The sequence below is a fragment of the Chitinophaga sp. 22308 genome (assembly GCF_052045305.1).
Taxonomy (GTDB): domain Bacteria; phylum Bacteroidota; class Bacteroidia; order Chitinophagales; family Chitinophagaceae; genus Chitinophaga; species Chitinophaga varians_A.
Genome location: NZ_JBQEOP010000001.1, coordinates 363,390 through 421,060, shown reverse-complemented (window position 1 = coordinate 421,060; position 57,671 = coordinate 363,390). Strand labels below are relative to the sequence as shown.

Sequence of the window (57,671 nt, the reverse complement as noted above, 5' to 3'; positions counted from 1 at the left end):
GCTTTTGTTGAACACAACTGGCATTTCCTGGGCAAAGGCCTGTGAGCCTATTCCCAGTAACAGCATTAGTGATGCAATCTTGTTCATTTTGTTAGTTTGATATACGCAATAAAAAAAAATCGTTTTACTGTATGGTGATCTCACACCGCCTGTTCACGCCCTGTTGCAGGATGAACTTCTCCCGGTCAGAATCCAGTTTATACTGACTGGCAACCAACACAGGCCTGGTAGACCCGAAGTAGTTGATACGGATGCGACCGGCCTCCACGCCGCGACTGAGCAGGCATTCCTGGATATACACCGCCCGGTTTTTCGACAGGGCGAGGTTATATTTCTCTGTTCCGATAATGTCAGCATGCCCGTTAACGATGATCATCCGTTTGGGCTGGGCTTTCCAGATATAAAAAATGGAATCGAGCTTGCTCCATTCCTTGTCCTGTGGTATGTAGGAATTAAGGTCGAAGTAAACGGCCCCTGGCACGCTCCACAGGGATACCTTTGTACGGGCAGCACTGTCAGCAGATAACGTATAGGCGCTCACGTGAATGACCGCACTGTCTGCCTGTATGTTATTTTTTACGGTTGATGAAGAACGCCCCGGCGCAGCAGCTGTCGCCTGCCAGCTGAGCTGCTCCGGCTGACTGCTCACCGTCCGCTGCCCATGGTCTGGCGCGGCAGTGGCATTGCCCGTTGCAGCAGTTGTGGTCGTTGCAACCGCTGGTGCGGGATGAGCCAGGTTCTGCCACGGTATCATCTCCGGAGAACTATCTACTATATTATCTGTATATTCTTTTACTTCACGGACAGGCGTGCTAACGGGAACGGCTGTACTGGCCACAACGGGCGCAGCAGGCTTAACTTCCGCTTTTGCAACGGGAGCCAGGTTATCATAGGTTTTATCCCCTACTAAAGTCAGCTGTGGACGGTTGTCCGTCTGCGTTATGGTATAAGGCACTTTGTCTTCGTCATTTACCGGCTTGCCGGGATAAGGCAGTCCCAGTTGTTTCAAAGGATTCTTCTTCAGATTCAGCACATAAATATGGTCATTATCATGTACACCGGAACGGTCCGATGTAAAGTATAATAACAACTTGGATTCGTCCAGCACTGCATTCAGGTCATCAAACTGGGTATTCACAGGATAAGGCAGGTGTACCGGCCCTTCTTCCGCTTTCGACAAATCGATCATGAATATATCCAGTCCGCCGAAGCCCCGTAAACCGTTGGAAGCAAAAAACAATTTATCTCCCACAATAAACGGATACAGTTCGTTGCCGTTGGTATTTACCTTCGGGCCCATGTTCACAGGCGCTTTCCAGCGTTTCTCCGTTTTATCCCAGTCAGCGTAGTAGATATCTGTACCACCCTGACCGCCAGGCATATCGGACGCAAAGTACAAACGTTTACCATTTGATGCAACTGACGGATGCAGGAAAGACGAGGATTCTGAAGATTTACCCAGTTTTACCGGCACCGGCTTGCTCCACGTGTCGTGATTTTCCTGGTAAGTGGAGGTCAACAGCTGCGTACCATTGTTATAATTAATGAAGGAATTTTTATCGTTTTTAACATCGGTAAACCGGTTGGAGGTGTAAATCACCCGTTTTCCCTGATCATAGAAAGAAGCCGGCCCCACCTGTAAGATGCCTTTCAGGCTATTGTTGAACGGCTCAATCCCATCTTCCGAGATCATGTACAGCCTGGAGTTGGTGTAGAAAGACTGAGCTTCATTCTTCTTAAAATCATTGGAAAGAAAAACAATATTGTCTTTATACAGGGCCAGTCCGTACTGGTATCCGGGCAAGCTAAGCCGGAGGCTGTCTGCTTTTACATTCCGGAGGGAGTCGCGGTTGAAGAAGTTATAATAATTCACCAGGGATTCCTGGAGGTTGGTGAAGCGGGCATTGTTTTTATAATTTTTGGCATACACTTCACTGATCTGACGTGCTTTTTCCACTCTTCCGGTACGTTTCAGCAGATCGATATAAGTGGTCACATCTGTCACCAGTACATCATCACTGGGTTTGTAGAGCAGCTCATCGTAAAGGCTGACAGTTTTTTCAAACTGCCGTGTTTCAAAATAAATGCGGGCCAACTGGAACTTCGCCTGCCGGCGGGCAGCGTCGTCGCTCGTATTATTAATTACATCGTTGCAGAGCGATATGGCTCTTTCATATTCCTGTCTTTTAAATGACCGTTCTGCCCTTCTTACTTTAGACATGCTGCCCATACTACCGGAGGTATGGTCTTTAACAAAAGAGCAGGAACCAGTCATGATCAGCACACCCAGGAAAAACACCAGGCGGCCAACTTGGTAATTTCGCATTCGTTCCGTGAATCGGGTTTTCATAACATTTTTTTTAGAAGTACCGCGGGGCCACCACTTTCCATTTGGACCAGGAAAAACGATAATTGATCATTACTTCGTGGGAAACTGTTTGTGCGCCTTTCAGGTTTGACTGCATTGGGGTATCGTAAGAATAGCCCAGTTGCAGGTTTTTGTTCAGCTGCACTTGAACAAGACCGGTCATCGTTTTTTCGGAACGCCAGGATGCGCCCAGCCATACCAGATTTTTTAAAAGAATATTTGCATTGAGGTCGTACTGCACGCCGGTGCCTTTTACTATCCTCAATAACACATTGGGTTTGAGTTTTACGTTGTCATTAATGGTCAGAAGGTATCCGGATTGAATAAAGTAATGTGATTGCACCACTACTTTGTTGACACTGTTGCCCAGGTCAAAACTTTTAAAAGTGGGAGAAGAGATGCCGACAAAGAAGTGGTCGGTAAACAGCATGAAACCGAAGCCCACATCTGTTTTCCAGTAGCTCTGGTTCTGTGCGAACACCGGATCGGAAGTAGACAGGGAGGCGTTGTCTTCCCGGAACTGCGACATGCCGGCTTTTAAGCCCATAGCGAGGTATAACTTTTCGTTTAGCTTTACCCGTTGGGATATATTAAAATGCACGCCTGTCTGGGAATTGACGGTGATCTTCTCATTCATCAGCGACACGCCCAGGCTGGTATTGGTAGCTTTTAGCGGCGTATAAAAAGAAGCAGTGGCTGTTTTAGGGGCGCCATCTACGCCCACCCATTGGTTACGGCCTACGGCAGTAAGGCTGGAAGACTCGTCCATGGAAGGGTACGCCGGGTTAATGATCATCCCGTTAAACATATACTGGGAGTAGATCGGCTGTTGCTGCGCCCACCCTTTCAGGCAGCAGCAACAGCACATGACAGCAATCCCTAAAGCTTTCATAAATCGCTTGTTCATAGGTATCAGCTTGAATATTTTTACCAATAATGACCTCAACGTTTGATGACAATAAATCCTGTATACCGCTCTACCTTGCCGTCTACCCAGATTTGTATCTGGTAGAAGTAGGAGCCATCGGGCACATCAGCACCTGACTGGCCACCGGTATTGGACTTGCCTTTGAAACTGTTGGATTTATTATCGTAATTACTTGTTTTATACACGGTACCGCCCCAACGGTTAAACACCACCACTTCGTTTTTCGGGAACTTCTCGATGTTCTGGATGTACATCAGGTCATTGCCCTGTCCATCGTTGTTCGGAGAGATGGCAGGATGTACCTTGATCTTACCGTCACGTCCGTCGAGGTAGTCGATCTTCCTGTTGTTATCGAGATGGAAGCGGCTTACAGAATCCGGAACACCGTCGCCATCAGAATCGAGATCGAGGAAGTTGGGGATGCCATCGCCATCTGTATCATCGTCAAACGGATCACCGTTGCCGTTAATGTCTTCTTGTTCGTCTGTCAGGCCGTCGCCGTCCGTATCGCAGGTCTTACACATCGGGTCGTCGTTGAGGATCACGCCGGTGGCCTTAACCGGGTCACCCAGCACCGGAGTGTTCTGACCGGAAGCCACAGCTATGGTCTGCATTTTCACGATAAATGTTTCGTTCTGTTCAAAGGCGTCATCCCCGATGATGTTCACCACTACAGCTCCTTCGGTTTGGAACGCAGGTATCTTCGCCTGTTTGATGGTGTTGTCGAAGTCAACACCCGGTGTGGCTTTGAAGTCCAGATAAGGATAACTTACCCCTTCTGTGGATTCTTCAAAATCATAATTGATAGTGATGTCCCTGGAGCTTCTTCGGTTCATTTTCACCACAAATCTGAGCGGTGTGTTTTCTCCTTTGTTTCCTTCTTTCACGCTGAATTTATCCGCAGCGAAGGCGAGTGTCAGCGGGTCATTGTCATGAATCACCGTTTGTGCGGAAGCGTTAGCCCCTGCTTTGTAGATCGGCGTACCGCTGCCACTTACGTATGGCAGGATGGTTGTTTTCAGGAAGCCGTCATCATCATTGGTGTCATTGTCTACGGCTGTCAGGTTGAAGTCCTGTGAGGTGCTGTGCGCCGGTAACACAACGGTGATGGTATTGCCGTTCACAGTGGCGCCGGCAGCGGTGAAGCTGCGTGCGGCGTCCTGTTCCACCTGGAAGCGGACAGGCAGGTCACGCGCGGCGGTGTTCACCGCACGGATGCTGAAAGTAACCGGTTTACCTTCGTCTACCGGCAGTCCGTCGTTGATGATGGACACTACGAGCGTATCGTTATCATGTATCAGCACATCAGCCTGGGATTTGGCTGACAAAGGCCAGGTGACGCCCGGGATATTGCCTGTGATGGTTTTCAGCTGTATCTGCACATTTTCATCGCCTTCTACAATGGTATTGTCAATCGGGTCTACCAGGATATCAGCATAGTTCTTACCGGCAGGGATCACAACGGTGCCGCTGAGTTTACGATAGCGGACATCCGGTGCGGCGTTGCCGCTCACCTGGTAGGTCACGGTCACATCTTTCACGGCCGACACGTTAGTGTCTGTGAAGTGTACCCTGAAATAGCCCGGAGTATTGGGTTCGGACGCGTCGGCTGTTTTCTCTGCCATCATTTCGCGGGCGGTGGCTTTAGGGCCTGTAGCATAACTTTCGTCATCAAAGACTGTCATGCGCGCCGTGTCCAGGTCGTTCACATCAAAACCGATGTTCTTATTGAACCGTTTCATCTGCGCCAGCATCAGGGCTGCTTTTACTTCTTCATCCCCTTCGATCACCAGGTTGTCGATCACATTCACGGGAACGGACACACTATTTTGTCCTGTCGGGATAGTGGCGGAAGTCTGTATCGGCGCGATGTTGGTAGTACCGGCTATGCTGCTCACGAAGAATACTACTTTCACATCGGCGGCAGCGGTGGCGGTACCCGGCAGTTTAATGATGTAAGCGCCATTGGTAGCTGGTTCTGCGGCATCTTTGTCTTTTACCAGGTGTACGCTCATATCACCGGTTTCCGGTATCAGTACCGGCGCCGGCTGAATAAGGGTATAACCAGGTGTTACCAGCTGGGCGGCCAGTTGCAGTGTCTCATCTCCTTCCAGCACATTGTCATTGATCATCTGCAGCGTATATACTTTATTGTTAGACAGCGCAGGCAGCGTTACGGAAGAAGGCACGCCGCTATAGTCAGCGTCGTCTGCGGTGGAGGCTGCGTCGCGGGTAATATTGATGGTAATGTCTTCTTCAGAAGAAATCAGGCTGTTCACAAATCCCACTTTCACGGCGGAAGTGCTGCCTTCATGAAGCACGGTAGAATCGATCTTCACCTGCACTTTCAGGTTGTTCGGGTCCAGACGGGTCACATCCTGTATGATCAGGTTGAGCGTATCGCCTTTCATACCGTTCATATTTTTCGGTGAGGCCACCAGTTGCAGTAACTCGTCTTTTTCGATGATGTTGTCAGTCTCTGCATGTACGGAGAAGTTCACGTCCGGTTGCAGGGCGGGTATTACCACTTGCGACGGCAGCCCGCTGTAATCGGTCGTTTTCGCCTGCGTACCGGCACCGGCATCCAGGGACACGGTGATCGGCTTGCTGGAGGTAACACCTGGCGCCAGGGAAACTTTGGCGGTATAGGTGTCACCTTCTTTTACAGCGGTACCCGGCGTTACCGGGATAATGTGGATATAGCCGGTAGCGGGATCGTCATGTGTTCTGTCCAGGATCACTACGGTATCTCCCTGCACCGGCATGTTCACATCTCCGGTAGTACCAGTGAGGATCACCGTTTCATCGTCTTCCAGGACCAGGTCCTTCACTGCCTCCAGCAATACCGGGTGCGTGGCGCCGGTGGCCAGTTTCGGGATAGTGATGGTCAGCGGTAAAGGCAGCGGTTTATAGTCGATGGCGTCAGCGGTGGACGCGGCATCTTTATTAATGGTCACCACAATCGGGAAACCAGCCTGCCAGCCATTCGGAAGTTCTACGCCGATGGCAGCTCCTGCGCCGCCTTCATCGATAGCCGCCAGTGAGCGGGTAATCCTGATCGGGGCTGTCAGCGGATACTGCGCATCGTCAATATTCACTTCAAAAATATTGGCGGTATAAGGACTGATACCGTCTGTGGCGGTGGTGGTGATCTCGAATTTCTCAGGGCCTTCCACCAGGTTGTCCGGTTGGATCTTCAGCGAGATCGTAGTATCGTTAGCGTTATTAAAGGAGAAGGCATTGCTCAGGAGGTAATCCGCGCCTGCTTCGGCAGTACCATTGCTCTGGGCCAGAGTGAGGCTGACAGGCACCTCTGTGGTAACGCCTGCCGGCAGCGCGATATGTAAGGAACCATCTTCACCTTCTTTTGCATGCAGCGTTTTATACGGCGTAAGTGTCAGTACCCGGTTGGCGGCAACGGTGCGGGTAAGGTCCTGTATTTGCAGGTCCAGGTTGTTCACAGTATAACCCGCCAGTGTGGCGATGAGCTTCAGCGACTCGTCTTTCTCCAGTACCTGGTCTGGATTGGTCTGGATAACGTCGAAGGTATGTGTTTTGTCTGTCTTGTCCAGTTCCAGCAGCGTGTTGATCATGGAATAGTCGTTCTTAGCGAGACTGGCTTCTGAAGCAGGGTCTATGGCTAATTGTACTGCTACCTTTTTGGCAGATGTATACAAACGGCTAACGGTAACGCTCAGCTTCTCTCCTTCCGGTATCAGTGTTTTGCTGGCGGTGAGGGTGATCTTCCGGGCATCCGGTTTATCAATGGTGCCATCGGCGATATGAATAGTAGTGCTGGTAACAGGTAATGTGGTGTTACCAGGGTTACCGTCAACGATCAGATCGGCGTCATCGTCCAGTACATCATTGTCTGTGGCCAGCACTTGCATGGAGGCAGTGCCGGTGGACTGAATGATGAGCTGTTTATTGAGAATAGCGGTATGGCGGTCGTCTGTGGCAGTGGAGCTGCTGTTTTTCACCAGCTGTACGGTCAGTGGTATGGCCGATTTCCAGTTGTTGGGCAGTGTGGCTGTCAGCATGGCGCCAGTTGCGTCGCCTTCTTTGATGGTGGCAGGCGTGCTGCTGAGTATGATCGGATTGGTGGCCAGTAACGGGTATTCCAGGTCGTTGATGGTAAAGGCCAGCGTGGCGGGGTCGATGCCATAGGCAGTGCTGTAGGCATCGGTAACCGCCGGCGTGATGGTCAGGGTTTCCTGGTTTTCTACCAGGTTGTCCTTCAGAATGTTTAAAGTAGCTACCGGCGCCGGTGTGACGGCAGTAATCTGAAGCGGGCCGGTCAGCGTATAGTCGTCTACGGTAGCCGTGCCGGTGATGGCGCTCAGGTCCACATTAATGGGGATTTCTGTGGTAACGCCGGCGGGCAGTGTAGCCGTAATAGTGGTACTGTTGTTTTCGGTGATGGTGGTCTGCGGAACGGCCAGGGTCACTTTGGTATTCGCGGTGTTCCTTCTGGTGACGTCATTGATGGTGACGGTAGCACCGGTAATATTATGATAGATAGCATTGGTACCGGTAATGAGCAGCGCTTCGTCTTTCTCGATAATCATATCGGGCGTGGCTGTCAGCACATTGGCTGGCGTGGTATAGGTACCGATGGTGTTTGCCGGTAGTTCGATCTCGCTTACCAGCGTATAGTCTGATGCGCTGGCTTCTGTGCCGGTGGGGTTGGCAGCCAGTGCTATTTTGATATTTTTAGCGGAGCTGTAACCACCGGACATCGTGATGGTAAAGGGCGTGGCCTGGCCTTCTGTCAGCGGAGTGGTCACGGGCGCTATGGCCAGGGTCACTCCGGAGGCATCCGTTTTATCGTGGATGTTAAGCGTTACGTCTGCGCCGGTGGTAATGCCTGGTATAGTGGTGGCCGCCGGGGCAGCGTGGATCACCAATGCACGGTCATCTTCCAGCACCAGGTTGGCCGCTGCCGTGATGGCCTGTGGCACAGATGCTTTTGCACCGGCAGGTATGGTCATGGAACCAGGTAAACCGCTATAGGAACCTGCTTGCGCGGTGGTGCCGGCAGCAGTGGAAATATCGAAGTTCAGTGCGATGTCGGTGGCAACGATGCCGGCGGGCAGTTCTATCCAGCAATTGGCTCCGGTGGCATTGCCTTCATCAATATCGTTGGTGGAAAGACGGAGTATAGCCGGCGCCGTGAGTGGCAGCTGTGCATCTTTAATCGTGATGGTTGCCGGTGTCAGTTTAAAAGCAGTCGCGCTGCCGTCGGTAACAGTACCGGTAAGAACGATGGTTTCATCTCCCTCTATCCGGCCGTCGTCTATCAGGTTAAGGGTACCGGTGACAGGGGTGCTGCCATTGATAGTGTTGGCAGGTATGGTCAGGTTATAATCTGTATTGTCAGTTGCCGTACCTCCTTTAGCCAGGGTAACGGTAATGGGTATATCTGTAGTTACACCTGTGGGCAGACTTACATTCACGATACCATTGGTATATCCTTCTTTAAATGTCAGCGCAGGATAGGCCGGGTCTGCCGGGGTAACGGTAACGCCTAAGGTAATATTTTCGTCGTGGTTACGGGTATCGTCTGTAATGGTGATTACCGGTCCGGTGGCTGTTTTAGCGATGCCGAGTACACTGGCGTCACCTTGTATTTTGAATGTCTCGCTGGCCTCCAGTACCAGATCAGGTTTGGCGGTGATCTCGATATTGGCGCTGCCTGTACCGTTAGCGATCAGCACTTTTTTATCCATGGTGAAGTCCAGGTCCGGTGTGGCGGTGTTACCGCTGACAACGGACAGGTCTACATACGTATCTTCAGTTACGGTGGTGGTACCTGGCAGGGAGATGGTGCCTACCAGCTTTGGATCACCTTCTTTTACGGTGGTTTGCGTAAAGTTGATGGTCAGCGTACGGTCTTCATCGTCGATGATAGTATAGGTCGCTTGTTTGTTAGTACCGAGTTGCACCAGTGCGTTACACGCGATGTTCTGCAACTGTAGCGTGAGCTTGCGGCTGTACTCCAGTTTATCATTGCCTTTGATGGTCACGTTGGTAACATTCACGGTCTGATTGGCGGCTATTGTATAGTCTCCGGCCGGAATGATAAAGCCCATTTCGTAGGTGAAGTCCTGGTTTTCCACAGCAGGATGTTGTTCACCGGGAACAGCTACCGCCTTCATTTCTGCGTAAACCGGCATGGTGAGCTTACCGCCGGTCACTTTTAGTTTCAGGCTTTGTGGTGTGTGGTTATTGCCCGCGTTGCCTTCGTTGTCACCGGCATCGCCGGCAAATTCTACTGTAACGGCTGTACTGTTATTGGTAGTAGTGCCCTGAACAGCGGTAGATATGGCGTCGTAGTCAGGGTATGTTGTAGGCGGCGTAGCGTTAAGATCACCGTAGCCTACGGCAATACGGGTACCAAATGTCTTGTTGGCCAGTTTGTTTCTCAGTGCTGTCTGCACGCACAACATCCTGTCAAACGCATAAGCATAGGGAGTGGTGACGTTCCAGTCATATGGATAGGTATTCAGGGGGCTGGCTCCCTGATATTCTCCCGGGAGGCCTGGCTGATTGGGCAACGTATAACTGATAAACCCGGTAGGTTCGGCAGAAATAAACGCGTGAGTGTAAGGCTGTGATACCCCACAATTTGCCGGGTTATGGTAAGCGCCTACGTATTGAGCTGTTTTCGTCGTAACGTCAATGATTTTTCTGAATCCCATGTTACAATACCCGGGAATACCTGCCTGGTAGTCATCGCCGGGATCGTACACGAAACCAGGATTCTGTTGCATGGCGAGCCTTTCTTCCTGGTAAATCATCAGGTCATACCCAATGTTGGTGCCATTGAAGGAATAGTCGACCGTGAAGTATTTATTGGGAGCTATATAGGTGTAAGCGCGGGTAACATAAATGAGTGCTTCGTTGTCTGTTCCTCCTGCCGGTTTTTTATCATATATTTTATTAAAGACAAAAACCCTGTAAGGGGATGCAGCGGAACCGTTACCGATGACGGGGGAAATATAACAAACGGTGGTATCGAGGCTTTGCAGGTCTGTCATGGGGCTGGTGCTGTGTTTCACCCGGATGTAGTCGCCGTATCCCTTCTGGCCGTTGGCCACATAAGAATCTGTTTTACCATTGCGGAACACCTGGATTCTGCCGGTGGCGTCCATTTCCAGCCGGAGGCCGTCACTGGCCGTATTACCGCCGGTGCTGTTGATCACGCGGGTAGCGGGCAGTGGTGACTGTGCCTGTGTGCCGGTGCATATCAGCAGGAACAGGAGCAGTAATGTTACGCAACGCCTTAGCATGGTTTTGCCTTCCGGCAATAGCTGCTGCTTCGTTTTCATAGAATGGGAAAGGACTAACATATGCGTGTGTAAATTTCTATTTATACATATAGATTTAATCAAAATGTAAAAAACAGTCCTTTGTAAAACCTATATGCCTCGTAACTGGCTCTCCCGGCAAACTATTAAACCTGAATACTTCATAAGCTGAAGCTGAAAAACCTTGCGTTGCCGGCAATTATCTGATATCAATACCCAGGGATCGGGGAAGAATAAGACACACTAATTGCGCTTACTATGATGGTAAATAATTGCTCATACTCTACTTACTGTTCTTTACCACTAAACAATTAAATATTAAATCATATATTTTAATTAGCAAACTTATAACATAATTTATATTAAATCAAATTAAATTTGATTTGCCGCGGGAGAGATCGCTCTAATGGAATGATTAACAAAATTTTAGGGGCTCACTGCGATATAGAGGGGGGTGTCATTATGTTAAAAGTTAAAATAAGCCTAGATTTGCACAAAACTTTATTTAATGTCTACAATTGCGAAATCCAACATCGACTTTAGCCTTCCGTATAAGGTAAAAGATATGTCGCTTGCGGCCTGGGGTCGTAAAGAGATAGAGCTGGCAGAAGCCGAAATGCCCGGTTTGATGTCATTGAGAGAAGAATATGGCGATAAAAAGCCCCTGAAAGGCGCCCGTATTGCCGGTTGTCTGCATATGACCATCCAGACTGCCGTACTGATCGAAACCCTGGTACACCTGGGTGCGGAAGTACGCTGGAGCTCCTGCAATATCTTTTCCACACAAGACCACGCCGCCGCCGCTGTAGCTGCTGCCGGTGTTCCGGTATTTGCCTGGAAAGGCCTGAACGAACAGGAGTTTGACTGGTGCATTGAACAAACCCTGTTCTTTGGTGGCTCAGACCGTCCGCTGAACATGATCCTGGACGATGGTGGTGACCTGACCAACATGGTACTGGACAAATACACTGAACTGATCCAGCATATCAAAGGGCTGAGCGAAGAAACCACTACCGGTGTTCACCGCCTGTACGAGCGCATGAAAAACGGTACTTTGCCTATGCCTGCCATCAATATCAACGACTCTGTTACCAAATCCAAATTTGACAACAAATACGGTTGCCGCGAATCCTGTGTAGACGCTATCCGTCGTGCTACTGACGTGATGATCGCCGGTAAAGTGGCTGTTGTAGCTGGTTTCGGCGACGTAGGTAAAGGTTCCGCTGAATCCCTGAGAGGTGCAGGCGCCCGTGTAATCGTTACTGAAATCGATCCGATCTGTGCTTTACAGGCTGCCATGGAAGGTTATGAAGTGAAAAAAATGAACGATGCCGTTAAAGAAGCAGACATCATCGTGACCACTACCGGTTGCCGCGATATCATCAACGGCGAACACTTCAAACTGATGAAAGATAAATGCATCGTTTCCAATATCGGTCACTTCGATATCGAAATCGACGTTGCATGGCTGAATAAAAACTACGGCCACACCAAAGTGGAAATCAAACCACAGGTTGATAAATACACCATCGATGGTAAAGATATCATCCTGCTGGCCGAAGGCCGTCTGGTGAACCTGGGCTGCGCTACAGGACACCCTTCTTTCGTAATGAGCAACTCTTTCACCAACCAGACACTGGCCCAGCTGGAACTGTGGCTGAACTCAGACCAGTACGAAAACAAAGTATATGTACTGCCTAAACACCTGGATGAAAAAGTAGCCCGCTTACACCTGAAAAAAATCGGTGTGGAACTGGACGTGCTCACCCCTGCCCAATCCGAATACCTCGGCATTCCGGCAGAAGGTCCGTTCAAACCAGACTACTACAGATACTAGTAGGTTTCAATTACGAATTACGAATTACGAATTACGAATTACGAATTACGAATTACGAATTACGAATTACGAATTGAAAACGCGAAGACCTGAGCGAATATACATTTGCTCAGGTCTTTTTATTTGTCAGGGTTATTGATGTATACTGCGATCAAACAGCCCTCATTCGTAATTCGTAACCCGTAATTCGTAATTGATTAGTATTTTTGTGGCATGACAAAGCTGAGCGTAAATATCAACAAGTTTGCTACCCTGCGCAATGCACGGGGCGGCAACCTTCCGGACATTCTTAAAGTGGCACAGGATTGCGAACGGTTTGGCGCTGACGGTATTACCGTCCACCCCCGCCCCGACGAGCGCCATATCCGCTACCAGGACGTAAGAGACCTTAAACCCCTTGTCACCACCGAATTTAATATCGAAGGATACCCTTCCAGGGATTTTATGGACCTCGTACTGTCTGTAAAACCACACCAGTGTACCCTGGTGCCCGATCCACCGGACGCCATCACCTCCAACACCGGCTGGGACACCATCCAACACCAGTCCCAACTGAAGGAAGTGATCAGTGAGCTGAAAAAAGCCGGTATCCGTGTTTCCATATTCCTCAACGCCGAACCTGATAAAGTGGAAGGCGCTAAAACCGCCGGTGCAGACCGCATCGAGCTGTACACCGGTCCTTACGCGGAAGAATATACGAACGCCCGTACACAACCGCAGAACCTCCAGCTGTTCAACGATTATAAAAATACCGCCCGCGAAGCCACCAACATCGGACTGGAACTGAATGCCGGCCACGACCTGAACCTGGACAACCTGCGTTTCTTCAAACTGCATATCCCGCAATTGAAAGAAGTGTCTATCGGCCACGCCCTCGTAGTGGACGCCCTGTATTATGGCCTCGAAAACACCATCCAGCTCTATAAAAGACAACTGGCAGACCACTAAGTAATTCCCCAGGCTGAAGCGCTGGGCTAAGATATCTTTCAGGCTTTTTAACAGGAAGCAAATTGAATAATAAAGCCCGGGGCTTAAGCTCCCCGGGCTTTATTATTTCCCGGTTTTTACCGGAAAAGAAAATTGAATAACATCTTAGCCCCGGCCAAAAACATTAAAGCCATTCCGCTGAGAGGAATGGCTTTAAGAACCCTTAAAACAATCAACATGATGCTCATACCGGGGTCACAACAAAACCGATATGAACTTTTAAAAAATTGCTGCCAGGAATGGCAACAAAATGCCTTTATACTAAAACTAAAATATGCTCGCTTTTATAAAAACGAGGCCGGCAGTCATAAAAGTTTTAACCAGTAATCACTGCCTTTCCCGCCTACTTCTTTAATAACGCTATTTCCAGCACTTGGTTCATTTCTTTTACATAATGAAACTTCATGCCTTTGATATATGAAGGATTTATTTCCTTTATATCCTTCTCATTCTGCCAGCATAAGATAATTTCTTTGATTCCTGCCCTTTTGGCGGCCAGAATTTTTTCTTTCAGGCCTCCTACCGGCAGCACCTGCCCTCTCAACGTTATCTCCCCGCTCATCGCCAGGTAAGACCTTACCTTACGCCCGGTGAATGCGGAAGTCAGCGCTGTTAACATGGTGATACCAGCACTGGGACCGTCTTTCGGTACGGCGCCTTCAGGGATATGCACATGCACGTTCTTCGTATGGAAGATTTTCGGGTCCAGCTTCAGCTCCGCAGCGTGGGACTGTATATAGCTCAATGCAGTCACCGCCGATTCCTTCATCACGTTGCCCAGGTTGCCCGTCAGTTTCAGTTCGCCTTTTCCTTCACTCAGGCTGCTTTCGATAAACAGTATCTCTCCGCCTACATAAGTCCAGGCAAGACCTACGGCCACGCCGGGAGGATTGCCCACTTTATAGATCTCATTGGAATATCGGGGTTTGCCCAATATCCGCTCTACATCCGCATCAGTAATGTTTTCAGGTACTTTGCGCTCCATGGCCACTTCTTTGGCCAGGTTACGCATAATCGCTGCAAAGAGCCTGTCCAGCTCCCTTACACCGCTCTCACGGGTATAATCCGCAATAATGTGCTCAATGACACCATTGCTGAACTTAAACTTGGTGTCCTGAAGACCGTGCGCCTCTTTCTGTTTAGGCAACAGGTGGCGTTTGGCGATCTCTGTTTTTTCCTCGATGGAATATCCGCTGAGGTCGATGATCTCCAGCCTGTCGCGCAGTGCAGGGTGAATAGCATTGATATTGTTGGCGGTAGCGATGAATAAAACCTTGCTCAGGTCAAATTCCAGCTCCAGGTAGTTATCGTAGAAGGTGCTGTTCTGCTCGGGGTCCAGTACTTCCAGCAGGGCTGAACTTGGATCGCCGCGCAGGTCGTTGCCTATCTTGTCAATTTCATCGAGGATCATGACAGGGTTGGCAGATTTGATTTTGCGGATAGACTGTATCACGCGGCCTGGCATAGCTCCGATATAGGTTTTGCGGTGCCCCCTGATCTCGCTTTCATCGTGAAGGCCGCCAAGGCTCAACCGCACGTATTTACGGCCTACTGCGTTGGCAATAGAGCGTCCCAGAGAGGTTTTACCAATACCCGGAGGGCCTACGAAACACAGGATCGGTGATTTCATATCCCCTTTCAGTTTCAATACGGCCAGGTATTCCAGTATCCTTTCCTTGATTTTCTCCATGCCATAATGGTCATGGTCCAGTATTTTCTTCGCCTTTTTCAGGTCGTAGCTGTCAGTCGTGAATTCGCCCCAGGGCAGGTCCAGCATCAGGTCCAGGTGGTTGTACACCACGCTGTAATCCGGCGTGCTGGGATGCATGCGTTCCAGTTTTTCTATGCCTTTGGCAAAAGCTTCCGCCGCGGCCGCTGACCACTTCTTGCCTTCCGCTTTGCGTTTCATTTCCTTCAGCTCACGGTCGTTGGCATCACCTCCCAGTTCTTCCTTGATGGACTTCATCTGCTGTTGCAGGAAGTAGTCACGCTGTTGTTTATCAAGGTCGGCCTTGGTTTTATTGGTGATTTTGTTCTTCAGCTCTGCCAGCTGCAGTTCCGTCTGCAACAGTTTCATCAACAGTTCCGCGCGGGTACGCAGGTTATTGATTTCCAGCAGCTGCTGTTTGTCTTTCAGGTCCGAGTTAAGATTGGAAGACACGAAATGCACGAGGAAAGAGGCATTCTCAATGTTTTTGAGGATAATGCTGGCTTCTGAAGGCAGGTTGGGAGACAGTTGGATAATTTGTGCCGCAAGGTCCTTGATGGAGGAAATGTAGGCTTCAAATTCCGAGTCGTCTTCTGCGGCCTCGTCCTGCAATAGTTCCACCTGGGCTTTGAAATACGGGTCTTCCGCAACAATTTCTTTTATCTTGAAGCGCTTGCGGCCCTGAATGATGATGGTGGTGCCACCATCCGGCATTTTGATCAGTTTCACAATGCGGGCCACCGTACCCACCTCACTAAGATCGGCCACATTAGGATCTTCGATGGTACTGTCTTTCTGCGCCACCACACCGATCAATTTGTCAGCCTTGTATGCGTCGTTAACTGCCTTTATGGATTTATCCCTGCCCACGGTAATGGGTAAAACCACACCGGGAAACAGAACGGTATTGCGTAATGGTAATAATGCCAGCTGGTCGGGGATGTTGTCTTCCTCCTGACCTTCCCCGTCTTCATTCAAAGGGATAATAGGCATAAACTCCATTTCATCTTCTGAATTTCCTAAATAAAATCTGTTCATCTGAGATATTTAATGCCCGAAGGACATTCTGGCAGAATATGCTGCTGAGACCTTCGTTTTTTTATGCACTACTACCTTGTCAAGTTTGGTGCCAAGTGACGATGTGTCACATTTACGTGAACATACAAAGCAGTGAAGGGCTAAACAATCTGTGTTGATAAAAAAAAGCGAAGATCACGTTGAAGATAGTACTGTTTTGAAACAATCATATACTATTCTCCAATGTGATCTTCGCTTCGCGGCGTCTTGGCGTCTTTGTTGCCTGGCGTAATTACAGGGTCACACCCACACCCAGCTGAATGCTCTGGTTTTTCCAGTTGCTGGTGTTGGTAACGCTTTCGATACCTTTTACGTCATTGAAGCCAATGATGTAACGGGCGCTGACATTCACGATTGGCAACTGCAGCCATAAACCGGCCACACCGGAAATTTCGCCGCCTTTAAAGGCTGTATTGGCAGCGCCAAAAACTTTTCTGTCGCTCACCAGTGCGCCGAACTGAGGACCTACCTGCAGTTTGAGACGGGGAGTTCCCAGGTCGATATTTGCGAGCAATGGAATGCTCAGGTAGTTCAGGTTGACTTTTTTGCGGTCATCTGAAGTACTTACGTTTTTATAGATGTCACTGAAATTATCAGTGGTTTCTGTTTTAGTGGAAGAAAAGATCACTTCACCCTGTACACCAAAACCTTTTACCAGGTTTAACTGTGCGAAACCACCCAGGTGGTAACCTAATTTAAATCCGTCCTGAAATCCGGAACCATCCAGTTTTCCAAGGTTGGCGCCACCTTTAATACCAAAGCGCAGTAATTTTTGCGCGCTAACAGAGGTGGTAACAGCGGTCATTGCAAGCAGTGCAACGGCGAGAAACAGTTTTTTCATAATTGTATTGTTGTTAGTAATGGTTAAAATTATAGACGCCCGAACAGTAAAATACCCCTACGTTATCAGGGGAGATTCCCTAAATACAAATTCCGTGCTATTGTTAAGAAAATCAAAAACTGTAAGACAGGCGGGCGGTGAAATAGCCCATCAGTTGCGTGTCTGCGCCAGTCAACGGCTTAAAAACAGTGAAGGAAGGAGAAAGGGTAAATTGATTAAACAGGTAGGAAACATTAACAGTGCAATCAACGGCACGGGCTTCAAAACCAGTATGGTCTTCATAATTGATGACCTTTCCCGGGCGCATTTTATCGAGTTTCATTTTAGAAGAGCGTGTCAGGTAACGGAAAGCCGCCAGCTGACTGTAATAATTGGCCGTGCCTAACGTCAGTGACAGGGAAGGCTGCAACAGCAATGCATCCCGGGAACAAAGCACTGCATCGAAAATAAAAGGATGCCGCACTGTGGCGATCACGTTAAAATCGCTGCCGGTCACCCTTTCTCTCAGGCGGGCCGTATTGCTGGTATAGTTTCCCCAGCCATAATCCAGACTGATGCCCATGTGCAGCCACCACTTACGGTAATAAAAATAGGAGAACAATTCGTTGTTGATCGGCGTGGCCGGAACATCCGTAGAATCATTAAAAAGGTAACGGGTATACGAAATGCCGGTAATAAAATTTCTGTTCTTCGTATAGTCATAACCTGCAGTGAAGTCCCATTCAAACCAGTGTTTTTTATCTGTATCAAACAAATAATAACCGCTGGCACCTGCAAACAGGCCGCTTTTATGGTACCACATCAGCGAGGGGGAAAGGTAAGCTTTCATGACAATAGGCTGGTCAAGGTTGACCGTCTTACTACCGTAGGCAGGATTGTTGCCGTAGCTCAGCGCGGCCACTATTTCACTCTTCTGCTGTTTGTTCAACAGTGAATCCAACTGTCTTTCCAGGTCGGCCAGGGACTGGCCTTCAGCGAAAACACTGCAAAACAGTAGCAGACATGTCAGGAATACGCGCATTGAAAAGGAGATACTGCACACAATATAGCATATTTTGACATTTGGGCATTTGGATATTCGGTGACTGGGCTATTTATGGCGGTGAGTTCCCCCCTGGCGCTTTGTGACTGAAAAAAAGCGTCTGGTTTTCAATACCTGAATTAAAATGCTTGGCGTCTATACGAGGTCAATAACCGTGATTTCCGGCAGTACCCCAACGCGGCCCGGATAACCGAGGAAACCGAAGCCCCTGTTCACATACAGCCGTTGTTCCCCGGCTTTGTACAGGCCAGCCCATTCCTTGTAGAAGTATTGTGCAGGGCTCCATTTGAGGCCTGGTATTTCCACACCAAACTGCATACCATGCGTATGGCCGGCCAGGGTGAGGTCAATGTCCGGGAATTCCGGGCGTATCTGGGCATCCCAGTGGGTGGGATCGTGCGACATCAGGATTTTGAAAGGGATATGGTTTACGCCGTCGTAGGCCCGGCGCAGATCGCCGTGACGGGGGAAACGTTTGATAGCGCTCCAGTTTTCCACGCCAAGCAGGGCAATTTGCCCGCCGTCTTTTTCCAGCACTACGCTTTCGTTCATCATCAGTTTCCAGCCCAGTTCACCATGCACTTCCTTCAGGCGTTCCAGGTTTTTCTGCTGCATGTCGCTATGGCCTGCCGGTGTTTTGTCCGGCCAGGGGTAATAGTCGCCATAATCATGGTTACCCAGCGTAGAATACACGCCCATGGGAGCTTTTACCTGGCTGAACACATCCATCCAGTGAGTCATTTCATCCGCACGGTCGTTGACCAGGTCGCCGGTAAACAGTATGAGGTCGGCTTTCTGGGCGTTGATCATATTAACGCCCTTGACCACCGCTTCGCGATTGGCAAAGCTGCCGGAATGGATGTCTGAGATCTGGACTATGCGCAGCCCTCTGAAGGAGGCCGGCAGATTTTTAAATGCCAGTTTGAGTTTATGGACGCGGTAGTTGTATTTATTGGAGAAGCCGTACAGCAGGGTGCCGAAAAGGCTGCCGCCGGCGATGAGGCCGAGACGGCTCAGAAACTGGGAGCGGGAGATGCCGTTTACCGTACCTTCCGCTGCAGCGGTGCTTTGTGCCGGGGCAAACCGCTGAATCAGCCATACGATACCGCGGCGGACATCATCTATCAGCAGGAATACGACCGCCAGCAGTTTCGCTACTACCAGTCCCAGGAATATGGCCATCAAGTAGGATTTCAGCTGAGCGGGCCAGCTATGCCAGTGAATATAGGGCAGCAGCAGGACCATGATAATGCAGATGGCGGATACGGCCCAGTAGGCTGAATAGGCGATGACCCGTACCCGGGGCAGTGACATGTACACCATGGCTCTTACTGCCTGAAATACGTAGAGGTCCAACAACAGGAGAAAAACGACTAATATAATAGAATTCAATCCGGGTCGCATTATAAATATTTAATATAAAATATAACAGAAAGGCAAATTAATACAAGTTATCCGTCAGAAAAAGTTAAAACGGGTAGCTGGCAGGTATGCAGACGAATAACACACGGATAAATTGCAGGGTTTTAAATTAAATGTTGAAATGGGGTTATTTATCGTATTTATATTAATTATATATTAAATATCACCCATTTCCGGATTCATATTGATCAGGACACTTTGTGAATAAATAAATATACTACAGCACCGGAATTGTTGCTAATCGTTGTATTTTTGTCCGATTCAGGTAGCTTGTAACATTTAATTACCCGGTTAGTGATTTTTGGGCGAAGGCTTAAATTCATCATTAATAACCGGTAATTCGTTTTTTTTACCTAAAATTGAGACCATGAGATACACCAATTACGGTCATTCCTGCTTTGCAGTGGAGATAAAAGGCAAGCGGATACTTTTTGACCCGTTCATTACCCACAATGAGCTGGCCAGCAAGGTAGACGTTCAGGCTATACAGGCGGATTATATTTTTGTTTCCCATGGCCATGAGGACCATGTGGCGGATTTGATTTCGCTGGCGAAGCAGACCGGGGCCATGGTGGTGTCTAATTTTGAGATTGTTACCTGGGCGGGCAAGCAGGGGCTGACCAAGCTGCACCCGATGAATACCGGCGGCAAATGGAAATTTGATTTCGGCACTGTAAAGTGCGTGGTGGCCCAGCATTCCAGCGGACTGCCGGACGGCACTTATGGTGGTAATCCGATGGGATTTGTATTTATTACTGACGATGGCAATTTTTATTACAGTGGCGATACCGCGCTGACCATGGACATGGAGCTGATACCGGGCATTGCAGAACTGGATTTTGCCGTTTTACCGATTGGTGATAATTTCACCATGGGCCCGGAAGATGCCATTGCCGCGGCTGAAATGATTGAATGTGAAAAAATAATCGGCATCCACTATGACACCTTCGGGTATATCAAGATAGACAAGAGGGAGGTCATGCAGCTTTTTGACGAAGCCGGCGTGGAGCTGTTGCTGCCTGAAATAGGCAGTACCATAGAGGTTTGAGGAAGAGGCGATACTGCTATTTAATCCTTTATCCTATAAATGAACCTTTGAATTTTTTAAATTACACAATGGCTAGAGTAATCGCAATCGCTAATCAGAAAGGTGGGGTAGGAAAAACAACCAGTGCAATCAACCTGGCAAGCAGCCTGGCTGTGCTGGAATTCAAAACATTGCTGGTAGATGCTGATCCCCAGGCAAACAGCACCACAGGGCTGGGTTTTGACCTGCGTAATGTGCAGCAGAGCCTGTACGACTGTATGGTAAACGATGTTCAGGCCAGAGATGTGATATTGGAATCTGATACGCCCAACCTGAAAGTATTGCCTTCCCATATTGACCTGGTAGGTGCAGAGCTGGAACTGATCAATCATCCCAGCCGTGAGCGGGTGATGAAGCAGGTGGTGGACGCGGTAAAGGATGATTACGATTTTGTGATCGTAGACTGTTCCCCTTCTTTGGGACTCATCACGGTGAACGCACTGGTGGCGTCCAACGCGGTGATCATCCCTGTACAATGTGAATTTTTTGCACTGGAAGGTCTGGGCAAATTGCTCAATACCATTAAGATCGTTCAGAGCAGACTGAATACAGACCTGGAAATTGAAGGTATCCTGATGACCATGTACGATGGCCGTTTGCGCCTCAGTAACCAGGTGGTGGACGAAGTGAAGCAGCATTTTGAAGAGAGCGTATTCAACACCATCATCCATCGTAATACCAAACTGGGTGAAGCGCCCAGCTTTGGTAAATCTGTTATTATGTACGATGCAGCCAGCACTGGTGCCATCAATTACCTGAACCTGGCCAAGGAAATACTGCAGAAGCATAACTACACGAAAATTAAATCCAAAGACAAAATCTTAAAATGAGCAATCCAAGTAAGAAAGAGGCGTTGGGGAAAGGTATCCGCTCGCTGCTCCAGAACATAGACACTGACCTGAAGCACACTGCCGGCGCCCTGGGCGATAACGCAGTAGCTACCGCTACGGGTATTGAACGTATTGCGCTGGAACAGATCGTGACCAATCCGAAGCAACCGCGTCGTGACTTTGATGAGGTTGCCCTTCAGGAACTTAGCCAGTCGATCAAGCTGCATGATATCATCCAGCCGATCACAGTGGCCAAGATCAGTAACAAAAAATTCCAGCTGATTGCAGGAGAACGCCGTCTGCGCGCCAGCAAAATGGCCGGTCTGAAAGATATTCCGGCGTATGTGCGCCAGGCCAATGACCAGGAACTGCTGGAGCTGGCGCTGCTGGAGAACCTGCAAAGGGAAAACCTGAATGCGATCGAGGTTGGATTGAGCTACAAGCGGTTGATGGACGAATGTTCCCTCACACAGGAACAGGTGGCCGACCGCATGGGCAAGGAAAGAAGCACTGTCACCAATTATATCCGCCTGCTCAAACTGCCACCGGACATCCAGGTAGCGGTACGAAACGGACAACTGAGCATGGGCCATGCCCGCGTGCTCACCGGCGTGGAGAATGTGGAGAACCAACTGTTCCTCTACAATGAAATCCTGCAAAACGGGCTGTCAGTAAGACAAACCGAAGACCTGGCCCGCAAAATCAACCAGGCTGACAAAGGTAACCAGCAGAAAGCGGTCAAGGCTAAACTGCCCCCCGCTTTCCAGAAAATACAAGACAACCTCAGCTCCCACTTCTCTACCAAAGTGAAGCTGGACAGAGGCAAGAATGGCAAAGGAAGCATTATGATCGAATTCTATTCAGACGATGAACTGAATAGCATCCTGGAAAAAATAGATTTATAAGGTGGCTAAGAAGGCTGGAAGATTATTCCGTTTATTTCGTCGTCATGTACTGGTATGTATGGCATTACTGGTATTGGCGCCTGTACTGAAAGGGCAGGACACTACCCGTCGTACTGCCCATCCCATCGATACGTTGCCTTATCCGGTAAAAGACACTACCAGAAGCACTGAGCTGACCGATACCACGGCGTCTATCAAACTGGCGCCGCGTGCGCCGCACAGCCCGCGCAAAGCAGCGCTGTATTCAGCTATTCTGCCGGGGCTCGGACAGGCGTACAACCACGAATACTGGAAAATGCCGCTGGTATATGCCGCTATCGGTACCTGTACCTACTTCTTTGTATGGAACATGGACAACTACCGGAAATACCGTGATGCCTACCGGCTATCAGTAGACGGCAACCCTGACACGAACATATCGGACCCGCTGCTGGCCAATAAATCATCACAGTACCTGAAAGCCAATCGCGATTATTTCCGTCAGAATATCGATTATTCGGTTCTTTTCTTCGTGCTGGCTTATACGCTCAATATCGCCGATGCCACGGTATTTGCGCACCTGCGCAACTGGGACATGTCTGATGAACTGAGCATGCGGGTATCCCCGGCCATCATCAACAACCAGGGTCTAGGCATCAGCGTTAAACTGGCCATCGGCGGCGGCCGTAAAAACCATAAGTCTGCCTGGCTGGCAGGCCGCTAACCAGCACATCATCCACTAAAAAATATCAGCAAGGGTCATGAAAATAGCACTAATAGGATATGGTAAAATGGGTAAGGCGATCGATGCCATTGCCACAGCCAAAGGTCATGAGGTAATCCTGAGAATAGACCACGATGCCCAGCACCTGCTGGAAAAAGAACATCTTGGACAGGCAGATGTGGCCATCGAATTTACCACCCCCGAAACAGCTTACCATAACATACAAAAGTGCTTTGAAGCCAACGTACCTGTTGTAAGCGGCACCACCGGCTGGCTCGAGAAACTGCCGGAAGTGAATGCGGAATGCGAAAAAGGACACCACGCCTTCTTACATGCCACCAACTTCAGCATCGGCGTCAATATCTTTTTTGAAGTCAACAAAAGACTGGCAGACCTGATGGCCAGCCAGCCCCAATACAACGTATGGATGGAAGAAATCCACCATACCCAGAAAAAAGACGCCCCCAGCGGGACCGCCATCACCCTGGCTGAACAGCTGCTGGCTTCCGTTGACCGGAAAAAGGGCTGGGTCAACGAAGAAACACAGCAGACTGACATGCTGTCTATCATTTCCAAAAGAATAGACCCCGCACCGGGCACCCATACCATTCATTACTCTTCTCCCATCGACGATATCACGATCACGCATACCGCACATTCCCGTGAAGGCTTTGCCGCCGGCGCCGTAGTGGCGGCGGAATGGCTGAAAGATAAGACAGGCGTGTTTACGATGAGAGACGTGCTGAACCTATAGAGACTGTATAATGGTTTGAAAATCAATTATTATTTATTCCTGTCACGCTCCACGCAGACTGCCGGAACATAAAACTCAAAAGAAGAGCTTATATTTGTTACGTCAAAAATGTTCATTGCAGCACCGATAGCGTCATCCCCAGGGATGCAAATAAGTCAGTATGTTATCTAAAAAAACACAATACGCATTTCACGCACTCATTCACCTGGCAGAAAATGTTGATAAAGGGCCTATCCTGATTTCTGAGATCGCTCAGGAGAAGAATATCTCTATCAAGTTCCTGGAAAACATCCTGCTGGAGCTGAAGAATGCCGGTATTCTGGGCAGTAAGAAAGGGAAAGGCGGCGGATATTATCTGATGCGTCCTCCGAAAGAGATTGCACTGGCCAAGATCATCCGGTTGCTGGACGGCCCCATCGCCCTGTTGCCCTGCGTAAGCCTCAATTATTATGAGCGCTGCGAGAACTGTCGCGATGAAGCCGTATGCGGCCTGAACGAAGTGATGGGCAAAGTAAGGGACGCCACCCTGAAACTGCTGGAAACCAAAACATTAAAAGATATTCTTACCCGCAACGCATAAACAGCGCAGCGAGCAAATTATCCAGGCCGGCAGGGGTTTCCTGCCGGTTTTTTTTGCCCCCTGCCCCAACCCAGGGCTGAAGCCCTGGGCCACAATCTGTTATTCGGTTTCTCTTTATGAAGATTCTGACGATATCAGGGGAAACCATAAAGTGCTTCGGTTTTTCTTATGAGGTCCGGGCTGTATCAGGGAAATAGTCGTTTAACGATGTCACTCACTCTCCGTCCCTTACTCTCCCCTCAAACCCTCCCCCATAGCCCATTCCCCAACAAACGACAAATTTTCACCACAATAGTCTATCTTTTTTATAGGATTTATGTATTTTTGTGTACGGCGTCACTGAAAAGTACGCGCTGGCACTAGGCAATTATCTTTAAGGAAGATTACATGACAGACATTACCAACGCACTGGCCAACAAGCCGGTGGTAGAAGCCATACAATATCTCCTGGAGCAGTATCCGGGTGCCGTGGCGTTTTCTACTTCCTTTGGCCAGGAAGACCAGGTAATCGCAGACATTATCTGGCGTAACCACTTACCCGTAAGGGTATTTACCCTGGACACAGGACGCCTGTTCCAGGAAACCTATGACGTAATGGACGTCACCCTTGCCCGTTACAAACAGCCCATCGAAGTGTTTTATCCCGAAACAGCGGCCGTAGAAAAACTGGTCACCGAAAAAGGCCCCAACAGCTTTTACGAATCCGTGGAAAACCGCAAACAATGCTGCGGCGTCCGGAAAGTAGTACCGCTCAACAGGGCGCTGGAAGGCGTAAAAGTATGGATCACCGGACTACGTGCCGAACAGTCCGAAAACCGCCACGACATGCAGACGCTGGAATGGGACGAACAACGCCACCTCTATAAATACAATCCCCTGATCCACTGGGGATATGATGAAGTACTGGCGTACCTCTCCCAACACAACGTTCCTTATAACAAACTGCACGACAAAGGCTTTATCAGCATCGGATGTGCGCCCTGTACACGCGCCATCGAGCCGGGAGAACATCCGCGCGCCGGCCGGTGGTGGTGGGAACAGTCGCAGAAAGAATGCGGCCTGCACGGATAAAAGAAAACAGCCTTTGCAATCATAAAATCATTGTCACCCATGACACATCAGATAAACTGGGAATTTCCACAGGCGCTGGAAGATGAAGCCATATACATTTTACGCGAAACGGCCGCCCAATTCGAAAAGCCGGTACTGCTCTTCTCCGGCGGTAAAGACTCCATTACGCTCGTAAGACTGGCCCAGAAAGCCTTTTATCCGGGCAAGGTGCCCTTTCCGCTGCTGCATGTAGACACCGGCCACAATTTCCCGGAAACCATCGAGTTCCGCGACTGGCTGGTCAACACACTGGGCCTCGACCTGATCGTCCGCAATGTGCAGGACAGCATTGACCAGGGCAAAGTACAGGAAGAAACCGGCAAATACGCCAGCCGCAACGCCCTGCAGACCGTTACCCTCCTCGATGCCATCGAAGAAGGAAAATTTGACGCCTGCATCGGCGGCGCACGCCGCGACGAAGAAAAAGCCCGCGCTAAAGAAAGAATATTCTCCGTCCGCGATGAATTCGGTCAGTGGAACGCCAAAATGCAACGCCCTGAACTGTTTGATATCCTCAACGGAAAAATCAATATCGGTGAAAACGTACGTGTGTTCCCCATCTCCAACTGGACAGAACTGGACGTATGGAACTACATCCGCCGCGAAAAACTGGAAATACCTTCCATCTACTTCGCGCATGAAAGGGAAATCATTGAGCGGGATGGCCTCTACTGGCCTTATTCCGCCTACCTCAACACCACCGCCGATGAAGTGCCTTTCCGCCAGAAAGTACGCTTCCGTACCGTTGGCGACATGACCTGTACCGCTGCCGTACTGTCCGAAGCCGATAAGCTGGAAGACATCATCGCAGAAATCATGGAAGCCAAAATTTCCGAACGTGGCGCACGTATAGACGACAAACGCTCCGAAGCCGCCATGGAGAAAAGAAAACAGGCAGGTTACTTTTAACATTTACTTCTTACAGCAAAAAAGCGAACGCATATGGAGGTTTTACGTATAGCCACTTCCGGTAGTGTGGACGATGGGAAAAGCACCCTGATCGGCCGTCTTTTATACGACACCAACTCTATCCCCCAGGATAAAATGGAGGCGCTTCACGCCGCCAGCAAACGCAAAGGGCTCGACTTCACCGATCTGTCTCTGCTGACAGACGGCCTCGTGGCAGAAAGAGAACAAGGCATCACCATCGACGTGGCACATATCTACTTCTCTACCCCTACCCGTAAATACATTATCGCCGATACGCCCGGCCATATTGAATATACCCGCAACATGGTGACCGGCGCTTCCAATGCGCAGGTATCGCTCATCCTGATCGACGCCCGCAAAGGCATTGTGGAACAAACACACCGCCACTTTTTCATCGCCAACCTGTTACGCATTCCGTACCTCGTAGTGTGCGTCAACAAAATGGACCTGGTGGATTACAACGAGGCCCGTTTCAATCAGATCGTGGAAGACTTCCAGCAGCTGCTGGCCAGCGCCTCCTATAAAGCACAGGAAGTGAAGTTCATCCCCATCTCCTCCCTGTACGGCGAAAACGTGGCCACCCGCACCGGTTCCATCACCTGGTACCAGGGCCCTACCCTGCTCGATTACCTCGAACAGATCGCATTTGACCAGGAAGACAGCCGTCACCCGGCCCGCTTCCCGATACAAAGCGTGATCCGTCCACGTACCACCGAATACCACGATTTCCGTGGCTTCGCCGGTAAAGTGGCCAGTGGCCATTTCAACGTAGGCGATGAAATCATCTCCCTGCCATCAGGACAAAAAAGCAGGATCAAAACCATTGAGCAGTTCGAAAAACAACTGCCGGCGGCCCATGCCCGTGAAAGCGTGGTCATCACCCTCGAAGATGAAATTGACAGCAGCCGGGGCAACATGCTGGTAAAAACAGACAACGTTCCGGAACAACGCAAGGAAATCACCGCCAATATCTGCTGGATGGACCAGCAAAAACTGGTGGCCGGGAAAACCTACCTGCTCCAGCATGGCATCAACCGCGTGAAAGCAAAAGTGCAGCAGGTCAACTTCGTCATCGATGTAACCAGTTATCAACACATCGAAGGCAAAAATGACATGGGCTTAAATGATATCGGTAGCATTACCCTGAAAACAGCCCAGCCCATCTTTGCCGATATATACGCGGAAAACCCCGCCAATGGCGCGTTTATCCTGATTGACGAGTTTAACAACACCACTGTTGCGGTAGGAACTTTAATATAACGGACTGAATAAAGCAATATAAAAACAAAGGCCCGGTGAAGATATCACCGGGCCTTATTTTATACTCAAATCAAACAATAATATGCGAGACTTAAAACCGCATCCTTACGGGGCGGTTATATGTTTTTCAGCATGTCCGCCGTCATTTTCTCCAGGTCATACTCATGTTTCCATCCCCAGTCGGCGCGGGCGAGACTGTCATCCATGCTGTTGGGCCAGCCGTCAGCGATTTGCTGGCGGTAGTCCGGCTCATAACTGATCGTGAATTCAGGAATATGCTTTTTGATCTCCGCCGCGATCTCTTTTGGTGAGAAGCTCATCCCGGAGAGATTATAGGCAGAGCGTACAGATATTTTGGAGGCATCGGCTTCCATCAGTTCAATGGTAGCACGGATAGCGTCCGGCATATACATCATAGGCAGATATGTATTCTCTGACAGGAAGCTGGTGTATTTTTTATGCTCCTTTGCTTCGTGGAAGATTTCCACCGCATAGTCGGTAGTACCGCCGCCGGGAGCAGACTTATAGCTGATCAGGCCGGGATAGCGCAGGCTTCTTACGTCTACGCCATAACGGTGGTTGTAGTATTCGCACCAGCGTTCACCGGCAAATTTGCTGATACCGTAGATGGTAGTCGGCTCAATGATGGTGTGTTGCGGCGTGTCCTGCATCGGGGAGTTAGGACCGAATACCGCGATAGAACTGGGCCAGTATACTTTGTCAATATTTTCTTCCTTGGCGATATCAAGTACATTGAGCAGGCTTTGCATATTGATATGCCATGCCAGCAGCGGATTTTTTTCGCCGGTGGCAGACAGGATGGCCGCCAGCAGATATACCTGGGTGATGTTGTGCCGGATGATCAATACGTGCAGCATCTCTTTATTCATTACGTCCAGCGACACATACGGGCCTGTTCCTTTCAGCAGCTCATGTTCCTCGCGCAGGTCCGACGCCACCACATTGGCATCTCCATACATTTTCCTTAACGCCAGGGTCAGCTCCACGCCTATTTGTCCGCAGGCACCAATAACCAGGATCTTATCTTTCTTCATATACCGAAAATTGTAAGCAATAATTTGAGAGCGTAATATTAACAGGTTCGGCGATATTTCCGTTCCACCACTCCACGCGCATGACAATGCTATAACAATAAAAACTGCAATGGGTGGACTTCCCCATCCGGGATTACAAAAGTATGACAATTTTAACTTTTCGTATAGGGAAGAGCTGTCAGTACAGGGGCCTGTTAATGCCGGGAAAGACTATCTTTGCATGGCGATTAACGACCCAATAGTTATAAAATTATGAAGCATTTAAAATCATTGTTCAAAGAACAATACAATCCGGAAAATTTTTTCCTGATTGCCGGTCCGTGTGTAATAGAAGAAGAAGAGCTGCTGATGGAAGTAGCAGAGAAAGTTTCAGGTATCTGCAAACGTCTGTCTATTCCCTATGTTTTCAAGGCTTCCTACCGGAAGGCCAACCGTACGAGCGTACATTCATTTACCGGTATTGGTGATGTAGAGGGGCTGGAACTGTTGCAGAAAGTAGGCAAAACATTCAACGTACCTGTTACTTCTGATATCCACTCCGCTGCCGAAGCCGCCATGGCCGCAGCTTATGTGGACGTATTACAAATCCCGGCCTTCCTTTGCCGTCAGACAGACATTCTGCTGGCCGCAGCGGAGACAGGAAAAGTAGTCAATGTGAAAAAAGGTCAGTTCCTGAGCGGCGAGTCCATGAAATTTGCCGTAGAGAAGATCAAAGGGGCTGGCAATGAACATATCATTTTAACGGAGAGGGGCACCACTTTCGGTTACCAGGACCTGGTGGTAGACTATCGTAACATCCCGGTGATGAAACACCTGGGACAGCCTGTGGTAATGGACTGTACGCATTCTTTGCAGCAGCCAAACCAGACCAGCGGTGTTACCGGCGGTAATCCGCAGATGATCAGCACCATTGCCAAGGCGGCTATTGCCACCGGTGCTGACGGGCTGTTTATTGAAACCCATCCGGAGCCTTCCCGTGCCAAATCTGACGGCGCCAACATGCTGCGGCTCGATCTGCTGGAAGAACTGCTGGAAAAACTGGTGGAACTGCGTAAAGTAGCGGTGAAATTATAGGCGCTTGCTTCCCCTTGTTGTTTTGGGCTGTTTTATGTAAATTCATGAAACACTAAAAACAGCTCACTATGATCAGTTTACACCATTTAAAAACCGGAGATACGGTGATTACCAATTACGGCGGTGTAGAGAAACCGGGGAAGATCCTACAGGTGGATCATGAGGACAAAAAAGTGCTTGTGGCCACCGATAATGACACGAATGAGTTTTGGTACGATCTCGACAGCCTGTACTCTATTCCGTTGGACGAGGCGACTTTACTCAGATTGCAGTTCCATCTGGACAATAACCAGTCCGGTAATGGCAAAGGCAAGCTGTATGTGCGGGGACCGTTCTCCGTGCGTATTCATGAGCCAGGCAATCAGCCCGTGCTTCAGTTGCATTATCGCGATGAAACAAGGAACCTGAATGCGCCTATTACGCTGAATGAACTGCAAAACCATTATCATGGTATGACTAATTTCCATCTGGAATAACTACCGGATGAGGCTATACGACAGAGAGGATGTGACCGGTGCGCCGGTTGCGTCCTCTTTGTCTTTTCAGGAACCGGCTTTAAACAAAAGCCGCCTGTATGGGTTTTGCTATAGCGCGGGCCCATTATCAAAATAAATAAATGAGAAAATAATCAGAGGTAACGCAGCGGGTTTCTTCTGCCGTTGAGAATGTAATTCTTCATGTTCATCCAGAAGGCGAGGATCATGTAGACGATGACGGGCGATCCCATGGTCAGGAAAGTGGCATAAATGAAAAAGAAGCGGATCCTGGAGGTGGCTACCCCCAGTTTCTCACCGATGGCGGTACATACGCCAAAGGCCTTCCATTCCAAAAAGTCTTTAATCCGGTTCATGTTTCAAATGTATCAAATTTTCGCCGGAAAAACAAGGGCGGCCGTCACTGCCGTAATTTAACAGGAGAGCGGGCGGAGCGGCGCCGGCACCGGTTGTTCCAAACAGGGGCCAAAAACTTAATATAACATTTTTTAACAATTCTTTTAAAGGTGGCGCCCAATTTGCCGGGCTTGTTTTCAGGGTGCCCGGCCGGGTAAAATTCTGCCGGTATCTTCAGTAATTAATTTAAAAACTTGTTGTTTTTAGTTAATTTTGCGAGCAATTTTTAACCGCTCTTAAATTATTTTTTTCCCATGGTGTTTGATATTGACATGATTAAAAGAGTGTATGCGGCACTACCGGGTAAAGTGGAAGCAACCCGTCAGCTGTTAGGCCGTCCGCTCACACTTGCCGAAAAGATTTTATACGCACACTTGTATGCACCAACTACCACGCCTTTTGAAAGAGGCAAATCCTACGTTGAATTTGCGCCGGACCGTGTAGCGATGCAGGATGCGACTGCCCAGATGGCGTTGCTCCAATTTATGACTGCCGGCCGCGAAAAAGTTGCGGTTCCATCCACAGTACACTGTGATCACCTTATACAAGCCAAAGTAGGCGCCACACAGGATTTGGCGGCTGCTGTTGACACTAATAAAGAAGTTTACGATTTCCTTTCTTCCATCTCCGACAAATACGGCATTGGTTTCTGGAAACCAGGCGCCGGTATCATCCACCAGGTAGTGCTGGAAAACTATGCATTTCCCGGCGGTATGATGATCGGTACTGACTCCCACACGCCTAATGCCGGTGGTTTAGGCATGCTGGCTATCGGTGTTGGCGGTGCTGACGCGGTAGACGTAATGGCAGGCCTCCCCTGGGAGCTGAAAATGCCGAAACTGATCGGTGTGAAACTGACCGGCAAAATGAGTGGCTGGACTTCCGCCAAAGACGTTATCCTGAAAGTTGCAGGTATCCTGACCGTAAAAGGCGGTACCGGCGCTATCGTGGAATACTTCGGTGAAGGTGCTGACAGCCTGAGCGCCACTGGTAAAGGCACAATCTGTAACATGGGTGCTGAAATCGGTGCTACCTGCTCCGTATTTGCCTACGACACCAAAATGTCTGATTACCTGAAAGTGACCAGCAGAGCAGAAGTTGCTGCCCTGGCCGATGCAGTGAAAGACCACCTGCGTCCGGACGCTGAAGTGTACGCAGATCCTAAAAAATACTATGACGAGGTGATCGAAATCGACCTGAACACCCTGGAGCCTCATGTAAACGGTCCGTTCACTCCGGACCTGGCATGGCCTATCTCCAAATTCGCTCAGGCTATCAAGGAAAACAACTGGCCTGAAAAGCTGGAAGTGGCCCTCATCGGTTCCTGCACCAACTCTTCCTACGAAGACATCTCCCGTTCTGCGTCCCTGGCCAAACAAGCCATCGACAAACAGCTGGACATGAAATCCGAGTTCACCATCACTCCAGGTTCTGAACTGGTACGTTATACCATCGAAAGAGACGGTCTGCTCTCTACCTTTGACCAGGTAGGCGGTGTAGTGCTGGCTAACGCCTGCGGTCCCTGCATCGGTCAATGGGCCCGTCACATCGATGACCCTAACCGTAAGAACTCCATCATCACTTCCTTCAACCGTAACTTCGCGAAAAGAAACGACGGCCTGGCTTCTACCCACGCTTTCGTAGCTTCTCCTGAAATCGTGACAGCACTGGCCATTGCAGGTGACCTCACCTTCAATCCGCTGACTGACACCCTGAAAAACAAAAACGGCGAAGAAGTGAAACTGGACGAACCTACCGGTTTTGAACTGCCGGTAAAAGGTTTCGCAGTAGATGACGCCGGTTACCAGGCCCCTGCCCAGGACGGCAGCAAGGTACAGGTGATCGTATCCCCTACTTCTGACCGTCTCCAGCTGCTGGAACCATTTGCTGCATGGGAAGGTACCGACCTGAAAGGCCTGAAACTCCTCATCAAGGCAAAAGGTAAATGTACCACTGACCACATCTCCATGGCCGGCCCATGGCTGAAATACCGCGGTCACCTGGACAACATCTCCAACAACATGCTGATCGGCGCGGTAAACGCGTTCAACGATAAAACAGATACCGTTAAGAACTCCCTGACCGGTGAATACGGCGCTGTTCCTGCTACCATGCGTGCTTACAAAGCAGCCGGCGTTGGTGCGGTAGTAGTAGGCGACGAAAACTACGGTGAAGGCTCCAGCCGCGAACACGCTGCCATGGAACCCCGCCACCTCGGCGTTCGTGCTATCCTGGTGAAATCTTTCGCCCGTATCCACGAAACCAACCTGAAAAAACAAGGTATGCTCGGTCTGACCTTCGCTAACAAAGAAGATTATGACAAAATCCAGGAAGATGACACCATCGATATCCTGGGCCTGACTACCTTCGCTCCGGGTAAACAACTCACTGTAGTGCTGCATCACAAAGACGGCAGCACCGATGAATTCGCTGTAAACCACACTTACAACGAACAACAGATCGAGTGGTTCAAAGCCGGTGGCGCGCTGAACGTAATCCGTGCAGAAGCAGCCAAAAACAAAAAATAATTCAACCCCTGGTTGAATCAGATATGTGGAAAACGGGCAGAACATTCTGCCCGTTTTTCTTTTTAAATTGCCCCGGTAAATCATCGCCATATGCCCATTCCTGTTATCTACGATATCTGGACGCGGCTGAATCACCCGTATACTGCTGACACGACGCTCGTTCAACAAACCTTTGCGGACATTCAAACCGCCTATCACGCCCCGGAAAGACATTATCATAACCTCCAGCATATCACCCAGCTGCTGACGCTGCAACACAGCCATGCCGGTCAGCTTACAGCACCAGACGTAGTGCAGTATGCCATTTTCTTTCATGATATCGTATACGACGTGCAGCGGCGGGACAATGAAGAGTGCAGCGCCGTGGCCGCGGTGGAGTACCTTCGGCAAACCAATTTCCCCCCGGAGAAAATTACCGCCGTGGATACGTTTATCCGGGCGACACAGACACATATCAACACCCAAAACGACCTTGACCTGGATTATTTCCTGGACTTCGATCTCCAGATACTGGGAGCTGCCCCGGACAACTATCAGGCATATACGCAACAAATCCGCCGGGAATACAGTATCTATCCCGATACATTGTACCATCCCGGCAGAAAAAAAGTATTACAACATTTCCTGGAGATGCCTGCCATTTACCGGACCCCTGATTTTCAACAACAATATGAAATGCAGGCCCGGCAAAACATACAGGCAGAACTACATAACTTATAACGGAAACAATTGCATATGAAAAGTATCGTCGTTTTTTGCGGTTCCAGCGCCGGCCTTGATCCGGTATACATGGAACAGGCCCGTCAACTGGGCGCAGCGCTCGCGCAACGCAACATCACCCTGGTGTATGGCGGCGCCAAAGTAGGCCTGATGGGCGCCGTAGCAGATGGCGCATTACAGGCAGGCGGAAAAGTAATTGGCGTATTGCCGCATTTCCTTCAACAGAAAGAGCTGGCGCATACCGGTCTCACTGAGCTGGTGCTGGTAGACACCATGCATGAGCGCAAAACCAAAATGAACGAGTTGTCTGACGGCGTTATTGCGCTGCCAGGCGGTTTTGGCACCATGGAAGAATTGTTTGAAATGCTCACCTGGGGGCAACTGGGGCTGCATCAGAAACCTGTCGGCATGCTCAATGTCAACGGCTTCTACGATGCATTGCACCAACTGTCGCAAACCATGACGGAGAAAGGCTTTCTGTCCGCCTCCAGCCGTGACATGCTGCTGTACAGCGATCAGATCGACGAGCTGCTGATGAAGATGGAAGAGTACCGTCCTGCCGAAAAGCCAAAGTGGATCACGCCGGCGCAGAGTTAGTTCATCGTTTCTTTTGTTTCTTTCAGCGCCCTGGTCCTCCACAGTGGTTTCTTCAACTCGAAACGGCGGACCAGGCTCACCCTGAAATTGCCTGTACCGAAAGCCTGATAGGTATTTGGTGCAGGCATTTTGCTACGGGTAGTCATGCCTACGTAGTGGATGCCGGCAAAATAGCGGCTGGAATTGTATCCCAGTGACGCCCTCACCGTATTACTGAACTGAAGCCCCACGCTATGGCTCACATCCCCATTATCGTAATGCAGGCCGGTTTTGGCAGCGCCGATGCCGGTGGTGACTGACAATGACAGGAAAAAATGCTGCCGGTAAACAAACGTGTGCGCATATCCGACATTGGCCGCCAGGCTGGCGATGCCGCTTTTATAATAGTGCTGCTCCCGCAGGAAAGTGGTGTCAGCAATGTTGGAAGGCACGAGCGAAGAGTCGCCCTTTATGTTCGCGAGAAAGAACTCCCCTCCCACAATAAAAGACCCCGCGCTTTTCTTTTGATATTCATTTTGCAGATTGGGCGCGCGGTAAGAGAAACGTTTATCATTAAAGATATACTGTACATTCAGTCCCAGTCCGCGGTTGCGGATATCTGGCCGTTGCGGATAGGGGTTCTGCCGTGCATATTCTTTCCCAAATACCTTCTCCGGGTTAGCGATATAATACCCTTTATAGGACTGACCGTAAAAATCGACCACTAATTTGCGCAGGTAGATATGCGACTGCAGGTCAATATAACGGGTATTGCCATATTTTTCCTTCTCCCTGTTGATAAACGGGAAATTAAACCCCAGGTTGATACCGATAAAGCGGTAGTTGGCGCCTACGCCGATGTTAAAGGGTGTATTGGGGCGGTAGAGTATATCTTTCTTTTGTTTTCTGTCGATGATATCGTACTTGGTGAATTTACGCGAGCCATACAGGCGGAAGGTGATATCTTCCGTATGATCTTCTATATAGGCCGTATCATTCTCTGTTTGCAGCCATTTAAAGAATTTACCCTGGGCCCCTGCACTCATGCATCCACATACCATCGCCAATATTAATATTACAAATTTGGTCATAAGCTTTTTGTCGTTATATATCCACAGGAGGATCAGCCGGGTAATTCAATTACTTCGAGTTGTTCAATACGGCCCTGATCGAGCCGGAACCGCAGCAGGGTTTTTACTTTATGCCATCCTTGCTGGCCACAGGCGCCCGGGTTCATATGCAACAATTGCAGTGCCGGGTCCGGCATTACTTTCAAAATATGGGAATGCCCGCAGATAAAGAGTTTCGGAGGATCTTTTTTTAGCGCCTCCCGGACACCGGGGGCATATTTCCCCGGATAGCCGCCAATGTGGGTCATTAACACCTCCACACCTTCCACAGTAAAGCGGAGCGTTTCGGGGTAACGGATACGGATATCCGCGCCATCGATATTACCATAAACGGCCCTGAAAGGTTTAAAAGCTTCCAGCTGGTCGGCCAGCGCTACATTGCCGATATCGCCTGCATGCCATATCTCGTCCACCTCTTCAAAGTACTTAAATACCTGTGGGTGCAGATAGCTGTGCGTGTCCGACATTAACCCGATTTTTTTCAACGGAAATACTTTATAGCTTTATATGATTATTTTTTATTTTAGTCCTATGCAAAACTCCCCTGTACAAACGATCGCCTGCCTGTTGATATGCTGTCCTGACCGGCCTGGTATTGTAGCCGGTGTTTCTGTCTTTTTTTTCCAACTCGGTGCAAATATACTCGATGCGAGCCAACACAGTACTGATCCACGTGAAGGATTGTTTTTCATGCGGATGGAGATACAGCTGGACATCGCTGACAAAGCAGGGCTGGAGCAGTCTTTCCAGGAAAAAGTGGCCACCCCGCTGGCGATGGAATGGCAGATCCATTACAGCGACCAGCGCAAGAAGATGGCCATTATGGTATCTTCCTATGACCATTGCCTGATGGAGCTGCTATGGCGCTGGCGCAGTGGCGAGCTGGCCGTAGACATACCTGTGGTGATCTCCAATCATACTAAACTGGAAAAAGAATGCACTTCATTGGGCCTTCCTTTCCACTACCTGCCGGTAGATGCCGGCAATAAAGCCGCACAGGAGCAGGCAACCATAGACCTGTTACAGCAGCATGATATTGATTTTACCGTGCTGGCCCGGTATATGCAGATCCTGTCGCCCCGCTTCGTAGGACAATACCCTCAACGCATTATCAACATACATCATTCCTTTTTGCCCGCCTTTGCCGGCGCCCGCCCTTACCTCAACGCCTATACGCGCGGCGTGAAGCTGATTGGCGCCACCGCCCACTATGTCACCAATGAGCTGGACGAAGGTCCTATCATTGAACAGGACGTGGCCAGGGTAAGCCACAAACACGCTGTAGACGACCTGGTGATGCTGGGCCGCGACATAGAGCGGCAGGTGCTCACCCGCGCTGTGAAAGCCCATATTGAAAACAGGGTGATCGTACATGGTAACAAGACAATTGTGTTTTAAGATACCCCTACAGGACATTAAACAAAAAATCCCTGTTGATAAGCATCAGCAGGGATTTTTTGTATATATGATCTTTTGATGTCAGACGCCGGATCATTACTTGTTGATGAACTTCGCCAGTTTCTTTCCGGAAACAGCGTAAGCTTCTTTGATACGTTCGCCGGTATCGAAGTCGAAACCGCCAAATATGCGGCCAGGCGCATTGTCCACGGAGATTTTAGCCACTGTTTTTTTGCTGGCTGTTTCCAGGATGAGCACTTCCGCATCGATATAAGCGTTTTTACGCATCACTCCCACGTTGAAGCCCGGCTCTACGAAAGTGGTGTGGAACACCAGGGTGTATTTGGCACTGGCATAGTTACCTACTTTGGTATCGCTGTTCTCGTTGAAGAGCGACTGAAAGCTGGGCTCAAAACGGTCCTTACGGTCGTTTTTCCAGGCTTTGGCCCAATTATCGCCTTTACCCGCCTCTTTCTGGTTGTATTCCGCTGTTTTCTTCTGGATGTAATCCGCTTCATTGTCGAACTTGCCGACTTTCAGCTGGTCATAGGTAAATTCAACATTCACCTGTTTTTCATTTTTCAGGGCAGACAGATCGCCGTCTATCAGTTTGATTTTCTGCGCTACCGCAGGAAGCCCGATAGTAGCCAGCAAGACAACTGCCGCTATTCTGGGGATGATTTGCATAATCGTGTGGATTTTGCGCAAAACTATGAAAAGCGAAAAGGAAAATCATACGTATTTATACCTGATTTTTCCCGGGCTTCTCCTTTTTTTGTTAACTTTAAGATAATGCTGAAAACCATTCTGCACGAGTATCTGGAGACCGGCTGCGCCACTGTTGTGACCGCGTTTGAACAGCTTCCGCATCCTGCCCGGCGGCAACATGCTATCCATCAGCTGCGGGTAGGGAGTAAAAAGATCCGTGCCCTGCTGGCCGTGGCGAAAGAAATACCCGGTTATCACCTGAAAACACGGTCCCACCTCAGTACGCTCCGGCTGTTACAGGACATTGGCGGTATTTCCCGCGATACCCGCCTGCAGGAACAGTTTCTTACCCATCATGAAAAAACCATCGGCTGGCGTTTTTCCGTAGCGCACCTGTTATTGAAAACCCGGTCAGCCACGGCGGACAATGCACTGACAGCCACCATGGAACGCCTTTCCATCAAAAAACTTTCCCGGCTGCCGGATGCTTTTAAAGAAGCTATTGCGGATATCGATGAAACAGCCGCCATCGACGCCATCATAGCGCATGTGGCTACTATGTACAATGAGACGAAGCTGCCCGAAAGCAAGGCTCCGGCCTCTTCCTGGCATGACCTGCGCAAGCGTATGAAACGGCTCTATTATCAGCTGGGCATCGTTACGCAACTGCCCCATCATACCCGGCAGCACCTGGAACAACTGCAGCATAGCAAAAAAGCAGGAGAGTTGCTGGGCCAATGGCACGACGCCAGCGAACTTTTAGTGTTTATAAAAAACACGGCCACTCATATCAGAAAGGAAAAAATAATGTTGCCGGAAGAAGTGCCACAGCTGATTAAGCTCCTGCAACGGGAGACTAAAGAAAAGCTGGCGGAAAGCGTGAAACATCTACGGATTTTTTGATTTTCGATTTTTTGGTTTTGTGGCTGATAAAAGAGAAGCCCCAAGCGGTTATTATCCGTTTGGGGCTTTGATCTTGTGAAAATCAAAAAATCCATAAATAATTTACTCTTCCCCGCAATACGCCATCAGCGTTTCAAAGATAATAGCGGCGCCCAGTTTGGCAGTACGGTTGTCCTGGTCCAGTGATGGGTTCAGTTCAGCAATATCCACTCCCCTTACTTTTCCGCTGTGCATAATGGCCCTGTAACATTGCAGGAACAGGCCTCCCGGAAGGATGCCGTTGTAAGCGGTGGCGCTTACGCCGGGTGCAAATGCGGCCGCAAAAACATCGAGGCAGGTAGTCAGATACACATGGTCCACCTGACTGAGGAAATGCTGGATAGCCGCCAGCAGCGTGTCTTTATCGTTCAGATGGAAAGCATCAGCGCCCACGTAGGTAGCGCCTTCTTCTCCGGCGATATTAAAAAGCTGGCGCGTATTGCCGTTTTTCTGGATACCGAGGGCGAGGTAGTTAAATGTTTCCTTGTTGTTTTTACAGTCCTGCGCCAGTTGCCAGAAGCCGGTGCCGGAGCTGGGCCCTTCTTCACCCGGAACACGGATATCGAAATGGGCGTCGAAGTTGATCAGTCCGAGGTTACCTTTCTGCCGCACAAATTTGCGGATACCACTGGCATGACCATACGTAATTTCATGACCACCGCCCAGCAGAACAGGCAGGTAACCCGCTGTCAGCAGTGCCTGCACCGCCTCACTGAGCACCAGTTGCGCGTCTTCCAGCGCAGTACCGGCACAAACGATATCGCCGGCATCGAGCAACACGGTGTTTTCCTCAAAATGGGCGGGGAAGTTGGCTATTGCTTTTCTGAGGGCGCCCGGACCATCTACGGCGCCGGTGCGGCCTTTATTACGGCGTACACCTTCATCACAGGCAAACCCGAGGAATGCCACCCCTTTCTGTCCTTTTTGCAGGACAGGGAGCGGTTGTTGCAACAGGTCTGCTGTGCGGACCACCTGATGCCAGCGCAGCAGGTCTGTTTCTGTACCATCGGTACGGCCGGTCCATGTGTCGGGGGCTGTTGGCCGGTAACTATCCTTTGTTATCATAAGATTGAACTAATTCTCCTTTTTTCCACACCTTCGCCGGTTTCATTTTACCCTGATAGTACAGGATGTCCCTGAAATCGGCGGTGGGGTATGCCTGCATATCGGCGGCAAAGCCAGCCAGCAGTTGACCTGTCTCTTTCAGCTGTAGTGCCGGTGCGGCCCTGAAGGTAAGGGCTGCCAATACTTCAGCGGTTGACAGTTTCTCTGCTGCGCTCATCACAGCGGCCTGTACCAGCAGATCGCCCATAGGCGCAGATCCGGGGTTCCAGTCGCTCGCAATCGCCACCGATGCACCAGCATTCAGCAATCTGCGTGCCGGGGCATAATGCATGCCTAAACCAAGCGATGCGCCGGGTAAAACCACCGCCACGGTGTCAGATTTTGCGAGAAGGTCAATTTCATGGTCGCTGCTGGCCTCCAGATGGTCGGCCGACAGCGCGCCTGCCGCTACGGCCACCGCAGCGCCGCCGGCGCTGAACTGGTCTGCATGCACAGTAGCGACAAAACCCAGCTCACGGGCCTTTTGCAGATAGGTCAGTGCCGCTTTCGCAGAGAAAGCCGTTTCTTCGATGAAGATATCCACCCGGTCAGTCAGGGATTCCGCTTTCAGCACGGGCAACAACTCATCGAGCGCCCATTGCAGATATTCCTCTTCCGTACCGGAAAAATCACGCGGTTTCATATGGGCAGCCAGACAGGTAGGCACCAGCGTGGCAGCCGTATGCAAGGATGCCTGCTGAATAGCGCGCAACATTTTCACCTCACTTTCAAAGTTAAGCCCATAGCCGCTTTTCACTTCTATGGTCGTAACGCCTTCCAGCAAATGGCGATTGGCCCTGGCGACCGTATTTTCCACGAGGGTAACAGGATCGGCTAAACGCGTTTTGGTCACTGAGTCCCAGATACCGCCACCGGCGCGGGCTATCTCGAGATAACTTTTTCCGGCGATACGCATCGCATAGTCGCGGTTGCGGGTGCCGTCATAACAGATATGCGTGTGGCAGTCGATAAAGCCGGGCAGCAGTACCATCGGCCTGTCAATGAAAGCCACTTCACAATCAGGATGTTCCTGCAGCAATGTTTTATATGGCCCTATCGCTACAATCCTGCCCGCACTGATCACTACACCACCTTTTTCAATAACGGTCAGCTGTTCGTCCTGCAAGGTGCCTTTCAGCGGTAAGCCACTGAGGGGAAGGATTTGCGAGAAAGGACCCAGTAATATTTTCATGGTGCTTTTATTAATCATGAAATGTTGGGATTTTTTGATTTACGATTTCGGAGTTGGGAGGTTATTGCTCAAAGATGATCCCAAAAATCAAAAAATCCCTACATGCTATATGTTGATGCCGAATTTATCGCCCCACTCCTGCGCTTTTTCATAGCCGGCGTCTGCGTGGCGGAAGATGCCCATCGCTGGGTCATTGAATAGCACACGGCTCAGACAGGCCGCTGCGCGGTCTGTTCCGTCGGCCAATACGACCATGCCGGCGTGCTGGGAATACCCCATGCCTACGCCGCCGCCGTGGTGGAAAGACACCCAGGTAGCGCCACCGCCTGTATTGGACATCAGGTTGAGCAGCGTCCAGTCGCTGACAGCATCGGAGCCATCTTTCATGGATTCTGTTTCACGGTTAGGGGAAGCCACAGATCCACAGTCGAGATGATCGCGGCCAATAACGATCGGTGCTTTCACTTTGCCTGTTCTTACCAGTTCATTGAAGATAAGGCCTGCTTTTTCTCTTTCTCCTAAGCCGAGCCAGCAAATGCGGGCGGGCAGTCCCTGGAAGGCCACTTTTTCCTGTGCTTGTTTCAGCCAGTTGATCAGGTGGGTATTTTCCGGGAAAGCTTCCATCAGTGCGCGGTCGGTGGTATAGATATCTTCCGGGTCTCCGGAGAGGGCTACCCAGCGGAAGGGGCCTTTGCCTTCGCAGAAAAGCGGACGTATATACGCCGGCGTGAAACCGGGAAAGTTGAACGCGTTCGGTTCTCCGCCTTCCCTGGCGAATTCGCGGAGGTTGTTGCCGTAGTCGAAAGTGACAGCGCCTTTCTGTTGCATCTCCAGCATAAAGCCAACGTGGCGGGCCATGCTTTTGAGCGACAGCTCGCGGTAGCGGGCAGGGTTTTTCTTACGTAGTTCCAGCGCGGCTTCCAGCGTCATGCCATTGGGAACGTAACCGTTGATAGGGTCGTGTGCGGAAGTCTGGTCGGTGAGCATATCAGGGATGATATTGTCTTTGAGCAGGCGTTCCAGCATATCGCCGGCATCGCTGACGAGGCCGATGGACAGCGGTTCTCCTTTAGCCATGGCTTCTTTGGCCCATGCCACGGCCTCTTCATAGGAGTGGGTCATGCGATCGATGTAGCGGGTATCGATACGTTTCTGAATGCGGGTAGGATCGATATCAGCAGCCAGCATTACGCCGCCGGCCATAGTGGCTGCCAGTGGCTGGGCGCCACCCATACCGCCGATACCGGCAGTAACGATCAGTTTACCCGCCAGGTTGCCGTTGAAGTGCTGACGGCCGCATTCCATAAAGGTTTCGTAGGTACCCTGAAGAATACCTTGTGTGCCGATATAGATCCAGCTGCCGGCGGTCATCTGTCCGTACATCATGAGGCCTTTGGACCGCAGTTCATTGAAATGCTCCCAGGTGGCCCATTTGGGCACGAGGTTACTATTGGCCAGCATTACGCGGGGTGCCTGCGGATGGGTGCGCACGATGCCTACCGGTTTGCCCGACTGTACCAGCAGGGAATGGTCTTCATCCAATTCCAGTAAGGTTTTGATAATTTTCTCCAGTGCTTCGCGGTTGCGTGCGGCCTGGCCAATACCGCCGTACACCACCAGTTCATCGGGGTTTTCGGCTACTTCAGCGTCGAGGTTGTTGAGCAGCATGCGCAGCGGTGCTTCCGTCTGCCAGGATTTAGCATGCAGCTGTGCGCCACGGGGCGCTTTGTAGTGCGGATGTGCCGCATATTGTTTAATAAAGTCCAAACTGGTCATGGTAGATGCCATTTAAAGGTAATTGATGTTGTGCGGCTGCTTCATTGGCTACGCGCACAAGAGACTGGTCCGTGATGATTTGGTGTAATGCTTCAATATCGTAAGCGAAGATGCGGTCTTTATCTGCGAAAGTCACTTTCTGCCTGGCGTAGCGGTGTACTGCTTCCAGGATGGGACCGGATTTGAGCGGCCGGCGGAAATCCACTGCCTGTGCGGCATAGAGCAGTTCAATAGCGAGGATGTATTCCAGGTTGCCGATCACCTGGTTGAGTTTACGGCCACTGATAGAGCCCATAGACACATGATCTTCCTGTCCGAGGGAGGTAGGCACGCTATCGGCGCTGGCAGGGAAACAGAGGGTTTTGTTTTCTGTTACCAGGGCGGCGGTGGTGTATTGCGGTATCATAAACCCGGAGTTCAGGCCGGCGTCTTCGATGAGCAGTTTAGGCAGGCCGTATCTTCCTTCGATCATCATGTAGCTGCGCCTGTCGGAGATATTGCCCAGTTCTGCTGCCGCTACGGTGGCGTAGTCCAGTGGCAGCGCCATGGGCTGACCGTGGAAGTTGCCGCCGCTGATAGTGTCAGTATCGCTGAAAATGATCGGGTTGTCTGTCACCGCGTTGAGCTCAATAGTAGTGAGCTCCAGCAGGTGCAGCCATGCTGTGCGGGAAGCGCCGTGTACCTGTGGCATACAGCGGAGGGAGTATGGATCTTGTACGCGGCCACAGTCCACATGTGAAGCCATGATCTCGGAGTTGTCGAGCATGGTTTTGAGGCGGTGCGCTACCAGCTGGTTGCCTGGGAAAGGCCTGATAGCGTGCAGGCGCGGGTCGAAAGGTTTGTGGGTGCCCATGAGGCCTTCGAGGGAGAGCGCGCCGATGATGTCTGCCGCTTCCAGTGCGTTGTACAGGCGTTGCACTGCTTTTACCGCGAAAGAGAGGATGAACTGGGTGCCGTTGATCAGTGCCAGTCCTTCTTTAGGGCCAAGCACCACCGGTTGTATACCTTCCTGTTGCAGTACTGCTTCCATGGTGGTCACCTGCCCCTTGTACCATACTTTTCCGAGGCCAATCAAAGGCAGGAAGAGGTGCGACAGCGGGGCCAGGTCGCCGGATGCGCCTACAGAGCCTTTTTCAGGCACCAGTGGCGTCACATGGTTTTCGATATGCCAGATAATACGTTCCAGGGTGGAGAGCGCTGCGCCGGAGTAACCCTGTGCCAATGCATGCACTTTTGTGATGAGCATGATGCGTGCGATCTCTTCAGGGATGGGATTGCCCACGCCTACGCTGTGGCTTTGCAGGATATTGTACTGCAGCGCACGGGTGTCTTCTTCTGAAATTTTGGTATCGCAGAGTGGGCCGAAGCCGGTGTTGATACCGTACACGGTTGTGTGCCGCGATACGATCTGTTGCACGTATCCGTTGCTGGTATTGACTTTGGTGATGACTTCCGGTGTGAGGACGCCCTTTATTCTGCCTGCGGCAATGTCGAGCACCACGCCTACCGTCAGCTGGTCGATACCGTATTTAAAAATAACACTCATGGTTAGTTGATTTATGGATAAAGATTGCTGGTGTATGATTAGTCGTTCTTTTGGATGGATTTGATCACTCTTTCCGAGAGCGGTTGTTGCTGCACCGCTTGTTCCACCTGGGCTATCGCAGCCAGCAGCTGCTGGCTTTGTTTGTTTTCCGTGACCAGTTCCTCCATGGCTGTGGAAATAGCCTGCCAGATGGGTTGTATCTGTTGCAGCATGTCTGCCCCCTTTTTGGTGAAGGCAACGAGCTGCCGGCGGCCGTCGTCCTTACAGGGCGTGGTTTTGAGCAGTCCTTTTTTGCGCAGGTTGGTCACCATCTGGCTGACGGCTGAATGGGAGATCTCGAGCTGTGCAGCGATATCGATGATAGGCATCGGTTGCTGTCCGGAGAGCAGGTAGAATACCGGAAACCAGCTGGCGTCGAAGGGAATGCCAGCCTGTTCATATACCTTATTTACTTCCGCGAGGAAGTATTCGCTGAGCCGGCGCAGGCGGCTGCCGAAGACCAGATACCCGAGTGAAGGATAAAAACTCATATTCAATTACGAATTACGGATTACGAATGACGAATTGGGAATCCGTTATGTCAACCTAAATTATATAAGCACTTATATATCTATCCTAAAAAAGATGATAAACATGCGGTGAGCGGTTATTGGTAGTCATCCGCGGTTATCATCGACCTAAGCTAATTATAACAGTATGCTATATATTGAGATCGTCAAGGAACAAATTATATAAGCACTTATACAATATTATGAAAAAATAACCAGGCGCCAAGGGATGGCGGGAATTTTTTCAACATATCAGCCACAGGCCTGGCCTGGGAAGGGAATCCGTGCCCGGGCCGGTGGTAGATGTATTGAAAGGGAAGCTGTTTTTTGGTACAGTCTTCCTTTCCCGTGGTCTTATTTGGACTTTGCCTGGTCTTCTCTCAGACGTTTCATATCAAACCAAACGGGGGAATCATCTTCCACATCGCCGTTATAGTTGATAAAGAGCTCTTCTCCCTTTTTGATATCGCGGCGGGTAATGATGCTCATGGTTTCGGCATCAAAATCCATCTCGTACTCGCAGTTGGGATTATAGTCGTGGTTGTAGATGGAACAGAAGCCCAATGCAATGCAGGAGCGGGTTTCACGCACTCCCCACAGGAAAATATAGTTATGGAGCTTCGTTTTGTCGACAATCTCCGTATCGTCGTAAGAGAGGACCAGCACGGGCGACGTTTCGATCCTGGTACCGGCGGGTATCCGTTCCTTGGTATATACGCCGCGGCCTTTTCCCTTAGACTTATCAATGTACAAGTATGGCTTTATCATAGCACTTATTCAAATAAAAGAAGGCGTAAAGTAAAGTTAAAGGAAGAAGTTATCAAAATCATGTTGAAAAATTTTAGGTTTGCGGCCCGAATAATTTTCTTTTATGGTGCCGGTGGTTACTTTTACCCGATGCTAACTGTAAGTTTATGATCAATTACAACCCGAAGGACTGGTTTACCTTTATTTTCCGTATTCACAAAGCGGACACGGTGCGGAAGCTCTTTCCCATGTTTATAGCTTTGGCCATTTATTCTGCTATTGTAGCCTGGCTGGAGATATCCGTCTTCAAGCTGGCGTCCAACAGTGAAGTCAAGAACATATCCCTGATGCACAATCTGCTGGGGTTTGTAATATCCCTGTTGCTGGTATTCCGGACCAATACTGCCTATGACCGCTGGTGGGAAGGCCGCCGCCAGTGGGGCTCTCTGGTGAACAGCAGCCGCAACCTGGCCATTAAACTGCATGCCATGCTGCCGGCCGGCAACACTGAAGCACGGGCATTCTTCCGGGTTATGATCCCCAACTATGCCTTCGGCCTAAAAAACCATCTGCGGAAAATATACAAGGCTGAAGAGATAGAAGCCCTGCCCGAAGGCCAGGCCCCGCTGGACCCTTCCAAACACATTCCTAACCAACTGGCCGTGCGGATCATGCAGAAAGTGTCAGACCTGCAACGGGAGGGACAGCTGACCGGCGAACAATTGATCGTCCTCAACAGCGAGTTACAGACCTTCACCGAAGTATGCGGCGCGTGCGAACGTATCCAAAGCACCCCTATCCCATTCAGTTACAGCGTATTCATCAAAAAATTCATCTTCTTCTATATTATGACCATGCCTTTCGGGTATGTGTTCAGCCTGGGGTACCTCATTATCCCCATGGTAGTATTCATCTTTTTTGTACTGGCCAGCCTTGAGCTGATCGCGGAAGAAATTGAGGACCCGTTTGGCTTTGATGCCAACGACCTGCCTACCGACACTATTTCCAATAATATCCGCAAACACATCGGAGAATTATTATAGTGATAACCCCGGAGGCGTTTTATTTTAACTTATTTTCGCGCATAGAGTCAAATTAGTACATGGAAAATGAAGCATTACTGGAGAAATTCAGCACACTGAAGAAAGAAAAAAACTATCGCGAGCTCTCGGTGTACCTGGACGACCAGTTAATTACGGATATAGCAGAACTGATCCATGAAGATCCCGATAATGCGGGCATCATCATCCATCAACTGTCGATCAGCAGAGCGGCGGCAGCTTTCCGTATCCTGGACTTCCCCTTGCAGGAAGATGTGATCCGGGCCCTGCCCCCTGCCAAGATCGCAGAGCTGATGAACGAACTGCCGGCCGATGACCGTACCGCCTTCCTGGAAGAACTGCCCAGTGAAGCGGTAAAGGAGCTGATTAAACTGCTGGACCCTGAAGAGCGCAGGATCACCCTTTCTCTGCTGGGCTATCCGGACAACAGCGTAGGGCGTATCATGACGCCCGACTATATCGCCGTCAGGGAAGAGTGGACCGTGAAACAGGTGCTGGACTATATCCGGGAGCATGGCAAAGACAGTGAAACCATTGACGTTATATATGTGATCGATGAGCGGGGCCACCTGCTGGACGACTTCCGTATCCGCGAATTCCTGCTGGTAGCCACCGATACAGTGGTACATACCCTGATGGACGACCGCTTCGTTTCCCTCCGTGCCAACGACGACCAGGAAGAAGCAGTCCAGGTGTTCCGCATGGAAAACCGTGTGGCACTGCCTGTAGTAGACGATAACGGCATCCTGCTGGGCATCGTGACCATCGACGATATCCTGTGGATCGCCAACGAAGAACATACCGAAAACATCCAGAAAATCGGTGGTACCGAAGCTTTGGACGAGCCCTACCTCGATATGCCGCTGCTGAAGCTGGTTAAAAAACGTGTAGGCTGGCTCGTGGTACTGTTCATCGGCGAGATGCTGACAGCAACAGCCATGGGCTTCTTTGAAGACGAAATAGCCAAAGCCGTGGTACTGGCGCTGTTTGTGCCCCTGATCATTTCCAGCGGTGGCAACAGCGGTTCCCAGGCCTCCACCCTGATCATACAGGCCATGGCGCTCGGCGAAATCAGTATCAATGACTGGTGGCGCGTGATGCGGCGCGAGATCATCTCCGGCCTGCTGTTGGGCAGCGTGCTGGGATTCATCGGTTTCATCCGCATCCTGCTCTGGAACAGCCTTTTCCACACCTACGGCGAACATACCGTGCTGATTGGCACCACTGTAGGCTTTTCCCTCGTAGGCGTAGTATTATGGGGGACCCTCTCCGGTTCCATGCTGCCTATTCTCCTGAAGAAAGCCGGCGCCGACCCAGCCACGTCTTCCGCCCCGTTTGTGGCCACACTGGTGGACGTGACAGGGCTGCTGATTTATTTCTCCGTGGCTTATACATTGATGAAAGGTATTTTATTATAGTCCCTGGGCTGAAGCTCGGAGGTACGATATTCAAAAAGCCGGCTGAAACAGCCGGCTTTTTGGTTTCGAAGAAAAAGTCTTTTGAGACGAGTATTAGTAGCAGTCTTCTGTCAGCGTAGTCCCTGCTGACGTTTTATGAACAATAAACAGCCAGTTATATTCATCTTCCCCGATGGCCGCCATATGCGGTTTGGCCCGCAGCCCACGCAGCGCCGGTACCAGCGTATTACTGTGGCCGATGACCAGGATACGTTTTCCCCAGTCGCCATGCCGCGTAATTTCATAAATCAACGATTCCCCGGTGGTATCTGCCTGATAAAAGCAGGTGTCCAAATGTTGTTTGATCCGCAGGCTGTCGGCCGTCTGGATACAGCGGCGGTAGGGCGTCAGGTAAATCTTGTCGAGACGGGCATTTTTCAGCCGTTCATATAAAAGGCCGGCGCGTTGGAAACCTTCCGGTGTGAGGGTGGTATCCACGCCTCCGGGATAACGTTCCGCATGGCGGACGAGGTAGAACGTACCTGTCAGAAAAGTAGTGTCTTCCGATACTGGTACCGGTTGCCGTACCGGCGCCTTGGGTTTACAGGCCGCCAGTATGCAGAGACAAAATATGATGGGCAGTAAGCGCATATGCAGGATAGTGAAAGACAGCCAACCGGCGTCTATCCAAAATTTGCAGCAATTTATGATTAAACCGTTACATTTATCACCCAACAAAATACTGAACCGCTATGACAAAATGGGTATTGCCCGCCATTATTTTTTTATCAGCCAACAGTCTCTATGCCCAACAACCAGGGCCCCTTACGGTAGAAAAAATTATGCGCGATCCTAAGTGGATAGGCACCTCCCCCGATAATATTTTCTGGGGGACCGACAACCAGACCGTTTATTTCAGCTGGAACCCGGACCAGCAGCTGTCTGACTCCCTCTATGCCGCCGGTATCAAAAACCATACGCCGGTAAAAACGCCGGCCGCAGACCGCGGCCTGCTGGCAGCCAGGGCTAGAGGCAGCTACAATACAGATAAAACCCTGCTTACCTATGGTTACCAGGGAGATATATACCTGATGGAGATAAAGTCCGGCAAAACCATTCGCATTACCCAGACCACCGCTGCAGAAACCAACCCTGTCTTCAGTTTCGGCGGGCAGCAGGTAGTGTACACGCAGAACCAGGACCTCTTTGCCTGGAACAGGTCCACCGGCGTTACCACCCAGCTCACCAACTTCACCAGTGGCGAGAAACCACCGGCAGAAAAGAGTGATCTCGAAAAAGGCAATGACCAGGAGAAATACCTGAAAGCACAACAGCTTGAGCTGCTGGCCGTCATCCGTGACAAAAAAGCAAAAAAGGACGCCGCCATCGCTTTCAATAAACAAAACGAAGCCAAACCACTGCGTAAACTATACCTCGGCGATAAAAAGCTGGATGGCGCGCAGATAAGCCCTGACGGCCGTTATGTCACCTATCAGCTGTATAAGGAAGCAGGCGGTAAAAATACCATCGTTCCGGAATTTGTCACCGCTTCCGGTTTTACTACGGATATCCATTCCCGTGATAAAGTAGGCGGACCGCAGGCAGCGGTTGACTGCTACCTTTACGACCGCGAAAAAGACACCGTATTGCCGGTAGTGGTAACAGACCTGCCAGGCATCAGGGACCTGCCGGACTACAGCAAAGACTATCCCCGCAGGGACAGCGCCAAAGTGCGCGGCGTGCTTGTCAATGCACCGTTATGGTCAGACAGGGGCACACATGTTATTGCAGATATACGTTCCCTTGACAACAAAGACCGCTGGATCGTACTGATTGATCCGGCTACCGGAAAAGTAAAATCACTGAACCGGCAACGTGACGAAGCCTGGATCGGCGGTCCCGGCATCAGCGGATGGCAGATCAACACCAGCCTGGGCTGGACCGATGAAAACACCTGCTGGTACCAGTCAGAAGCCACCGGGTATTCCCACCTGTACACCACACAGGTAGCGACAGGTCAGACAGAACAACTGACCAAAGGCAGTTATGAAGTACAGGACGTTTATCTGTCCAACGATAAAAAACATTTTTACATCTCCACCAACGAAGTGCATCCCGGCGAAAAACAATTTTATCGTATAGCCGTTAACGGTGGAAAGGCAGAACGCATCACCACCATGGAAGGAGCGAATGAAGTGAGCATTTCACCGGATGAAAGATGGATCGCTTACCGTTATTCCTATTCCACCAAACCGTGGGAGTTGTACATCCAGCCCAACAGCCCGGGCAGCAAGCCGGTGCAGGTCACCAATATGGCGCAGTCGGCCGAGTTTAAATCCTATCCCTGGCGCGACCCGCAGGTGATCACTTTTACAGCGCGTGACAATCAGCCTATCTATGCCCGGTTGTATACGCCGGACCCCGCGAAGCGAAACGGCGCTGCCGTTATCTTTGTGCATGGCGCAGGTTATCTGCAGAATGCGCACAAGTGGTGGAGCAGCTATTTCCGTGAATACATGTTCCACAATCTGCTGACAGACAAGGGCTATACCGTGCTGGACGTGGACTACCGCGGCAGTGCCGGCTACGGCCGTAACTGGCGCACCGGTATTTACCGCTATATGGGCGGCAAAGACCTGGACGATGAAGTGGACGCCGCCAAATATCTGGCAGAGAAATTGCAGGTGGACGCCAGCCGCATTGGAATTTATGGTGGCAGCTATGGAGGCTTTATGACGCTGATGGCGATGTTCACCAAACCAGGCGTCTTTGCTGCCGGTGCCGCTTTACGCTCTGTTACTGACTGGGCGCATTACAATCACGGCTATACAAGCAATATCCTGAATGAACCATTCACCGACAGTATTGCCTATCGCCGCTCTTCTCCCATTTATTTTGCAGAAGGACTGAAAGGCAAACTGCTGATGTGTCATGGTATGGTAGATACCAACGTACATTTCCAGGATATCGTGAGACTGACACAACGACTGATAGAGCTGGGAAAAGACAACTGGGAACTGGCCGCGTACCCCGTGGAAGACCACGGATTTACAACTCCCAGCAGTTGGACCGATGAATACAAAAGAATCTTACATTTGTTTGATAATACGTTATTGAAATAACCACACAGGATGTACTAATACATACATCCTATGTAATTCATAAGAGGGAATATAGTGAACGATGGTCCGGATATTAACATTCGGTTAATCGCGCACAATATTCCCTTTTTTCATTTTATTTTCATTTTGCGGGAATGCACGTTATGTGAAAAACGCACGCGTATAAACCATATCTTATATTATATTTTATTAACATCAACTGATGTTATTTTAACAATTAATGCGATATTGCATGAACACCCTCATTAAAAAACACTCTTAAACACATGTGTGGAATTGTAGCTTACATCGGGCATAGAGAAGCATACCCGGTAGTATTGAAAGGCCTTAAAAGACTGGAATACCGCGGTTACGACAGTGCTGGCGTAGCCATCATCAATGGCGGACTGCGGGTATACAAAAAGAAAGATAAAGTTGCTGCGCTGGAAGAGTATGCGTCCAGCTACGACATGCGTAGCTCCATCGCCATCGGGCATACCCGGTGGGCGACGCATGGCGAGCCCTGTGACCGCAACGCGCACCCCCACGTTTCCAGTGACGGCAAACTGTCAATGGTACATAACGGCATCATCGAGAACTATGTACAACTGAAACAGGAACTGGTCAAACAGGGCCATGTTTTCCAGAGCGATACCGATACAGAAGTACTGCTGCACTTTATCGAGGAAATCAAAAAGCAGAACCAGTGCCCCCTGGAAGAAGCGCTGCGCATAGCCCTGAAAAGAGTAGTAGGCGCTTATGTGATCGTACTGATCGACGAAGATAACCCGGACACGCTGATAGCTGCACGCAAAGGCAGTCCGCTGGTGATCGGCGTAGGCAAAGGCGAACATTTTCTCGCCTCGGACGCCTCCCCCATCGTGGAATACACCAAAGAGGTAGTATATGTCAACGATTATGAAATTGCCATCATTAAAGCTGATGAGCTGATCCTCAAAAATATCTCCAACGAAAGACAAACACCTTATATACAAAAGCTGGACATTGAGCTGGCAGCCATTGAGAAAGGCGGCTTTGCCCACTTCATGCTGAAAGAAATATTTGAGCAGCCGCAAACTATCTTTGACAGTTTACGCGGCCGTCTCGATGCGAAAAAAGGCACCCTCACCATGGGCGGCATCCGTGAATATGCTGAAACACTGAGCAACGCCAAACGTATCATCATCGTTGCCTGCGGCACCTCCTGGCATGCCGGCCTTGTAGCGGAATATATGATCGAAGAGTTATGCCGCATCCCCGTGGAAGTGGAATATGCCTCTGAGTTCCGCTACCGCAACCCGGTAGTAGGCCCCGGTGACGTGATCATCGCCATCTCCCAGTCCGGCGAAACAGCTGATACGCTGGTGGCCATTGAAGCGGCTAAAGAAAAAGGCGCCATTATCCTCGGCGTATGTAACGTAGTGGGCTCCTCCATCGCCCGCCTGTCTCACGCCGGCGCCTATACGCACGCAGGCCCTGAAATCGGCGTGGCCAGCACCAAAGCCTTCACGGCGCAACTGGCGGTACTGTGCCTCGTAGGCCTGAAAATAGCCGCAGAGAAAGGTTCCGTTACCCCGCAGCGTTTCCAGCATCTGCTCGATGAACTGGACCAGGTCCCTGAAAAAGTAGCGACCGCCCTGAAACTGGACGACCAGGTACAGCAGATCGCCGCCAAATACAAGGATGCCCGCGACTTTCTCTATCTGGGCCGTGGTTACAATTTCCCGGTAGCACTCGAAGGCGCGCTCAAACTGAAAGAAATATCCTACATCCATGCGGAAGGTTATCCCGCTGCGGAAATGAAACATGGCCCTATTGCACTGGTAGACGAAAACCTGCCTGTGGTGATCGTGGCCACCAAAGACAGCTACTACGAAAAGATCGTATCCAACATACAGGAAATTAAAGCCCGCAAAGGTAAAGTGATAGCGGTTGTGACGGAAGGCGACCACATCATTCCGCCCATGGCTGATGACGTTATTTTTGTACCTTCAGCAGATGAACTCGTTGCACCTATTGTCTCCGTTATCCCCCTGCAACTGCTCGCCTATCACATCGGCGTCATGAAAGGGTTTGACGTAGACAAACCGAGAAACCTGGCGAAGAGTGTGACTGTTGAATAACTTAGATCTTATCCATGAACAATATCAAAAAGAAACCACTATCCGAACTGGGGTACAATTTTATTGAGTCCCCGCTACCCAAGGGAAAAGACGAATACTACCTGCGTAATGAACAATGGAGCCGGCAGGGCGAATACAGAAGATTGCTGGCGCATGAGGTGGAATCCCTCGTGCGCAATGATAACAGTTCAGACGACTGGAACAATATTTTTGTGTCCAACGAATTTAATCCGCAGCTGGTGCAGCACTGCCATTTCTTTGGCATGGTGCGCATCGGTAAACTGGAACCATATTACCTCGAGTTCCATAACCTCCGGCTGCCGGTAGGACTGTACAACAGCACCATCTGCGCCTGCGACTTCGGTGACAACGTGGTGGTACATAATGTCAATTACCTCTCTCATTATATCCTGGGCAACGAAGTAATTGTTGCCAATGTCAACGAGATGGCCACTACCGACTATGCCAAGTTTGGGAACGGCATTTTAAAAGAAGGTGAATCAGAGAGCGGCCGTATACAACTGGAGCTCTGCAACGAAAACGGCGGTCGCAGCGTGATGCCCTTCGACGGCATGCTGCCCGGCGACGCCTACCTCTGGACACGCTCCCGTGACGACCAGCAGCTGCAACAACAGTTCAAGGCCTTCACCGAAAAACAGTTCGATAAACGCCGCGGTTACTATGGCATGGTAGGCGATCGTTGCGTGATCAAAAACTGTAAGATCATTAAAGACGTGACCATCGGTACCGATGCCTACCTTAAAGGCGCCAACAAGCTGAAAAACCTTACCATCAACAGTAACAGCGAAGCTGCTTCCCAGATCGGGGAAGGGTGCGAACTGGTGAATGGCATCATCGGCTATGGCTGCCGCGTGTTCTACGGTGTAAAAGCCGTGCGTTTTGTGATGGCCTCCCATTCACAACTGAAATACGGCGCCCGCCTGATCAACTCATACCTCGGCAATAATGCGACCATCTCCTGCTGCGAAGTGCTCAACTCCCTGATATTTCCCGCACATGAACAACATCATAACAACTCGTTCCTCTGTGCCGCGCTTGTCATGGGCCAAAGCAATATGGCCGCCGGCGCCACCATCGGGTCTAACCACAACTCCCGCGGCGCTGACGGTGAAATAATCGCCGGCAGAGGGTTCTGGCCGGGGCTGTGCGTAAGCCTGAAACACAATTCCAAATTCGCCAGCTTCACGCTCATCTCCAAGGGCAATTATATGTCTGAACTGCATATCAATATCCCTTTCTGCCTGGTGCTGAACGATGAGCATGACAACCGGCTGAAGATCATGCCCGGCTATTGGTTTATGCACAACATGTACGCCATTGCCCGCAATTCCTGGAAGTATGTGGACCGCGACAAACGCACCGATAAAACCCAGCTGATAGAATACGATTACCTCGCACCTGACTCTGTAGAAGAAATGTTCCAGGGGCTGGCCATCATGGAAGCTGCCGTGGGCAAGGCCTGGTACGCACTGCCAGAGAACACGCCTAAAAAGGAACTAACGGATAAGGACCTACGTAAAAGAGGGAAAGAGCTGTTACTGCAGCAACCCGAGGAAGTTGCCCGTTTGACGGTACTGGCCGGCGGTATGGAAAACAGCTCCCGCCAGGTGCAGCTGCTGAAAGTACACAAAGCCTACGCCCTCTTCCGCGAACTGATCGTTTTCTATGGCATGAAAAATATCATTGCCGCCAACAAACCGTCATTCCTCGCTTTGCAGGCCGCCGTCAAAACAGCCAAACGCGGCGAATGGCACAACATCGGCGGACAATTGATGAAAGCGGAAACTGTCAACCTGCTCAAACAAAAAATCCGGAAAAACAAAATCGCCAGCTGGCCGCAGCTGCACGAACAGTACATCGAGATTGGTAAAGAATATGCTTCCGATAAACTACAGCACGCCGTTGCCAGCATGCTGGAAATAAAAGAAGTACCTTTGAAAAACTTTACCCCTGCATTACTCGCAGAATGGCTGGAAGACTCAACCCGTACGATGGAATGGATAGCACACAACATCCGCCATTCAAGGGAAAAAGATTATAAAAACCCTTTCCGCCAACTGGCCTACGAAAACGCCAGCGAGATGAACGTAGTGGTAGGCAGCCTCGAAGACAATGCCTTCATCAACGAGACATTGAATGAACTGGGCGAATATAAAAACCGGGTCAGAAAAATCATCAATGAATGGGAACTGTAGAAAAAACCAGATGCGGCTGGAGCCTCAAAGATCAATTGTATAAAGACTATCATGACCATGAATGGGGAACGCCCAATCATGACGATCAGCACCTGTTTGAAATGCTTTGCCTCGAAGGCGCACAAGCCGGCCTTAGCTGGTATACTGTGCTGACCAAAAGAGAAAACTACCGCAAAGCTTTTGATAACTGGGATGCGAAAAAAATAGCCAGGTACGATGATAAAAAAATCTCCAAACTGCTGGAAAACGAAGGGATCATCCGCAACAAACTGAAGGTCAACGCCGTGGTTACCAATGCCAAAGCCTTCCTGGCCGTGCAAAAGGAATTCGGCACTTTCGACAAGTATATCTGGTCTTTTGTCAATCACAAACCCATTGTCAATAATTTTAAATCACTACAGGAAGTACCGGCTAAAACCGCCATCTCCGACGCTATGAGCAAGGACCTGCTGAAACGCGGGTTCAAGTTCGTAGGGTCTACTATCTGTTACGCCTATATGCAGGCCACAGGCATGGTGAATGATCATATAGCAGACTGCTATAAAAGATCAAAGGGATAAACTTCCGTAGAACACATTGTGAAAGAGGGTGCCCCCAAAGGCACCCTCTTTCTGCATACAGACTGTTTATAATGACAGTACAATTTTACCCAACAGAGGCCTGTCCCGCTTTGCGTCTTCCATTCTTTGATGAGCGCTCTTAACATCTTCAATCGGATACACACTGTCTATTACCGGCTTTACCTGTCCGGCTTCAATTAAGCCCGTAATATGATGAAGCTCGTCCCTGCTTTGCCTGGTAAAAACAAAATGATAGGTGGCATTTTTCTCCCAGGCGTGGATAAGGTTTTGCGGCAGGGCAATATCCACCAGCGTTACAATGCTGCCATAGCTGGCCAGGGCATGTGGACCGTTTGAGAGCGTGTGGCCTCCTACTGTATCGATTATCACGTCCACTCCTTTTCCTTTGGTATAAGCCTGTATCTCTTCAATGTAGTTTTTTTTATGATGGTCGATGACCACGTCCGCTCCAAGCTGCAGCAGTTGCTCCTGTAAAATACCTTGCCCGGTCGTATACACAAATGCCCCCAGTGATTTGGCCACCTGTATGGCCAGCGTTCCAATGCCACCGGCACCGCCGGGAATGAGAATAGTATCCCCTTTTTTTAGTTTAGCCCGTACCACCAGCATTTCCCATACCGTTCCGCCGATAAGCGGAACAGCAGCAGCTTCTTCATAGCTAAGATTAGCCGGCATTCCCGACAACGAGGATTCATCTGTGAGATGATACTCAGCATAACTGCCGGGGCCACCAAAACGTGGGGAGTAATAGACTTTGTCCCCGGGCCGCCATGTTTTCACGGCTTTACCTACGGCTACCACGTCGCCTGCAATATCGTGACCGGTTATAATGGGCAAATCGAAGAGTGAGGCGTAATCCCCTCTCCTTACCTGGTAATCGAGCGGGTTGACCGAGGTAGCCCTTACCTTCACCAGCACCTGGGAATGATCTGTTATGGAAGGAGTGGTTATTTCCTTTAACTGCAGGACTTCCGGTCCCCCATAATTGTTGATTACAATTGCTTTCATAATTCGATATTTCGCTAAATTTCGAAATGTTTAAATAAAAAAATCAGAATGTCTTCTGGATTAATTTTTTCAGTGTGTCCATCGCTGCCTCATTACGTTTGTAGTATGTCCACTGGCCTACGCGGGTAGCTTCAATAAGTCCGCATTTTTGCAGTAAGCTCAGGTAGTCTGATGTTGTGGATGGAGACAAACCGGCCTTTTGGGTAATGTCGCTTACACAAACGCCCAGATTTTCATCGTAGTCCAGTAATTCTTCAGCAGGAAAGTGGAGACGAGGCTGCTTGAGCCAAATGAGTATGTTTACCCTTGTTTCATTACTGAGCGCCTTTAAAACCAACATTAATTCCATGGCACAAACATATCGGGATTTTCCGAAATCCCGAAATTTAAATTTCAAGGCCTTGATGATTGCCCTGTTTTATGGCGCTATCAATACTTCGGAGAGGTCTTTATTGTTGATCAGCGTATAGTCGGTGAGGGTATTCAGGAACAGGTACAGCTGGCGCTTTTGCTGGTCAGTCAGCGAAAGGCCTTTCCGTACCAGGGCGTCGGTGGTAACGGTGTCCTTTAC

Annotated in this window: 47 protein-coding genes (2 of these 47 cut by a window edge); 24 read left to right on the top strand and 23 right to left on the bottom strand. The window is 50.0% G+C overall.

Annotated elements, in window-relative coordinates:
* The 4 genes in view from ACTJJS_RS01730 to ACTJJS_RS01715 are tightly spaced (at most 37 nt apart) and all read right to left on the bottom strand, a layout consistent with a single transcriptional unit that may run on beyond the window.
* A protein-coding gene (locus tag ACTJJS_RS01730) for a Calx-beta domain-containing protein (RefSeq protein WP_440662158.1) crosses the window boundary here: on the bottom strand, positions 1-87 show its 5' portion. 2,400 nt of this gene lie to the left of the window's left edge; only the first 87 of its 2,487 coding nucleotides appear in the window; its start codon is at positions 85-87; its stop codon lies off the left edge, out of view.
* Between the two features lie 37 nt (positions 88-124).
* Positions 125-2,350 carry an OmpA family protein gene (locus ACTJJS_RS01725; RefSeq protein ID WP_440662157.1) on the bottom strand — a complete coding sequence of 742 codons (2,226 nt, stop codon included), beginning with the start codon at positions 2,348-2,350 and terminating at the stop codon, positions 125-127.
* A gap of 10 nt (positions 2,351-2,360) precedes the next feature.
* Positions 2,361-3,275: a PorP/SprF family type IX secretion system membrane protein gene (locus tag ACTJJS_RS01720; RefSeq protein WP_168869590.1), complete on the bottom strand. Its 915-nt coding sequence runs from the start codon at positions 3,273-3,275 to the stop codon at positions 2,361-2,363.
* Between the two features lie 35 nt (positions 3,276-3,310).
* On the bottom strand, positions 3,311-10,627 hold the full coding sequence (locus ACTJJS_RS01715; RefSeq protein ID WP_440662156.1) for a Calx-beta domain-containing protein: 7,317 nt from the start codon (positions 10,625-10,627) through the stop codon (positions 3,311-3,313).
* Between the two features lie 487 nt (positions 10,628-11,114).
* Here ACTJJS_RS01715 and ahcY point away from each other — a divergent pair, with 487 nt between their 5' ends.
* Positions 11,115-12,443: an adenosylhomocysteinase gene (gene ahcY / locus ACTJJS_RS01710; RefSeq protein WP_168869592.1), complete on the top strand. Its 1,329-nt coding sequence runs from the start codon at positions 11,115-11,117 to the stop codon at positions 12,441-12,443.
* A gap of 213 nt (positions 12,444-12,656) precedes the next feature.
* Positions 12,657-13,391 carry a pyridoxine 5'-phosphate synthase gene (locus ACTJJS_RS01705; RefSeq protein ID WP_168869593.1) on the top strand — a complete coding sequence of 245 codons (735 nt, stop codon included), beginning with the start codon at positions 12,657-12,659 and terminating at the stop codon, positions 13,389-13,391.
* A gap of 382 nt (positions 13,392-13,773) precedes the next feature.
* On the opposite strand, the gene lon is transcribed toward ACTJJS_RS01705, so the two are convergent.
* The 4 genes from lon to ACTJJS_RS01685 all read right to left on the bottom strand — a co-directional run bounded on the left by lon (position 13,774) and on the right by ACTJJS_RS01685 (position 19,502).
* Positions 13,774-16,176: an endopeptidase La gene (gene lon, locus ACTJJS_RS01700; protein ID WP_440662155.1), complete on the bottom strand. Its 2,403-nt coding sequence runs from the start codon at positions 16,174-16,176 to the stop codon at positions 13,774-13,776.
* Positions 16,177-16,447: 271 nt separating this feature from the next.
* Positions 16,448-17,056 (bottom strand): porin family protein, encoded by a 609-nt coding sequence (locus ACTJJS_RS01695; protein ID WP_168869595.1) that lies wholly within the window; start codon positions 17,054-17,056, stop codon positions 16,448-16,450.
* Positions 17,057-17,168: 112 nt separating this feature from the next.
* Positions 17,169-18,077, bottom strand: a complete 909-nt coding sequence (locus ACTJJS_RS01690) for a hypothetical protein (RefSeq protein ID WP_440662154.1) — start codon at positions 18,075-18,077, stop codon at positions 17,169-17,171.
* Between the two features lie 156 nt (positions 18,078-18,233).
* On the bottom strand, positions 18,234-19,502 hold the full coding sequence (locus tag ACTJJS_RS01685; protein ID WP_440662153.1) for a metallophosphoesterase: 1,269 nt from the start codon (positions 19,500-19,502) through the stop codon (positions 18,234-18,236).
* A 385-nt stretch (positions 19,503-19,887) separates the two neighbouring features.
* Between ACTJJS_RS01685 and ACTJJS_RS01680 the strand changes: the two genes are divergently transcribed.
* The 9 genes from ACTJJS_RS01680 (at position 19,888) to ACTJJS_RS01640 (ending at position 27,679) form a co-directional block, all read left to right on the top strand.
* Positions 19,888-20,568, top strand: a complete 681-nt coding sequence (locus ACTJJS_RS01680) for a metal-dependent hydrolase (protein WP_440662152.1) — start codon at positions 19,888-19,890, stop codon at positions 20,566-20,568.
* A 68-nt stretch (positions 20,569-20,636) separates the two neighbouring features.
* Positions 20,637-21,437 carry a ParA family protein gene (locus ACTJJS_RS01675; protein ID WP_168869599.1) on the top strand — a complete coding sequence of 267 codons (801 nt, stop codon included), beginning with the start codon at positions 20,637-20,639 and terminating at the stop codon, positions 21,435-21,437.
* Positions 21,434-22,342, top strand: coding sequence for a ParB/RepB/Spo0J family partition protein (locus ACTJJS_RS01670; RefSeq protein ID WP_440662151.1), 909 nt, complete (start codon positions 21,434-21,436; stop codon positions 22,340-22,342). The genes ACTJJS_RS01675 and ACTJJS_RS01670 overlap by 4 nt, the downstream gene beginning before the upstream one ends.
* A gap of 1 nt (position 22,343) precedes the next feature.
* The gene (locus ACTJJS_RS01665) at positions 22,344-23,045 is read left to right on the top strand and encodes a DUF5683 domain-containing protein (protein ID WP_168869601.1); all 702 of its coding nucleotides are present in this window, start codon (positions 22,344-22,346) and stop codon (positions 23,043-23,045) included.
* A gap of 37 nt (positions 23,046-23,082) precedes the next feature.
* Positions 23,083-23,799 (top strand): 4-hydroxy-tetrahydrodipicolinate reductase, encoded by a 717-nt coding sequence (dapB, locus tag ACTJJS_RS01660; protein ID WP_168869602.1) that lies wholly within the window; start codon positions 23,083-23,085, stop codon positions 23,797-23,799.
* Between the two features lie 160 nt (positions 23,800-23,959).
* The gene (locus ACTJJS_RS01655; RefSeq protein ID WP_168869603.1) at positions 23,960-24,379 is read left to right on the top strand and encodes an RrF2 family transcriptional regulator; all 420 of its coding nucleotides are present in this window, start codon (positions 23,960-23,962) and stop codon (positions 24,377-24,379) included.
* Between the two features lie 387 nt (positions 24,380-24,766).
* The gene (locus ACTJJS_RS01650; RefSeq protein ID WP_168869604.1) at positions 24,767-25,450 is read left to right on the top strand and encodes a phosphoadenylyl-sulfate reductase; all 684 of its coding nucleotides are present in this window, start codon (positions 24,767-24,769) and stop codon (positions 25,448-25,450) included.
* 39 nt (positions 25,451-25,489) lie between these two features.
* A complete protein-coding gene (cysD, locus tag ACTJJS_RS01645) occupies positions 25,490-26,398 on the top strand; it encodes a sulfate adenylyltransferase subunit CysD (protein WP_168869605.1) in 909 nt (302 codons plus the stop codon).
* 33 nt (positions 26,399-26,431) lie between these two features.
* Positions 26,432-27,679: a sulfate adenylyltransferase subunit 1 gene (locus ACTJJS_RS01640; protein ID WP_168869606.1), complete on the top strand. Its 1,248-nt coding sequence runs from the start codon at positions 26,432-26,434 to the stop codon at positions 27,677-27,679.
* 116 nt (positions 27,680-27,795) lie between these two features.
* On the opposite strand, the gene ACTJJS_RS01635 is transcribed toward ACTJJS_RS01640, so the two are convergent.
* Positions 27,796-28,734 carry an NAD-dependent epimerase/dehydratase family protein gene (locus tag ACTJJS_RS01635; protein ID WP_168869607.1) on the bottom strand — a complete coding sequence of 313 codons (939 nt, stop codon included), beginning with the start codon at positions 28,732-28,734 and terminating at the stop codon, positions 27,796-27,798.
* Positions 28,735-28,986: 252 nt separating this feature from the next.
* Between ACTJJS_RS01635 and kdsA the strand changes: the two genes are divergently transcribed.
* Complete coding sequence (gene kdsA, locus ACTJJS_RS01630) at positions 28,987-29,808, top strand: 3-deoxy-8-phosphooctulonate synthase (protein WP_168869608.1); 822 nt, start codon at positions 28,987-28,989, stop codon at positions 29,806-29,808.
* Between the two features lie 68 nt (positions 29,809-29,876).
* Positions 29,877-30,284, top strand: coding sequence for a hypothetical protein (locus ACTJJS_RS01625; protein ID WP_440662150.1), 408 nt, complete (start codon positions 29,877-29,879; stop codon positions 30,282-30,284).
* A 152-nt stretch (positions 30,285-30,436) separates the two neighbouring features.
* On the opposite strand, the gene ACTJJS_RS01620 is transcribed toward ACTJJS_RS01625, so the two are convergent.
* Entirely contained in the window at positions 30,437-30,658 is a 222-nt protein-coding gene (locus tag ACTJJS_RS01620) for a PspC domain-containing protein (protein ID WP_168869610.1), read from the bottom strand.
* Between the two features lie 294 nt (positions 30,659-30,952).
* Between ACTJJS_RS01620 and ACTJJS_RS01615 the strand changes: the two genes are divergently transcribed.
* The 3 genes from ACTJJS_RS01615 (at position 30,953) to ACTJJS_RS01605 (ending at position 34,543) form a co-directional block, all read left to right on the top strand.
* Positions 30,953-33,226 carry an aconitate hydratase gene (locus ACTJJS_RS01615; RefSeq protein WP_440662149.1) on the top strand — a complete coding sequence of 758 codons (2,274 nt, stop codon included), beginning with the start codon at positions 30,953-30,955 and terminating at the stop codon, positions 33,224-33,226.
* A 90-nt stretch (positions 33,227-33,316) separates the two neighbouring features.
* Complete coding sequence (locus ACTJJS_RS01610; protein WP_440662148.1) at positions 33,317-33,946, top strand: HD domain-containing protein; 630 nt, start codon at positions 33,317-33,319, stop codon at positions 33,944-33,946.
* Between the two features lie 15 nt (positions 33,947-33,961).
* Complete coding sequence (locus ACTJJS_RS01605) at positions 33,962-34,543, top strand: TIGR00730 family Rossman fold protein (RefSeq protein ID WP_440662147.1); 582 nt, start codon at positions 33,962-33,964, stop codon at positions 34,541-34,543.
* On the opposite strand, the gene ACTJJS_RS01600 is transcribed toward ACTJJS_RS01605, so the two are convergent.
* Both ACTJJS_RS01600 and ACTJJS_RS01595 read right to left on the bottom strand, forming a co-directional pair.
* Entirely contained in the window at positions 34,540-35,613 is a 1,074-nt protein-coding gene (locus ACTJJS_RS01600) for a DUF4421 domain-containing protein (protein ID WP_440662146.1), read from the bottom strand. The genes ACTJJS_RS01605 and ACTJJS_RS01600 overlap by 4 nt on opposite strands.
* Before the next feature lie 32 nt (positions 35,614-35,645).
* Positions 35,646-36,119: a metallophosphoesterase family protein gene (locus tag ACTJJS_RS01595; protein WP_262888726.1), complete on the bottom strand. Its 474-nt coding sequence runs from the start codon at positions 36,117-36,119 to the stop codon at positions 35,646-35,648.
* A 64-nt stretch (positions 36,120-36,183) separates the two neighbouring features.
* On the opposite strand from ACTJJS_RS01595, the gene purU reads away from it, so the two are divergent.
* On the top strand, positions 36,184-37,050 hold the full coding sequence (gene purU, locus ACTJJS_RS01590) for a formyltetrahydrofolate deformylase (RefSeq protein ID WP_440662145.1): 867 nt from the start codon (positions 36,184-36,186) through the stop codon (positions 37,048-37,050).
* Positions 37,051-37,146: 96 nt separating this feature from the next.
* On the opposite strand, the gene ACTJJS_RS01585 is transcribed toward purU, so the two are convergent.
* A complete protein-coding gene (locus ACTJJS_RS01585) occupies positions 37,147-37,737 on the bottom strand; it encodes a hypothetical protein (protein WP_168869617.1) in 591 nt (196 codons plus the stop codon).
* 105 nt (positions 37,738-37,842) lie between these two features.
* On the opposite strand from ACTJJS_RS01585, the gene ACTJJS_RS01580 reads away from it, so the two are divergent.
* Complete coding sequence (locus ACTJJS_RS01580) at positions 37,843-38,661, top strand: CHAD domain-containing protein (protein WP_440662144.1); 819 nt, start codon at positions 37,843-37,845, stop codon at positions 38,659-38,661.
* Positions 38,662-38,763: 102 nt separating this feature from the next.
* Here ACTJJS_RS01580 and hutG read toward each other — a convergent pair whose 3' ends face one another.
* From hutG to ACTJJS_RS01550, 6 genes are all read right to left on the bottom strand, one after another.
* Positions 38,764-39,765, bottom strand: coding sequence for a formimidoylglutamase (gene hutG, locus ACTJJS_RS01575; protein WP_440662143.1), 1,002 nt, complete (start codon positions 39,763-39,765; stop codon positions 38,764-38,766).
* The gene (gene hutI, locus ACTJJS_RS01570; protein ID WP_440662142.1) at positions 39,749-40,996 is read right to left on the bottom strand and encodes an imidazolonepropionase; all 1,248 of its coding nucleotides are present in this window, start codon (positions 40,994-40,996) and stop codon (positions 39,749-39,751) included. Before hutI ends, hutG begins: the two co-directional genes overlap by 17 nt.
* Before the next feature lie 105 nt (positions 40,997-41,101).
* On the bottom strand, positions 41,102-42,772 hold the full coding sequence (gene hutU, locus ACTJJS_RS01565) for a urocanate hydratase (protein ID WP_440662141.1): 1,671 nt from the start codon (positions 42,770-42,772) through the stop codon (positions 41,102-41,104).
* The gene (hutH, locus tag ACTJJS_RS01560) at positions 42,750-44,318 is read right to left on the bottom strand and encodes a histidine ammonia-lyase (protein WP_168869622.1); all 1,569 of its coding nucleotides are present in this window, start codon (positions 44,316-44,318) and stop codon (positions 42,750-42,752) included. The genes hutU and hutH overlap by 23 nt, the downstream gene beginning before the upstream one ends.
* Positions 44,319-44,356: 38 nt before the next feature.
* Positions 44,357-44,848, bottom strand: coding sequence for a MarR family winged helix-turn-helix transcriptional regulator (locus tag ACTJJS_RS01555; RefSeq protein ID WP_168869623.1), 492 nt, complete (start codon positions 44,846-44,848; stop codon positions 44,357-44,359).
* 372 nt (positions 44,849-45,220) lie between these two features.
* Positions 45,221-45,634, bottom strand: coding sequence for an SET domain-containing protein (locus ACTJJS_RS01550; RefSeq protein WP_440662140.1), 414 nt, complete (start codon positions 45,632-45,634; stop codon positions 45,221-45,223).
* Positions 45,635-45,780: 146 nt separating this feature from the next.
* On the opposite strand from ACTJJS_RS01550, the gene ACTJJS_RS01545 reads away from it, so the two are divergent.
* Complete coding sequence (locus tag ACTJJS_RS01545; protein WP_440662139.1) at positions 45,781-46,656, top strand: bestrophin family protein; 876 nt, start codon at positions 45,781-45,783, stop codon at positions 46,654-46,656.
* 59 nt (positions 46,657-46,715) lie between these two features.
* A complete protein-coding gene (mgtE, locus tag ACTJJS_RS01540; protein ID WP_168869626.1) occupies positions 46,716-48,092 on the top strand; it encodes a magnesium transporter in 1,377 nt (458 codons plus the stop codon).
* Between the two features lie 93 nt (positions 48,093-48,185).
* Here the strand turns inward: mgtE and ACTJJS_RS01535 are convergent, their stop codons facing one another.
* Positions 48,186-48,722 carry a histidine phosphatase family protein gene (locus ACTJJS_RS01535; RefSeq protein ID WP_440662138.1) on the bottom strand — a complete coding sequence of 179 codons (537 nt, stop codon included), beginning with the start codon at positions 48,720-48,722 and terminating at the stop codon, positions 48,186-48,188.
* A gap of 101 nt (positions 48,723-48,823) precedes the next feature.
* Here ACTJJS_RS01535 and ACTJJS_RS01530 point away from each other — a divergent pair, with 101 nt between their 5' ends.
* From ACTJJS_RS01530 to ACTJJS_RS01515, 4 genes are all read left to right on the top strand, one after another.
* Positions 48,824-51,193, top strand: a complete 2,370-nt coding sequence (locus ACTJJS_RS01530) for a prolyl oligopeptidase family serine peptidase (RefSeq protein ID WP_440662137.1) — start codon at positions 48,824-48,826, stop codon at positions 51,191-51,193.
* A 266-nt stretch (positions 51,194-51,459) separates the two neighbouring features.
* Positions 51,460-53,295 carry a glutamine--fructose-6-phosphate transaminase (isomerizing) gene (gene glmS, locus ACTJJS_RS01525; RefSeq protein WP_440662136.1) on the top strand — a complete coding sequence of 612 codons (1,836 nt, stop codon included), beginning with the start codon at positions 51,460-51,462 and terminating at the stop codon, positions 53,293-53,295.
* 14 nt (positions 53,296-53,309) lie between these two features.
* Complete coding sequence (locus tag ACTJJS_RS01520; protein WP_440662135.1) at positions 53,310-55,511, top strand: DUF4954 family protein; 2,202 nt, start codon at positions 53,310-53,312, stop codon at positions 55,509-55,511.
* Positions 55,499-56,071: a DNA-3-methyladenine glycosylase I gene (locus ACTJJS_RS01515; protein ID WP_168869631.1), complete on the top strand. Its 573-nt coding sequence runs from the start codon at positions 55,499-55,501 to the stop codon at positions 56,069-56,071. The genes ACTJJS_RS01520 and ACTJJS_RS01515 overlap by 13 nt, the downstream gene beginning before the upstream one ends.
* A 66-nt stretch (positions 56,072-56,137) precedes the next feature.
* Here the strand turns inward: ACTJJS_RS01515 and ACTJJS_RS01510 are convergent, their stop codons facing one another.
* The 3 genes from ACTJJS_RS01510 to ACTJJS_RS01500 all read right to left on the bottom strand — a co-directional run.
* Positions 56,138-57,100, bottom strand: coding sequence for a zinc-binding dehydrogenase (locus tag ACTJJS_RS01510; protein WP_440662134.1), 963 nt, complete (start codon positions 57,098-57,100; stop codon positions 56,138-56,140).
* A gap of 43 nt (positions 57,101-57,143) precedes the next feature.
* On the bottom strand, positions 57,144-57,449 hold the full coding sequence (locus ACTJJS_RS01505; RefSeq protein WP_343745204.1) for an ArsR/SmtB family transcription factor: 306 nt from the start codon (positions 57,447-57,449) through the stop codon (positions 57,144-57,146).
* 69 nt (positions 57,450-57,518) lie between these two features.
* Positions 57,519-57,671, bottom strand: partial view of a cytochrome-c peroxidase gene (locus ACTJJS_RS01500; protein ID WP_440662133.1) — the 3' end only. It continues 912 nt past the right edge of the window; the window shows 153 of its 1,065 coding nt (coding positions 913-1,065); its start codon lies off the right edge, out of view; the stop codon is at positions 57,519-57,521.

Excerpts from the sequence above, each read along its gene's own strand:
- ahcY (WP_168869592.1), top strand. The coding sequence starts at position 11,115 with ATGTCTACAATTGCGAAATCCAACATCGACTTTAGCCTTCCGTATAAG.
- hutG (WP_440662143.1), bottom strand. The coding sequence starts at position 39,765 with ATGATAACAAAGGATAGTTACCGGCCAACAGCCCCCGACACATGGACC.
- ACTJJS_RS01530 (WP_440662137.1), top strand. The coding sequence starts at position 48,824 with ATGACAAAATGGGTATTGCCCGCCATTATTTTTTTATCAGCCAACAGT.
- ACTJJS_RS01670 (WP_440662151.1), top strand. The coding sequence starts at position 21,434 with ATGAGCAATCCAAGTAAGAAAGAGGCGTTGGGGAAAGGTATCCGCTCG.
- ACTJJS_RS01725 (WP_440662157.1), bottom strand. The coding sequence starts at position 2,350 with ATGAAAACCCGATTCACGGAACGAATGCGAAATTACCAAGTTGGCCGC.
- ACTJJS_RS01625 (WP_440662150.1), top strand. The coding sequence starts at position 29,877 with ATGATCAGTTTACACCATTTAAAAACCGGAGATACGGTGATTACCAAT.
- ACTJJS_RS01675 (WP_168869599.1), top strand. The coding sequence starts at position 20,637 with ATGGCTAGAGTAATCGCAATCGCTAATCAGAAAGGTGGGGTAGGAAAA.
- ACTJJS_RS01605 (WP_440662147.1), top strand. The coding sequence starts at position 33,962 with ATGAAAAGTATCGTCGTTTTTTGCGGTTCCAGCGCCGGCCTTGATCCG.
- hutI (WP_440662142.1), bottom strand. The coding sequence starts at position 40,996 with ATGAAAATATTACTGGGTCCTTTCTCGCAAATCCTTCCCCTCAGTGGC.
- ACTJJS_RS01705 (WP_168869593.1), top strand. The coding sequence starts at position 12,657 with ATGACAAAGCTGAGCGTAAATATCAACAAGTTTGCTACCCTGCGCAAT.
- ACTJJS_RS01550 (WP_440662140.1), bottom strand. The coding sequence starts at position 45,634 with ATGATAAAGCCATACTTGTACATTGATAAGTCTAAGGGAAAAGGCCGC.
- ACTJJS_RS01690 (WP_440662154.1), bottom strand. The coding sequence starts at position 18,077 with ATGCGCGTATTCCTGACATGTCTGCTACTGTTTTGCAGTGTTTTCGCT.
- cysD (WP_168869605.1), top strand. The coding sequence starts at position 25,490 with ATGACACATCAGATAAACTGGGAATTTCCACAGGCGCTGGAAGATGAA.
- ACTJJS_RS01620 (WP_168869610.1), bottom strand. The coding sequence starts at position 30,658 with ATGAACCGGATTAAAGACTTTTTGGAATGGAAGGCCTTTGGCGTATGT.
- ACTJJS_RS01655 (WP_168869603.1), top strand. The coding sequence starts at position 23,960 with ATGTTATCTAAAAAAACACAATACGCATTTCACGCACTCATTCACCTG.
- ACTJJS_RS01505 (WP_343745204.1), bottom strand. The coding sequence starts at position 57,449 with ATGGAATTAATGTTGGTTTTAAAGGCGCTCAGTAATGAAACAAGGGTA.
- ACTJJS_RS01695 (WP_168869595.1), bottom strand. The coding sequence starts at position 17,056 with ATGAAAAAACTGTTTCTCGCCGTTGCACTGCTTGCAATGACCGCTGTT.
- hutU (WP_440662141.1), bottom strand. The coding sequence starts at position 42,772 with ATGACCAGTTTGGACTTTATTAAACAATATGCGGCACATCCGCACTAC.
- ACTJJS_RS01585 (WP_168869617.1), bottom strand. The coding sequence starts at position 37,737 with ATGCAAATCATCCCCAGAATAGCGGCAGTTGTCTTGCTGGCTACTATC.
- ACTJJS_RS01515 (WP_168869631.1), top strand. The coding sequence starts at position 55,499 with ATGGGAACTGTAGAAAAAACCAGATGCGGCTGGAGCCTCAAAGATCAA.
- ACTJJS_RS01535 (WP_440662138.1), bottom strand. The coding sequence starts at position 48,722 with ATGCGCTTACTGCCCATCATATTTTGTCTCTGCATACTGGCGGCCTGT.
- ACTJJS_RS01580 (WP_440662144.1), top strand. The coding sequence starts at position 37,843 with ATGCTGAAAACCATTCTGCACGAGTATCTGGAGACCGGCTGCGCCACT.
- ACTJJS_RS01615 (WP_440662149.1), top strand. The coding sequence starts at position 30,953 with ATGGTGTTTGATATTGACATGATTAAAAGAGTGTATGCGGCACTACCG.
- ACTJJS_RS01650 (WP_168869604.1), top strand. The coding sequence starts at position 24,767 with ATGACAGACATTACCAACGCACTGGCCAACAAGCCGGTGGTAGAAGCC.
- dapB (WP_168869602.1), top strand. The coding sequence starts at position 23,083 with ATGAAAATAGCACTAATAGGATATGGTAAAATGGGTAAGGCGATCGAT.
- mgtE (WP_168869626.1), top strand. The coding sequence starts at position 46,716 with ATGGAAAATGAAGCATTACTGGAGAAATTCAGCACACTGAAGAAAGAA.
- hutH (WP_168869622.1), bottom strand. The coding sequence starts at position 44,318 with ATGAGTGTTATTTTTAAATACGGTATCGACCAGCTGACGGTAGGCGTG.
- ACTJJS_RS01520 (WP_440662135.1), top strand. The coding sequence starts at position 53,310 with ATGAACAATATCAAAAAGAAACCACTATCCGAACTGGGGTACAATTTT.
- ACTJJS_RS01610 (WP_440662148.1), top strand. The coding sequence starts at position 33,317 with ATGCCCATTCCTGTTATCTACGATATCTGGACGCGGCTGAATCACCCG.
- ACTJJS_RS01720 (WP_168869590.1), bottom strand. The coding sequence starts at position 3,275 with ATGAACAAGCGATTTATGAAAGCTTTAGGGATTGCTGTCATGTGCTGT.
- ACTJJS_RS01680 (WP_440662152.1), top strand. The coding sequence starts at position 19,888 with ATGAGATACACCAATTACGGTCATTCCTGCTTTGCAGTGGAGATAAAA.
- glmS (WP_440662136.1), top strand. The coding sequence starts at position 51,460 with ATGTGTGGAATTGTAGCTTACATCGGGCATAGAGAAGCATACCCGGTA.
- ACTJJS_RS01545 (WP_440662139.1), top strand. The coding sequence starts at position 45,781 with ATGATCAATTACAACCCGAAGGACTGGTTTACCTTTATTTTCCGTATT.
- ACTJJS_RS01595 (WP_262888726.1), bottom strand. The coding sequence starts at position 36,119 with ATGTCGGACACGCACAGCTATCTGCACCCACAGGTATTTAAGTACTTT.
- ACTJJS_RS01510 (WP_440662134.1), bottom strand. The coding sequence starts at position 57,100 with ATGAAAGCAATTGTAATCAACAATTATGGGGGACCGGAAGTCCTGCAG.
- ACTJJS_RS01600 (WP_440662146.1), bottom strand. The coding sequence starts at position 35,613 with ATGACCAAATTTGTAATATTAATATTGGCGATGGTATGTGGATGCATG.
- ACTJJS_RS01715 (WP_440662156.1), bottom strand. The coding sequence starts at position 10,627 with ATGAAAACGAAGCAGCAGCTATTGCCGGAAGGCAAAACCATGCTAAGG.
- ACTJJS_RS01555 (WP_168869623.1), bottom strand. The coding sequence starts at position 44,848 with ATGAGTTTTTATCCTTCACTCGGGTATCTGGTCTTCGGCAGCCGCCTG.
- ACTJJS_RS01640 (WP_168869606.1), top strand. The coding sequence starts at position 26,432 with ATGGAGGTTTTACGTATAGCCACTTCCGGTAGTGTGGACGATGGGAAA.
- purU (WP_440662145.1), top strand. The coding sequence starts at position 36,184 with ATGCAAAACTCCCCTGTACAAACGATCGCCTGCCTGTTGATATGCTGT.
- ACTJJS_RS01635 (WP_168869607.1), bottom strand. The coding sequence starts at position 28,734 with ATGAAGAAAGATAAGATCCTGGTTATTGGTGCCTGCGGACAAATAGGC.
- lon (WP_440662155.1), bottom strand. The coding sequence starts at position 16,176 with ATGAACAGATTTTATTTAGGAAATTCAGAAGATGAAATGGAGTTTATG.
- ACTJJS_RS01685 (WP_440662153.1), bottom strand. The coding sequence starts at position 19,502 with ATGCGACCCGGATTGAATTCTATTATATTAGTCGTTTTTCTCCTGTTG.
- kdsA (WP_168869608.1), top strand. The coding sequence starts at position 28,987 with ATGAAGCATTTAAAATCATTGTTCAAAGAACAATACAATCCGGAAAAT.